This window comes from Wolbachia endosymbiont (group B) of Apotomis betuletana, from assembly GCF_947250475.1.
Classification (GTDB): Bacteria; Pseudomonadota; Alphaproteobacteria; order Rickettsiales; family Anaplasmataceae; genus Wolbachia.
In genome coordinates this window covers 980,418-1,038,088 of the sequence record NZ_OX366320.1, presented here as the reverse complement: position 1 = coordinate 1,038,088, position 57,671 = coordinate 980,418, and the positions used below count along the sequence as shown (strand labels likewise).

Below are 57,671 nucleotides of genomic sequence, written 5' to 3'. Positions count from 1 at the left end.
AGGACGAACTCTTTGCTCCTTGATTTTCTCATTAAAATAGTGGAAATGTTTTTTTTCCTGCTCCTCCATTTCAATTATTTTGTCAATTATGGAAGATTTTTTAAGAATAAATTTTTGACCGGAATAAATGCAAATGGCTCCATATTCGCCAGCATGATTTACTCTAATTGCTTGTTCTAAAAAATTTCCTTTCAATTTTTTTATATTGCTTTCCAATGTCTCCTCCCTTTATTTCTGCATTAGTACTACTATAAACCAACATATTATAGAGTAAATAAAATTCCATGCGTGCATTGCACCAACATTGTGATTACAGGAACTCAAGCAGCTATAGCAACGGCAAGAGTTACTTGACGGACTCCGCCATTCTCCTTAAAATAAGGGTGAAGATATATTATTTATCTTCAGTCTGTGCAGATAAAACGACAAAAAGCTCAATATACTTGATGTTTAATTTTTTGCACTATGTGCACTCTATGTCTTTATAAAACTTTTACCCACATAAGCTAAAATGCGCTTATCAAAGCATTTAATACAATGAAAAACGCCAATTAAAAAAAATAGGTAGTAGCTGATAGATTTTCTTTTGCCTTTTTCTCTGTTTAGTAAATTTTTCAATATTTAATGCAATTAGCCGGCACTGGGATGACAACGAGTAGTGAGCTAAACGTCCGTGTGGTTATTAGTATTATCAAGATATTCTCTAATCTTCTTTAAATCTTCCCAAGCTAAGCGTTTTTGTGCTGGTTGACGAAGTAGATAGGCTGGATGAAATATAGCGGCTGTGGTAATTGCATGAGATAAATATTGGTTAGTATAAGTATGAAATTTGCCACGCAAGTTCGATATAGTCTTTGTGTTATCAAGAAGGCTATAACATGCAATTCCTCCAACTAAAATTAGAATCTGCGGTAAAACAAGAGCAATATGCTTCTCAACAAATGGTCTGCACATATCAAGCTCTAGATCAGTTGGTTTTCTATTACCTGGTGGACGCCAAAACACGGTGTTGCTTATATATACCTTAGTGCGGTCCAGATTAATTGCACCGAGCATCTTATCGAGCAGCATTCCGCTTGCACCACAAAATGGTATGCCTTTCAGGTCTTCATTTGCTCCTGGTGCTTCACCAATAAGCATGATTTTTGCATTCGGATTACCATCAGAAAAAACAGTATTAGTTGCAGTTTTTTTTATTTCACAACCCTCAAATGACTTAACTGCACTTCTTAGTTCATCTACACTACCACATTCACTTGCAAGCTTCCTTGCTTCAATGATCCAGTCACTTGGGAACATGGCTTTTTTCTGCTCGATGACAGAAGACTGTGCAGCTCTCTCATTTTCCACTTTTTTTTCCTCTTCACCTTCAGTTAGCGTGCAGTCAACACCCACTTCATGATAGAACTTCAACAATTCTAGATCTTCATTGTTCATAGTGCCTCTTAACCTTTTGAGCTTTTTTCATAGCCATATCGTACTTCAATTTAGACAAATGTCTAACGTATAATATACCATTTAAATGATCTAACTCATGCTGAATACACCTTGCAAGCCAACCACTAGCTTTTAGCGTCTGTTCTTCGTGATTTAAATTTTTATATTTCACAGTTAAATATTTTGGACGCTTAATTTCATGGCTTTGCTCTGGAATTGAAAGGCACCCTTCTTTGAGAATTACTTGTTCACCCGATAATTCTGTAATTTCAGGATTAATCATGCAAAATTTGCCAGTTGATTCATATCCTGCTGGCCCATCTTCAGCCTTCTCTGGCTGAACGTCCATGACAAAAACTCTCTTCATCACTCCAATTTGCACTGCAGCAAGGCCAAGACCATCTTCATGGTACATAGTTTCGAACATGTCGTTTACTAATTCTTTAATTTTATCGTTTATATCTGTTACTTCACTGGCACGTGTAGTTAACCTTTCATCAGGGGCAATTACAATTGGCAATTTAGACATAAAATTAAAATTTTATGTTTTATTTTTTCCTTTGTACAGTATTTTGGGTATATTAAAATGTTGCTGTATTTTTAATAGAAATATAAATTATTAAAGGAAGCTACAATTTGAATGGAATTGTGTCATAAGGTCAACTAATGTACTCTGCAGTAATAATAAAACCAAAGCGAAATGTTTTTGCCGTTTTAGACGTAGGTACAACAAAAATTATCTGTCTCATTGTTAAGATCAATAGCAACTTCAGCTATAAAATAATAGGAACGGGTTATAAAAGTGCAGAAGGTATAAGCGGTGGATCAATAACTGATGCAAAGCATGCAAGTTACTCTATTTCATCAACTATAGGTTTAGCTGAGCAAGTATCAGAAGAGACTATAGATCAGATATATGTGAATGTAGCCGGATGTGGAGTCTCATCTTTTAACGTATATAACGAAATTATTGCAGCTAATCACGAAATTTCAGACCGAGATATAAAACGTGTAGTCTTTCAGACGTTTGAGAAATATATCGAAGAAAATGTTATCATTCACAATATACCACTGAAATATCACTTGGATGACATGACTGATATAAAAGAGGTTGGTGGATTGTACGGAAAAAGACTATCTGCTGATGTTAATGTCGTCACTGCTTCGCGTCCAGCGCTTACCAACATTGAAAATTGTATAACTAATAATAGCGGGATAAGTATGGCTGGTTGTATTGCTTCCGCATATTCTGCAGGCCTTGCCTGTCTAAGTGAAGATGAAAAAGAGCTAGGAACTGCCATTGTTGACATAGGGGGTGGGTGTACTGCAATTGGAATTTTTAAGAGAGGAAAGCTTATATACACAAGCAGCATTCCAATTGGTGGCATTCACATCACTCGAGATATAGCTTATGGACTATGCACAAGTATAGAGCATGCTGAACGCATAAAAATACTATACGGTAGCACTGTCGTAACTTCAATAGATGAGAACGAATATATTACACTGCAAAACAGTGAAAATGATGAACCGACTCGAGTACCCAAGTCCGAACTTATTGACATCATAAGACCTAGAGTTGAGGAGATATTTGAACTGGTAAGAGAACAATTTCAAGAACAAAAAGATCCAATCAATAAAGTAGTGCTCACAGGTGGAACCAGTCAACTCACAAGCATGAAAGAGATTGCAAGCTATATATTCAACAAACAAGTCCGCATTGGATGCCCTGAGTCTCTCAGTGGCCTTGATGGCGAGTATGATAAAAATCCCGTATTTTCTGCTGCCATAGGCTCTATCAAGCTAATAGTTGACACTTTTTATAAAAATAACTCTGGAATCCTCGGTCAAGATGGTAAAATGAGTAAATTGTATAATTGGGTTAAATCGAAAGTCACGGTTTGATTTTACCAAATAAAGTTTTGATATCCGTCAAAGGAAGTATAAAGAAAATTATTTCAAGATTGATAAATTGATTCGTGATCATACACCTGAAATTATGCGCTCCCATGGAATGATTGTTTATGATATGGTAATGGAAAAAGATGAATATGCTGAACGTCTCATTCTATGATAAAAGATAAAACAGGCTGGATCCCAGTGGGCTTTGTTGCATCGCTCAAGTGAAAAGAACTGGCAGTTACTGACAAAATTCATTATAAAACAGCCATTTATAGCTCTTTTCATAATAGTCCGAAAAGCTTATAGAAAAGCGGAATCAACAGCATGACGAAAAGATGTGAATAGAGGGATGTTTTTCCTAGCTCTGTTTTTTATAGCAAACCAATGATGCTCAATTTTGTTAAAATCGGGAGAATAAGGCGGTAGATATAAAATTTCTGCGCCAACTCCTTTAGCAAATCTTATTAGACTTATGAAAAGTAGCATTATCAAGGATAACAGTTTGTCCAGGTTTCAAAATCGGTGTCAGAAACTGCTCAAACCATTTATTAAAGATATCCATATTACAGTGGCCTTCAAATGTTAACGGAACAACTATTTTTCTGCCGTTTAAGGCTGCAATCATACTGATTCGTTGAATTTTTTTACCAGATTTTAGAGCATAAAACCTCTGTCCCTTCTGGCAATATCCATAACTCGGTGTTATCAATGCCAGACTCATCTATATAAACTAAGTTTTGAGGTTCTTTTGTTGCTATAATTTTCAAAAATTCAGCGCGTTTTTCTTCGTTTCTTTCTTTGTATCCATATGTCTTTTTTTGCGTGTGAGTCCAATTTTTTTAAGAGCTCGATGGATCGTTGGGATACTAACATTGCTCCAAAGCTTAGCCATTTCCGATACCACCATATTTTTTAGCAAATTCAGTAAATTTATTCCAGTCAGTAATTTTGTGATTATAACCTCCATTTCCAAGTTTTTTTGACTGAAAATCTCCTGTTTCTTTTCTTCTTTGCTGCCACTCCCATAACGTAGTTCTTCCAATTTTAAATCTTGCTGCCACCGTTTCCCTGCTTTCTCCTTCTTCTAGTGCTTCCATTGCTTTTTTTATAACTATATGCTGCTGGCATCCTTACCTTCACTACTATAAAACCTTATTTTACCTCGTTTGGACTATTATGAAAAGAGCTATACTTTTAGAGTTTATTTCTTGCTCGTTTACAATATAATGAGTTCTTATAAAATCTATGCATGTTTGATACCCTGACCGAGCATTTCTTCCTTCGTCGCCATCTTTAGGAGCTTCTAATAGACAAAGCAAATTATTGAGTGGAAGTTCTAAAATAATATTCTCATCAATATCACTGCTTTCATAAGCTGAATTAAGACTTGCTCTAGGTTCTGGAAGATTTTGCAGTTCTGATGCTAGAGTTTTTGATGAGTATTTTTCTTGTGTAATCCCTGTCACTACTAGTACCTTAGTGTTATTACAGTATACTGTTAAAAAAAGATTTTTGCAACTTAGCACTAATTTTTCTCAATCTAAAATATTTTTCAAAACAAACCTCTCTCTACTGTCAAATTAAATTCTTTTATTGACTTGTTTACTCTATCTAAATTGTTGAAAAATACCCTATATTGTAGAGAAATAGAGAGTATTGTTAATAGATTATGTAAAAATATGGAGTTTTTATGGGTAAACATTTGAAGTGAAATACCGTGTTTATTTGAACGGTGTTTAGCGTATTTTTGTATTTTAAATTTTGGCTAAAAACTCTCCATTTAATGGGCGATGACAGTGCCGACCCCCTCGGTGTAAACGAGATGCTCTACCAACTGAGCTAACCGCCCTTTTCTTGTTTGTGGATTGGTGGAGGCAAGCGGGATCGAACCGCTGACCTTCTGCGTGCAAAACAGATGCTCTACCAGCTGAGCTATGCCCCCAACTTTTGCTTAAAGCATAAATCACTCAGGCTGAAATGCAAGAAATATTTATTTGTGAGGCTATTGCTAAATAGTGCACAAATTCTGCATTTATGTATAATTCTCTATCTTTTTAGAGTTGTACGTCAGCTTTACCAAATGAATCTTTGAATTAACAAGAAGTTTTCCTTCAAAAATTTTTAATTAAATTATCACTAATACAGTACATTATATAATTTATTTAACCACACATGAAAATTTTAGTTTGATTAAAATGGATAAAAACTATATTACTGTTTAGTATAGCTGAAAAATAAAATGATCCCGTAGCTCAGCCGGTAGAGCAACTGACTTTTAATCAGTGGGTCACGCGTTCGAATCGCGTCGGGATCACTTAGAATCTTAAAAGCATGCTAAAAGAACAGGACAAAATATTCACAAACTTAAATGGTAAAGAAACACCACTACTTGAGGGTGCAAAAAAACGTGGTAGTTGGCAAAAAACAAAGGAATTACTGGATTTAGGATCAGAAAAAATCATTGATGAAGTAAAGAAATCTGGCTTGAGAGGTCGAGGGGGTGCAGGATTTTCTACTGGCCTTAAGTGGAGCTTTATGCCTAAAAATCCTCCAAAAGCATATTTAGTAGTCAATGCAGATGAGTCAGAACCTGGTACATGTAAAGACAGAAACATATTACGATATGAGCCACACAAGCTACTTGAGGGAATTCTTCTGGCTGGCAGAGCGATCAGCGCATCAGCTGCGTATATTTATATCAGGGGTGAATTTTATAATGAACATTTAGTTCTAAAAAAAGCACTTGAGGAAGCCTATAAAGAAAACTTAATTGGAAAAAATGCCTGCAAGTCAGGTTATGATCTTGATGTGTTTATCCATAGGGGTGCAGGAGCTTACATATGTGGGGAAGAAACAGCTCAACTCGAATCCATTGAAGGAAAAAAGGGCTTTCCTCGCATGAAACCTCCATTTCCCGCAGGTGTTGGACTTTTTGGCTGCCCCACTACAATAAACAACGTTGAAACTATATCTATGGTTCCAGATATCCTAAATCGCGGAGGAGAGTGGTTTGCATCTCTTGGTAAACCAAATAATACTGGCACTAAGGTCTTTTGTATTTCAGGGCATGTAAATAATCCATGTAATGTTGAAGAAGAGCTAGGAATTTCACTACGTGAATTAATTGAAAAATATGCAGGTGGAGTGCGAGGAGGTTGGGATAACTTACTTGCTGTAATACCTGGTGGGTCTTCAGTACCATTAATTCCAAAATCTATATGCGATACTATTGAAATGGATTTTGATTCATTGAGAGCTGTACAATCAGGGCTTGGTACTGCTGCTGTGATAGTGATGGATAAATCAACTGACATAATAGCTGCAATAGAAAGATTATCACATTTCTATATGCATGAGTCCTGTGGGCAATGTACACCATGTCGTGAAGGTACTGGATGGATGTGGAGAATTATGAGAAGAATGGTAGCAGGAAATATTAAACCTGGTGAAGTAGATAAGCTACTTGACCTTACAACTCAAATAGAAGGACATACAATTTGTGCGCTTGGCGATGCTGCAGCTTGGCCAGTGCAAGGGCTAATCAGACATTTTCGTCATGTAATTGAAGATAGGGCAGTAACTTAACTTACACTTTTAAGTCGTTTTACTACTTAGCAACCAGAGTTAGAAAATATTGATTTCCTTCCCTTTTAGGCGCTAGCTCTACCTTTGCAATATCTTCAGTGTCTCGAATTAGCCGTTCTAATTTTTCCACTCCAACCTCAGTATTTATAAGCTCTCTACCTCTAAATTTCATTGTGCACTTGATTTTATGCCCAGATATAAGAAAATCTCTTGTTTGACGCAATTTTGTTTCATAGTCATGATTATCAATATTGGGGCCCAGCTTAATTTCCTTTATAGTTAATGCTCTTTGTTTCTTTTTTGCCTCGCTTGCCTTCTTTTTTGCATCATATTTTTGTTTACTGTAGTCGAGTATTTTACATACTGGAGGAGTTGAATCAGGTGCAATTTCTACCAAGTCTAAATTGACACCTTGTGCAACTTCCAAAGCTTGTCTTAATGGCACAATTCCAACCATTTCACCATTATGATCAACTAAGCGTACTTCCTTAGCTGTAATGAATTCATTAATTTTGTTTTTATTATTCTTTTGAACTTGCAAGTTTTTCTCCCTTAACTCAAATTAATACTTTTTAAAAGCAATTCAGTAGCCTTTTCCAAAGGAAAAGACTCTTGTTCTTCTGACCCTAAATTTCTCACTGACACAGTTCTATTGATGATCTCATTTTTACCTATAACCCATAATATAGGTACCTTATTTGAACTATGCAAGCGTATCTTATAACTAATTTTTTCATTGGTCAAATCGGTCTTAATTCTAACACCTTGTTCTTTTAAAATATTGCTGATTTCAGTAGCATAACCATCAGCTTCATTTATAATGGTCAGAATAGCAAGTTGCGTTGGAGCAAGCCAAATTGGAAATTTTCCTGCATAATTTTCTATCAAAATCCCAATAAAACGTTCAAAAGTTCCAAGAATTGCTCTATGTAGCATAACAGGGTGGTGCTTTTGTCCGTCTGCTCCTATATAAAAAGCTCCAAGCCGCTCCGGTAAAATAAAATCAACTTGCAACGTTCCACATTGCCAATTTCTACCTATTGCATCTTTCAAAACAAACTCTAACTTTGGACCATAAAATGCACCTTCACCAGGATTAAGTTCATAACTAAGCCCTGCTTCTTTAACTGCTTCAAGCAGTGCTCTTTCAGCTCTATCCCACACTTCATCATTACCTGATCTAGTATCTGGACGGTCTGAAAATTTCACAGAAATTTCATTGAACCCAAGTTCTGAATATACTTCTTTTAAAAGGTCACAAAACTTTACAGTTTCAGAATTCACTTGTTTTTCCATACAAAAAATATGTGCATCGTCTTGCGTAAAACCACGCACTCGCATCATTCCATGCAATGAGCCTGAGCTTTCATTTCTATGGCATGTGCCAAACTCTGCCATACGTATCGGTAAATCACGATAGCTTCTGGTGTGAGAATTAAAAATCTGCACATGACAAGGGCAATTCATGGGTTTTATTGCTAGCTTTTTACTTTCAGATTCATCAATAATGAACATATTTTCACGAAACTTATCCCAATGTCCCGATTTTTCCCACAGCTCTTTGCTTACTAAAATAGGTGTTTTTACCTCAAAGTAGCCATTGTTCATTAACTTTTTTCTGATGTAAGACTCAAGAACATTATATAAAGTATATCCCTGTTCATGCCAAAAAATCTGCCCAACAGCTTCCTCTTGAATGTGAAATAAGTCCATATCCTTAGCAATTTTGCGGTGGTCGCGTTTTTCTGCTTCCTCCAGACGTTTAAGATAAGTATTTAATTCATCCTTATTTCTCCACGCGGTGCCATATATTCTTTGCAACATTGGGCCCTTAGAATCGCCACGCCAGTATGCACCTGCTACTTTCATAAGTTTAAACGCTTTAACTCTGCCAGTTGATGGTGAGTGCGGACCACGACATAGGTCTACAAAGTTGCCTTGTTTATAAACAGTTAGGTTTTCGTTTTCTGGTATTGATGAAACAATATCAACCTTGTATCTTTCACCTATATCACTAAAGAAATCAATTGCCTGCTTACGAGTCCAAACTTCTCGGACGAATCTGTGGTTACTTTTTATAATTTCCTTCATTTTTTTTTCTATTGCAGTAAGATCGTCCGTGGTAAAGGCACGATCTGTAGCAAAATCATAGTAGAAACCATCTTGAATTGTTGGCCCGATAGTAATCTGAGTATTAGGAAAGAGCTCTTTTACTGCCTGCGCCATTATATGAGCAGCATCATGCCTTATTATATCTAAACCCGCTTCGTCACTCAGTTGTATTACCTCTATCTCTGTATCAGATTCAATTTCACGTGAGAGATCATACAACTCACCATTTACCTTAAAGGCAATTGCTTCTCTCAAAGCATCCGGTTGTAATATATCAAAGCCAGTGACTCTACCACTGTATTCTTTTACTTTTTGTTCGGATAAAAAGGTAACTTTTATCATTCATTAGACCTTTTGTCATCCCAGTGCTTGACACTGGGATCCATGTTTCTTTCTTTTCTAGATTCCAGCGTCACGCGCTGGAATGACACCAAAAGGTGAGCTACTGATCTTTCAGTTAAATAACAGTTGTACAAGAGATCTATTACATACTTGCTGTAAGAAATTTTAATTGTTGACATACCTAGTTAATAATACGGCCTGTTCTTTTTTAACCTGAGTGCAATTGCTTCTTCCCAAACTTCACCATTACGCAATAGCTTTTCTTTATTGTACATTAGCTCCTCTCTTGTTTCAGTAGCAAATTCAAAGTTAGGACCCTCCACAATTGCGTCAACTGGACATGCTTCTTGGCAAAGTCCGCAATATATGCATTTTGTCATGTCAATATCATAGCGTGTGGTGCGGCGACTACCGTCTTCTCTTTCCTCTGCTTCAATAACTATTGATTGAGCAGGGCAGATAACTTCGCATAACTTACAAGCTATGCATCGTTCTTCACCATTTGGATACCTACGCAACGCATGCTCACCACGAAACCTTGGACTTAAAGGGCCCTTCTCTATAGGATACCTCAAAGTAACCTTTGGCTTAAACATATATTTTAATGTAATAACAAACCCTTTAATTAACTCTACAAAAGACCAGTACCAAGCTAATTTCTTGAGCATAAAATATTTAAAACTTGTGTCAGTCATTATAAATCATATTATCAGTTTTCAAAATAAATATTTTCACCTGGGTGACTTTTTAGGTATTTTGGTTTCTTAAGTGTAATATTGCTAAGTAGTGTATATAAATTAATGACAAACAAAAATGAAACTATCTTTGCCTTATCAACTGTATTTGGTAAGTCAGGAGTTGCAGTAATTAGAATTTCAGGTAACGATGCACTTAAAGCTTTAAATCATTTTAACATTAAGAAAGAAGTTAAACCAAGGCTTGCTACTTTAGTTGATCTATATGATGATTCCAGTCAATTGATAGATAATGGAATAATCATCTATTTCCCTGCTCCAAACAGTTTCACTGGCGAGGATGTTATAGAGTTACAAGTGCATGGAAGCAAGGCCGTCATAAAAATCATCTTGGAGGAATTATCAAAAATTTTCGTTATGGCCAGGCCTGGAGAATTCTCACTTAGGGCTTTTCTAAATGGTAAATTTGACTTAACGCAAATAGAAGGGATTGCAGACTTAATTGATGCTGAGACGAAAATGCAAGCTAAACAAGCGATTAAGCAGATATCAGGAGAATTGGAGAGACTATACAGCAATTGGAGGCAAAGATTAATAACGATACAATCCAAAATCGAAGCATATATAGACTTTCCAGAGAACATTTGGGCAGAAAAAAGTGAATTGGAAAAAATTAATAATGAAGTGCAATCTCTCGTGCAGTTGATACAAGAGCATTTAAATGATAATAGACGGGGCGAAAGGTTGCGTGAGGGTTTACATATTGTAATAACTGGTGAACCAAATGTCGGTAAATCAACTCTGTTTAATTTCTTAGCCAAGCGTGATATTGCTATTGTTTCTGAATATGCAGGCACAACAAGAGATATACTTGAAGCTCATATTGACATTGGTGGATACCCAATCATTCTCTCTGATACTGCTGGAATTCGTGAGAGTTCAGATCCAATAGAATCAGAAGGTATAAGTCGAGCGAAAAAAAGGTCTTTTGAAGCTGATTTAAGAATAGAACTATTTCCTTTTGAACAGCGTCATAATATCAATTGCAACGTTGTAAATAGCGATACTATTTATGTATTGAGCAAAGCTGACGATGTTATCAATAATCACAATATAAAAATTAATGGCATAGATCTTTTACCCATTTCTATTCTAAAGGGAATAGGTACAAACAAATTGATCTCTCTCATAAAAGAGAAGGCAAAGGAAAAATTTGGGCATGATAGAGACACTCCTGTGATTACTCGGCAAAGACATAGGAATCACATGCAGAAAGCACTGGAACATTTACAGCGTTTTAATATCTATAATCCAATTGAGTTGATATCTGAAGACTTGAGGCTTGCTGCATTTGAACTTGGTGCAGTAATTGGAATTATTAATGTTGAGGAAATATTGGATAGTGTGTTTAGTAGCTTTTGTGTAGGCAAGTAAGATTTTTATAGATTGCTTGAAATTAAATATTGTGGTAAAAAAGAGGTGGACGGATGGCCGAGCGGTTTAAGGCACCAGTCTTGAAAACTGACGTACGGAAACGTACCATGGGTTCGAATCCCATTCCGTCCGCACTTACTTCTCAGATTTAAAATGTTAGTTAATTTTTAGAGCTTATTTAGATGGTTCGTAACGCTGTAAATCTTATCTAATCTAGCCACATCTTTTAAAAATAAATCCCTTTGTAAATTGACCTTGTTAGCAAAGAAAGCTAATATCTATAAATAGATCACCATCTGAATATGGAAACCGATATCGTAATAATAGGTGCAGGGCCTGTTGGAATATTTACTGCTTTTCAAGCGGGAATGTTTGATATGAGATGTCATGTAATAGATGTTTTGGATCAAGCAGGAGGACAATGCACAGCTCTTTACTCAGAAAAGCCAATATATGATATACCTGGTTATCCTGTAATTACTGCCCAAAAATTAATTGAGCGACTAATGGAGCAAGCTTCACCGTTTGAGCCTGTTTACCATTTAAGTCAAAAAGTGGAAAAGATTTCAAATAACGAAGGTGAAAACTTTACTATCATAACGAACATAGGTACAGAGGTAAAATGCAAAGCCGTTATCATTGCTGCAGGTAACGGAATGTTTGAACCTAACCGTCCACCCTTAAGTGGTATATTAGAATATGAAAATAAATCTGTATTTTATAATGTAAATAAAATTTCTGATTTTCAGGACAAAACTATAGTCATTGCAGGGGGGGGGGATTCTGCGGCTGATTGGACTGTAGAACTTTCTAAAGTTGCAAAGAAAATTTATGTGATACATAGGAGAAAGGAATTTCGCTGCACTCCTGAAACTAGAAATAAATTAGAATCACTTGAAAATAATGGAAAGATAGAACTGGTAGTGCCATATCAATTACACGAACTAGCAGGAGGTAATGGGCAATTGAGCGCAGTGATAGTAAAAAACATTGCCTCTAAGGAAGAAAAAGAAATATCCGCTGATTTTCTGCTGCCATTTTTTGGATTGTCAATGAATCTTGGGCCAATAAACAGTTGGGGTATAGAGTTAGAACATGGCCGCATAACTGTCGACCCAGCTACACTTAGAACCAGTAGAGATAGAATATATGCAATCGGAGATATAGCTACTTATCCAGGCAAACTAAAATTGATACTAAATGGCTTTGCTGAGAGCGCCATGGCTTGTTATCACATATACAAAGTAATTCACAATTCTCCAGTTAATTTTCAATATTCAACTTCAAAGGGAATTCATCGAAATTAAAGAGTAAAGAGATCCATGAACCTGCATGCAGTTATCTCAAGCATAAGGGAATACAAACGAAAAAGATTACTTTACAAATTCCCCTAACTCCCTTGCCATGATAATAAGAGTATTTATCCTTATTTTTGACCTGCAGGCTCAATCAAAAAATCAGTAAAAAACTCAAATATTTATTGGCAAATTACATAAAAATTATAGCGGCTTTTTAAATTTTTTCTACATTAAGCCAAATCACGCTTGTTAGCACATTATCAATTTAAATTATTAAAACTCGTTACACGGGGACTTTTTTGCTTTTTTTTGCTTGGTAAATTTTTTAATATTTGTAGCTAAAGTAATTTTCGAGAGGTGTTATGTAAGTAGCTGACATACAGCTGTACGAGCATTCATTTTTGAAAGTAAATTGCGTAGCAAATGGTGTCATTCAAGTAGCTGACGCTGGGATCCATCTCTTAATACAGCCTCATCAAAAATGTTGTGTTTTAACATAAAATTAACTGCTTCTATGCTCATAAACTTAATATCCAATCAAATTTCCTGGATCCCAGTGTCACGCACTGGAATGACAAGGGAGGGACTACTCGAATAACACCTTTATGGTGGCTTAAGTCACAAGTTCGTGCAATGATGGTGCTCCTTAAAGAAGCACCATTTTGCTAATGTTTTGAAGCTTTAATGCTTATTATGCGCATGTATTTGTTGTTGCATTCCATGTTGTACCATCAGGGCAAGCAGTTGCACCATTTTTACAAATCACACCACCTGGTACTATTTTTGAAACAACTACAGGTGCACCAAAAAACACAGCAGTAAATGCACCAAGTGCAAAAAGCGCTGGCCATGGCATTCTGCCAAATATTGCCAGCAAAGCTGCACCTATTATCACTATTGTAATCATAGGCCCGCCTATACCGTGAGTATAGCCTACTATTTTGCATATTGTATTGGTTGTTGCATCATCAGTAACAGCAGCAGCAAAAGCATTATCAAATGCAAAGGAAAGAATTAAAGCTACAAGTAGAAGAAAATTTTTCATTATGCCTCCGTATTTAAGGCTGGATTATCTATCATTTTGATTAAATTTAAGTAAACGGTGAGGATTTTTTGCTTAAAAGTATGCTTTATTTCATTTAGAATACTTTTCTTAGTTTATTTATATTACAAGTGCTACAGAAATTTTATAGTATCGTTTATTGCCTTTATCGTGCTTTAATTGACACAATTTATAATGATGGAGTGGAGCATGCAGGGTATCTATCATTTTTAATCCTGTTATCAATATTTCCTTTTCTTATTGTTTTAATAGCCATGGCATCAACGTTCGCAAATTTCTTAGATCAATACAATGTCGGCTGGGCATTTATTATTGATAACATGCCACAGGATATTTTATCATCTTTGATGCCACGTATTAGGGAGATAATATCAGGCCCTCCGCAAAGCTTATTAACCTTGGCAATTGTAGGCGCTGTTTGGACTGCCTCATCGACAATTGAAGGATTTAGAACGATATTGAATAAGGCCTATAAAGTTCCGGTTTCATCGCCTTATATATGGAGAAGGGTGCTCAGTATATTACAATTTTTAGTAATTACGCTTGTTACAACTCTGACTATAGTATTTTTTACATTAGTGCCAATGTTAATTGATTTTTCTTACCAAGGGCTAAGTTATACTAGATATTTACTTATTGAGTTTGTGCTTTTTACTATAGTATCTTGGCTATATTTTACATTGCCAAACATAAAGCAAAACTTATCAGACGTATTTCCCGGATCTTGTGTGGCTGTTATTCTTTGGACGATCTCTGCTTCAGCTTTCAAGCAATATTTAAAAGCTTCCTTTGATCAACTGAATTTGATATATGGAAGTTTAGGTGGTGTGGTAGTATCGTTACTATTTTTTTATGTGCTAAGTTTGATTTTTATATATGGAGCAAAATTTAATTTTCAGCTAAAATATTTCAATGGATCTTGCTAAGGAGAAAGAAATGGGTAAGTTAGAAGGTAAAGTAGCTTTAATTACCGGGGCTTCAGGTGGAATAGGCTCTGCTGTTGCAAAAAGGTTTGTAAGAGAAGGTGCATGTGTGATTCTGATTTCAAGGTTTATCGATCACCTCAAGCCACTGTATAATGAAATTGAAGAGCTTAAAGAAGGCTATGTGAAACTAATTCAGCTTGATCTTTTAGACTTTGAAAACGTAGAAAAACTGGCAAATATGATAGAAAGCCCAAAATTATCAGAATCTGGCACACTTGATATACTGATTACATGCACTGAAATTTTATGTAAGTTGAGCCCTGTTCACGATTGTGAGCTTGAAGATCTACAGAAGGTAATGAATACAAATTTTACTGCCAGTTGGTACTTGCTAAAAAATTTGGGTCCGATACTAAAAAAGTCTAATGCTGGAAGAGCGATATTCATGACCTCAAAGATAACACTTTCTCCTTCCTCTTATCCATATTGGATGCCATATGCTGCAAGTAAAGTTGCACTAGAAGCAATGGTGAAGATATATGCATCCGAGACAAAACATACGAATTTGTGCATAAATGCCGTGTATTCGGAAGAGCCTATCGATAGTGAAATGTATAAGCAAGCATTTCCGGGAAAAGATATATCTGAATTGGTGCCACCTGATAAACTGACAGACAAATTTGTGGAACTTGCTTCTGAAGATTGTAGCATATCAGGACAAATCTTACCACTTAGCAAATCTCCCGAGTAAATTACCATAGTATCTGCAAAGATACCGTTAAGCCCACAACTGTATGAACATTGTGATTTGAGTCCACTAGGAAGGATGTCATCCCAGTGCCTCTATGGTGTCATTCCAGTGTTTGACACTGGAATCTAGTCTTTATTGTGCGGCCACTTATTTAAAGTTAAGTTTTCTGGATCCCATACTGGGATGACACCTCTGGGCACTGCCGTCATAAAGGAACCAGTGTCAGCTACTTGAATGACATCATTTGCTGTGCAATTTACCTTCAAAAATGAATGTTTGTACAGCTGTGTGTCAAGCACTGGAATCTGCCACGCAAATTGCAATGTTCGTACAGTTATGCGTCAAGCCTAAAAGTAGTTAGCTAATAGGTTTAATAAAAATTCACATATACAGGAAAGATTGGTAACATTACTTGAATAGAGATCGTTATTGTAATTATGCCAAAACGCACAGATATAGAATCTATATTAGTAATAGGAGCAGGCCCAATAGTTATAGGTCAGGCATGCGAGTTTGATTATTCTGGAACGCAAAGCTGTAAAGTATTAAAAAGTGAAGGTTATAAAGTCATTTTGGTTAACTCCAACCCCGCAACTATAATGACAGATCCTGAATTCTCTGATGCAACTTATATTGAGCCGGTACTACCTGAAATCATAGAAAAAATTATAATTAAGGAGAGGCCAGACGCAATATTACCAACAATGGGAGGGCAAACAGCACTTAATTGTGCAATAAAACTTGCAGATGATGGAGTGTTAGACAAATACAACGTAGAATTAATAGGGGTAAATAGAGAAGCAATAAAAAAAGCGGAAGATAGAGAATTATTTCGCCAATCCATGGATAAAATAGGGCTAAAATACCCCAAAAGTATCATTATAAAAAATCAAGAACAAATAAAAAAGGCTTTGGATTACATTGGATTACCAGCAATCATCCGTTCATCATTCACTCTTGGTGGCGCAGGTAGTGGCATAGCATACAATAAAGAGGAGTTTTTCAATATCACAGAAAGTGCTCTAAAAATTTCACCAATAAATGAAGTTCAGATAGATGAATCAATTATCGGCTGGAAGGAATATGAAATGGAAGTTATCCGTGACTGCAAGGATAACTGTATAATAGTGTGTTCAATAGAAAATGTTGATCCAATGGGAGTGCACACCGGAGATAGTATCACAGTTGCTCCTGCTTTGACTCTGCGTGATGCTGAATATCAACAAATGAGAAATGCATCTATAGCAGTGCTGAGGGAAATTGATGTTAGTGCCGGTGGTGCAAATGTTCAGTTTGCAGTGAATCCTAAAGAAGATGGAAGCCTCGTTGTAATTGAAATGAATCCAAGGGTTTCTCGCTCTTCTGCACTTGCCTCAAAAGCAACAGGCTATCCTATTGCAAAAGTTGTCACTAAACTTGCTATTGGCTATTCGCTCGATGAAATACGTAACGACTGTGCTCCAATAATACCAGCAGCATTCGAACCAGTGATTGATTATATCGTCACTAAAATTCCTCGATTTGAGTTTGAGAAATTTAAGGGGACAAATTGTGAATTATCAACCTCCATGAAATCAGTGGGAGAAGTGATGTCAATCGGCCGTACTTTTAATGAGTCACTGCAGAAAGCTTTTCGCTCACTTGAAACAGGGCTCACGGGACTTGATGAAGTGTTTTCTGAAGACACAGATATTAAATCTCAGTTAGCAAAATTGCTGCCAAACAGATTACTGATTGCTGCTGACGCAATGCGCCACGGAATTAGCATAGAAGAAATAAATTCGATTACAGGTTATGATTTATGGTTTTTGCAAAATATACAGCAAATTATATTAGCTGAACAAAAAATCAAGGAAAACGGCCTTCCTGAAACTGCATATGAAATATTAGAGCTGAAAAAAATGGGCTTCTCAGATGCAAGGCTCGCAAAGTTAAGTAATAGACCTACCTCTGTCATCCCAGCTGGGATCCAAGAAAAAAATAGGTGGATTCCAGTGTCACGCACTGGAATGACATCAGAGCAAATTGAAGCAATGAGGAAAAAATTTGGTGTTAATCCAGTTTATAAACGTGTAGATACCTGTGCAGCTGAATTTGAATCGAGCACTGCTTATATGTATGGATGTTATGAGGGAGACATTACAAACAGGACAGAATGCGAAGCGGACATTTCTGACCGAGAAAAGGTTGTCATTTTAGGAAGTGGTCCAAATCGCATTGGTCAAGGTATTGAGTTTGATTATGCATGCGTTCATGCAGTTTCTGCCACCAAAGAAATGGGATACGAAACAATAATGATTAACTGCAATCCCGAAACCGTTTCAACTGATTATGATACCGCTGATCGTTTATATTTTGCACCACTCATTGCAGAGGATGTGCTTGAAATACTAAGTAAAGAGCAAGAAAATGGCACACTAGTTGGTGTAATAGTTCAAATAGGTGGTCAAACGCCTTTAAAATTAGCCAAAGTGCTGAACGAAAGAGGTTTTAATATCTTGGGTACATCTTTTGATTCTATTGACCTTGCAGAAGATCGCATGAGATTTAAAAATCTTGCTTTGCAACTTAATTTAAAACAACCTGAAAATTCTATCTGTCATTCAGTGGAAGAAGCGTTAATCAACGCAGAAAAGGTGGGGTTTCCATTAGTAGTGAGGCCATCCTATGTCCTTGGTGGTCAGTCTATGTCAATTTTGCATGATATTGATAGCTTCAAAGAGTACGTCCTGAATCACACTAAAATCTTTGAGCATGGTTCGCTGCTTCTTGATAAATTTTTAGTCAATGCAGTTGAGGTTGACGTTGATGCTGTATGTGATGGGGAAAGAGTTTTCATTGCAGCGGTTATGGAGCATATTGAAGAAGCTGGTATCCACTCTGGCGATTCAACATGTTCAATACCGACAAATACATTGAGTGACGAAGTAATAAAAGAGATCGAGCTCCAAACTGAGAGAATAGCATTAGCATTAAAAGTGAAAGGTCTGATAAACATTCAGTTTGCTGTTCAAGAGAGTGATGTATACATACTTGAAGTGAATTTAAGGGCTAGCCGTACAGTTCCTTTTATTTCCAAAGTAATCAATATTCCTATTGCAAAGCTTGCCACTCAGGTTATTTTGGGTAAAAAATTGAATCAGGAAAACAAGCCTTTCAATCATTTTGCAGTTAAAGCTGCTGTTTTTCCATTTACGCGTTTTTCGGGAATTGACACTTTACTTGGTCCTGAAATGAAATCAACAGGAGAAGTGATGGGAATTGACTTATCTTTCGGAGCTGCACTTGCAAAAGTGCACATGGCTGCAGGATACAAGTTACCAACAGAAGGAACAGCTCTGGTTTCAGTAAAAGATGATGATAAAGAGTATATATTGCCTGTTGTACGAATGTTGAAAGAACTGAGTTTTGAAATATATGCCACCAAAGGCACAGCTTTGCATCTGAACAATAACGGCATTGCTGCAAAAGCTGTAAATAAAGTGAGAGAAGGCAGACCCCACATAGTTGATATGCTCAAAGATGGAAAAATAAATCTAGTAATCAATACTTCAAAAGGTGTGAAATCAGTCTCAGATAGCAAAGATATCAGGAGAACTGCTATTTTGCAAAATATAGCTTATAGCACCACAGCTTCTGGGAGTAAAGCGTTAGCGCTTGCAATTCAATATGTAAAGAATAGCAAATTGGAAGTGAAATCATTACAGCAGATACAAAATATTTAAATATCAAGACTATAATAAATTATTACTTATTTCAAAATGAGGATCGTGTAAGCTAAGGAGAGAGAAATTTAATTAAAGGATTTTTGTGTCAGTATCAATATATAACTGCCTTGAGCGTTTGTTGAAAGGCTTTGTACTAATTTTCTTGATTCAAACAATATGCTAGACTTTAACTTAAAAATCTTTGTAAGTGATCACGACTGAAAGGTGTTTTCATGCATTTTTTACCTGAGTGCAATAAGTGTAATTCATTGAGTTTCCAAAATTGATAATGAAGAAAAGCATTACTCGTCTAATAAAAGCAATTCAATACTCCTGTGAAGGAATAAAATCAGCTTTTGTATCAGAAGTTGCGTTCAGACAGGAGTTACTGCTTTTTATAATATGTGTTTCAACTTTGTTTGTTTTAGATGTAAGTAATTTAGAACGTGCAGTAATGGTAAGTAGCCTATTTTTGGTGTTAATTGTAGAAATTATTAACACTGCTTTTGAAACAATAATTGAGCGTATTTCCAGTGAACAACATATACTTTCAAAAAAAGTGAAAGATCTAGGTAGTGCAGCAGTTTTTCTCTCATTAATTAACTTCTTGATAACATGGATGATAATATTGATATGAATGTTGTTAAGATATATTTTCAAATTCACCGATTAAGACTTGCATGTCTTGTGGTAAATCAGAAACAAATTCTATATATTCTTTACTTTTTGGATGATATAAGCCTAGCGTGTGAGCATGTAGTGCCTGTCTATTGAAATTACGGATAAAGTCAGAGTTTTTAGCATGTTTTTCACTTTTACTACTATTTTTTCCGTAAACTTGATCACCAACTACAGAATGTCCTATGTGGCTCATGTGTACTCGAATTTGGTGTGTTCTGCCTGTCTCTAAAGTACATTTAACCAGGCTTGCTTGCCCTATAATTTTCTTCACTGAATAATGAGTGATTGCTAATTTACCTGCTGTTTTTGTGACACACATCATTTCTTTATTACTGCGTTTTGGAGCAATATGGGTTTTTACTGTTCCTTGCAGATTAGGTAATGCTCCCCAAATTACTGCTAAGTATTCCCGTTTTATTTTACGATTTGATAGCAGTTCAGACAAGAAGCTGTGGGATTGTTCATTTTTTGCAATTACCATGAGTCCACTAGTATCTTTATCAAGCCTGTGAACAATTCCTGGTCTTGTATTTATATATGGAATTTTGCCAAGGTGAGCGATCACTGCATTCAGGAGTGTATCATTGTTTGTTCCAGCACCTGGGTGTACTGTTAATCTACTTTGTTTACTCAGAACTATAATGTCCCCATCTTCGTAGATGATATCAAGCTTTATATTATAGTTAGGTTCAATTGATGTGGATATGTCAGGTTGAACGAGATGTACTATATACTCTTCACCTGGTTTTACTATGTGGTCATTATTAATTATCGGCGTGCCAAGTAATGTTACCCGCTCATCTTGTATCAATCTTTGTGCTTTACTGCGTGATATGTTACACTTTTTAGCTATGTAAGTATCTAGCCTTAATTTTTTTTCGTCACTATTAACATTTAAGGTTATATCTATGGTCACTACCCTGCGCAAGCTACTTTGAATGCTGCATGAACATCTGGATTCACAAAATCAACTTTTGTACTAGGTTGAATTTGAAGGCCGTCTTGTTTTTTAATATGGCAAATTGTTTGAGAGCCATCTTTCCAGTAAATTATTATTTTATTATCAAAATCCCGTAGCGTTAACTCCCTCTTTTCTTCTTTTTTATCTTTTTCTTCTAGCTTAATAGACTCTAATAAATAATATAGAAAGTCACTTGCTTTGCCGTTAACTTTTTTTCTCCATTCATCCATTTTTTCTTGTTCAGATAATTCTTTTTCCAATTTTGCATTTTCTTGCTCCAGCTCTTTCATCCTTTTTTTTGATTTTAATAATCTATGTTTTTCTATTGCTTTTTTCTCTTCATCTCGCTGTTTTTCAAGAGAAGTAGCAGTAATACTGCCTTCACTGCTATTAGGTTCATTTGATTGAGTCTGTTTATTCTTTAATTCTGCTAGCTCATCTTTTACTTTTTTTAGTTCTTCTTCTAATTCGTTCTTTATCTTTTCCGCTTCTTCTTTTTGTTTTTCCAATGTATCTATGAACTCACGATCATCGCTAATTGTTCTTTCTCCAGATTGAAAAAAGCCAACTAATCTGCTTGGTTCAAATCGCTCAACCTTATCTTCAGCGATTTTAATAGTATTCTCTAAACTAGAAAAAATGCTTTCAATTTTTAGTGAATTTGTTCTTTTTGCCAGCTCTTTAGCTTCGCTTAAAATGACCATCATTTCCTTACGCAACTTATCTAAATCTTTTTTGATGTCTCCTCTAATTCCTTGTAGATGAACAAGTGTTTCTTGAATTTCATCATTTGCAGGTTTTAGAAGTTTGCTATCAAGTAGATCTTTAGCTTCATCTAAGCGCTTATCAAATGAGTCAACAATTTTATCTGTAAAATTAGTCAAGTGCTTATCTAGTAATTTTATTAATCGAGATATTGGATCATTTTCTTCCTCATCTTTTGTCTTTTTTTCCATTACCGATACAAAACCACCTCTTCTGCATGGAAAGAGAATATCTAAATTATTAAATTTTTTAACAATATTATGATTATTGTTTATCTCATTGGTTTTTAGCTTGCTGAATGTTATACATATTCCAACGATAGCAATGATACTAGCCAGTACAACTGGAACCCATTCCAAAGCCTGAATATTGGCAAAGCTCAATCTATTTTGTATTAACGCACCAACTATAATTACAGCACTAATTACATATGGTATGGTAAGAAAAATGGCCTTATTTTTATTCTCTTGTATTTGATTATCTAATATTTTTTTCTGATTTTCAGAAATTGGCAAAACTATTGAAAAGTTTGCTTTTTTGGAATCTATAAGACTTAAATTTGGTTTTATCTCTATTTTCAGAGCATTTTCAGCGATTTCACTCATCTCGTTGTCTTTGCCACCTCTAATTTTATTATTTATTAATTCCTCTATCAACTTTTCTCCTTCTTTTATCTCCTGCTTATGCATATATCTCATAGCAGAAGAGGCTACAAAAGTTGTTAAAAGAATAATAGAAACCAAAGTGTAAATTGGCATGAATGTTGGGTTAAAAATATCTGTAATAAACCTTAGATCATTATGGGTTATTATTATTGCAGCTACATAAGCCAAAGAAAATTGAAGCCAAATATTTACAATCGCTATGGGTAGAGTGTTACTTACAGAATATTTCTTTGTTGCACGCCATAACCTAGGAAAAAAACCAATAGCATCATCTATTTTGGCAAAATTATGATCTACTTTAACATTGAAAGGATTTGTTGTATCTAAAGGCATAAATTTCCTTGCATCCTAATTAAGTAATTATATATAAATGATACTTTAAAAACAAGTTTTTGGCTTATGCCAAGGACGATTAGAACGGACTTTGCTAACCTTTATGCCACTATTTGCTAGCCAAACAGAGTGTGTGCCATATGCCTCTAAGTCAGAGTATTTGATGATTTTAGTATTGCAAGCTGGATAGTTAAACTTGCTTAACTGAATTACTAGATCGACATTGTTACAATTTTCTAAAATATCTTCTCTTTTATGAGCTAGCAACACTGACTTATTATTTCCTTTATTATATGTACAGTCATAATCATTACATTTTAGCCTTTTGTTTGAATTACTGAATTTAGTATGATTCACAATTTGATTCTGCCCGTTTTGCTTTGCCCACGTTTTGACAACAAAATTTCTGTTTTTTCTAGTAAGGGAATATAGTAAATTGTCATCTTCTTTTACAGCAAGATTATCAGCACTGACTAGAATGTCAGGAGTTGTATACATAGCGCTAGAGAAAATACCTAGCACAATAAAGAAAATTCCAAAGAAACGCCAATTCCTTTCCCACAAGCATAACCATAATAGCCCAAGCGTTATTATAATAATTAATGAGGCAGGAAAAGTGCGAATAGGAATAACCAAATACTGAAGACTGGCAATTGCGTTTGTTATATATAAAACGCTGTCAATTGGGCGTTCCATGAGAGGCGTTATAATCCACTGAGTACCTAAAGGAATCAATAAAACATATATTATTCCAAGTGGAATAATAATGAGTGTAACTATTGGTATAGCAATCAAATTTGTGATAATGCCACTGATTGAAAAATAGTTAAAATTGTATATTGTGTACGGAACAGTTGCTAAACTTGCTATTATTGAGCTGATCATTATCGACACAAAATATTTTATTATTTTTATTTTGAATAACTTATTAGCATTGATCTGATAGCTGGCAACTAGTGCCAAAACAGCAGAAAATGACATTTGAAAACCTGGCTTTAAGATTGCTTCTGGCTCCACTATGAGTATCACCGAAGCAGCAAACGCAATTGCTATTAATCCTCGATATTTCCTTTCTATGATTATTGCAACAAGTACCAAGATCACCATGATGTAGGCACGCTGAGCAGAAATTTGCATACCGGTAATCAACAAATAAAAGGTAGTTGGCAAGATAGTAAAGAATGCAGATATTTTTTTAGTGTTATATTTAAGAGTCAAAGTTTCAGATATTGCAAATAAATTACGGAATACTATAAAAAATAGACCAGCAACAAACGATAAATGTAAACCAGATATAGCGAATAAATGTGCTATACCTGAATCTCGTATCGCATTCATAGTTTTTTGATCTATCCCGTCTTTTTTGCCAATTAATAATGCAGAGATTATGTCCGCGTGTGGCTTTTTGGTATTTTGCTGTAGGTTTTCATAGATATATTGACGGAAAGATTCTATATACTCTTGAAATTTTCTTGCTTCAGCCTTTTTGTACAGGACTATTTTGCTTGTTGCAAAGCCTGTTGCACTTATTTTCTGATAATATGCTATTCTTGCAAAATCATATGCATATTCCGAAGGCGCAATTTTTGGAGGAAAGAGTTTTGCTGATAATTTTACTTGATCCCCTATTTTAATGCCTTCTTCCGCTTTGGTTTTAACTGATATTCTGATGTTATCCAGCTTGAACTTCGTGTTTTTTATTTCATAAAGCAAAAATTGTTTATATGAGCCCCTATCGTTAATATCCTTCACTGTAGCAACAATATCTTTCACATACCTTTCCTTATCAAGAATGTGAGTATTAACTGAATCTGTTCTGAATTTGCTGGCTGTAAATCCTATGAGCACTGCAATTAAAGAAATGCATAATATTGCGTATTTCCTGTATAATATTGCAATCAGAATTAGTATAGGTGAAAGCAAGAGAAAAATAGATATAGTGAAAGCACAGCTTGGTTCAAAATTTAATGAGAAATAGGTTAAAATTCCTGCACACTGAAAAACAGGGAACCACAATATCAAGTTATATTTTTCATTGCACAGATTGTTATGTATATAATTTACTATCATGTTAAGAAAGGTTAATAGATATATAAATATATGTAATAGTGTGATTTTATTCTTTTATTTATTATTATTACGCATATAATAATAAATAAGCAACGACGCGGGATGGAGCAGCTCGGTAGCTCGTCAGGCTCATAACCTGAAGGTCGTAGGTTCAAATCCTACTCCCGCAACCATCTTTCAATTGTACAAACATCGCGATTTCTCTTATTATAATAGCAATGGTATTTCTGACTCAAAGCTTGTTTTTGACCTGTAGGCTCAATCGCAACATTCAGTAAAAAACTTAAGGTATTTATTGGTGAATTACATTAAATTATAGTGGCTGCATGTCTTTTTTATTTTTTCTACATTTAGCCAAATCACGCTTGTTAGTACATTATCAATTTAAATTATTAAAACTCGCTATTCGGGACTTCTTTTGCCTTTTTTCTATTTGGTTGGATGATTTTATAAATTAATTAAAATATTCATAATATTGATTTCTTATCACAACAATGCTATTATTAAGCTAATATTACTTTTAGTGAGGTATGAGCAATGGTTGATGTGGCTTTTATTGGCGTAAATACGGTTATTGATAACGGATACAGAAGAAAAATAAAACTCGTTATGTCAGGGTTATTTTTAGCTGTATCAGCAGCAACTGCTATCTGGTTTATCTTTCCTGGATCGCAAAATGTACTTGCTCCATTCTTGCTTCCAGCTATATTCCTTCTCTTGACTCTGTCTATGGGATATTATACGTTTCTTTTTGGTTGTGAGAAAAAATCTGTAGTAGAAAATGTTCTAGGTATCTGCTGAGTCAGTTAAGAGAGTGCGTTGCCAAGACGAGATCGAATCTTTGCTAGCAAAAACAAGAGATATCACAAAAAATAAGTTTTGTAACATACTGATTAATCTTTGTTTTGAGGATCGTATCAAAGCGCACAAACTTGCTTTATATGTAAGAGAAATTGATAGCGTTGCATCCTCGATAAAAGACGAGGATCTGTTAAATCACTTTGATCAATTTTTTACCATAACTGAAGTAAGCAATAAGAATAGTAGAAATGAGCTAATTAATCGCGCAAGAATATATAGAACAATAAGTGAAAAACCTAAAAATGAAATACAAAGTTTTTTAGCTAATCAAAAAGAGAGTCTTTCGTATGAAATAACGTCACCTAAAATTGATAATTTTTTACCACAGGTTAATGCAGTAACTGTTTAGGTTAGCAAAAGTTCAATACGTATAGCTAAGTCTTTGCAATATCAATAATTTCATTGTGTACATGATTATCACTTTTTTTTTCAATTCCAGTAATAACATTACATCTATTAGATTCTTTTATAGCTATTTCTTGAAATCCTTTTCGAATTTTATGATAGAAATCAATGCTCATTTCTTCATACTTATTTTTATCCTTTGCTCTGCTGAGTCCAACTTGAACATCAATATCTAAAATAAATGTGATATCTGGATATTTAATTTCCACTAATTTGTGTAAGTCTCTTATTAGACTCAAGTCAACACCTAGTCCATACCCTTGATACGCAATAGTTGAATCGATAAATCGATCACAAATAACTGTCTTTCCCTCTTTAAGAGCTGGCAATATTAATTTTTTCATATGTTCGTGCCTCATCGAGATAAGCAGCAAGAGTTCAGAAATAGGATCAATATTATCCTTAAGTAGTAATCCTCTTATTTTTTCTGCAAAATCAGTACCACCTGGTTCTCTAGTCAATACGACATTATTTTCACCGTGAATTTGCTTGAAATAATTTGCAAGTAACTCAGACTGTGTTGTTTTACCAGAACCATCTATTCCTTCGAAGGTTATGAACATAAATTTTATAATTACAATGCTAAATGCAAGCAGTGTACATAGAAACCATTTGACATTTAAGCAATAAGATCATAAATTATGGTATACAATTCTCTATGAGCTATGGTTACGCTAGACACTCCTAAGATAGATTTAGACTTTACTGCAAAGAATTTCAATCTCCTGGGAGTGGATAACAAATATTATACATTAAGTGACTGCTATGGGGAAAATGGTCTCATTGTAATGTTTATATGCAATCACTGTCCTTACGTTCAATCAATTATTAGCAATCTAGTAAGCGATGTTAATTTGTTGAAAAAAGATTATCAGGTAAACACCGTTGCAATCATGCCAAATGATGTAAATGAGTACCCAGAAGACTCCTTTGAAAACATGATTAATTTTGCCAAGGAAAATCAGTTTACATTTCCATATTTGATTGACAATAACCAAGAAGTAGCTAAAGAGTATGGTGCTGTTTGTACCCCTGATTTTTTTGGCTTTAATTCCAAACTAGCCCTCTGCTATCGCGGGCGTTTTAACAACACAAAAAAAGAGAAAGTTCAAAATTACGAAGTAGGAAGTAGTGATTTATTTCAAGCCATGAAATTTATTGCAGAAACTAGCAATCCTCCAGTTGACCAAAAATCAAGCATTGGTTGTTCAATAAAATGGTCTAATTCTACAGGTTAAATATTATGCACAGCGGCTCTCAGCATTTGTTTGATATTATAATTTTACTCTCTGCTGCTGTGTTTATAGTCATAGCGTTTTGGAAAATGAATATTAGCCCAGTACTTGGTTACTTTGTTGCAGGTGCATTGATTGGTTCTCATGGATTTAATCTGATACATTCAGTTGAAGTAATGGATAACTTTGCAGAGTTTGGCGTAGTTTTCCTATTGTTCATTATAGGTCTTGAATTGACATTTGAACGCCTTATCGCTATGCGTAGGCATGTGTTTGGGTTTGGTTCCCTTCAAGTTATAGTTACCATGATAGCAATATGGTGCATTGCTCTTGCCTTTGGAGTAAATACAAACATGGCAGCAGTTATTGGTGGTGGACTTGCACTATCCTCAACAGCAATAGTGTTGCAGGTTCTGCAAGAAAAGGGTTCTCAAGCAAGCCAAGTTGGTAGATTGTCAATAGCAGTGCTACTAATGCAGGACTTTGCAGTGGTACCTCTAATAGTACTAGTGCCCCTGCTTACTGGCAATTCTGAACACAGCTTAATAAGCTCGTTGGCAGGCTCATTAGTGCAAGCAGCTATTGCATTGGTGTTGATATTTGTAACTGGTAGGTTATTACTGAGGCCATTGTTTTCGGTTATTGCCAAAATGGAGAGTAATGAAATCTTTATATCAACAACACTTCTGATAATATTAGGATCAGCATTTATTACTGAACAATTTCATTTATCAATGGCATTAGGCGCATTTGTTGCTGGGTTACTAGTTGCAGAAACAGAACACAGGAATTCGGTAGAACATGCAGTATTGCCATTTAAAGACTTATTTCTTGGTTTATTCTTTATGACTGTTGGCATGTCTATTGATATTGACCTTTTACTCAATAAGTTACCACTCGTTACTTTATTATCAATTATCCTTATCGTTTTAAAGACGTCCATTATATATACATTGTGTAGATTTTTTGGATTTAGAAGTGCACCTGCAATACAAGCTGGATTACTGCTTGCACAAGGCGGTGAATTTGCATTTATTTTATTCCGTTTAGCAGATGAATTAGATGTACTATCAAGTGAAATCGCTCAAGTGCTTATGATGGTAACTACAGTAACTATGGCTTTTACTCCTCTTTTATCGGGAATTGGAGACTGGATAGCAAATTCATTTAGCACTGAAAAAATAATACTAGACGATGAAGCAATCGAAACAGACACACAAGACCTTTATAATCACGTAATAGTTGCTGGGTTTGGTAGAGTGGGATATATGGTAACAAAAATGCTTACTGCAGAGCATTTAAGTTATGTTATTGTAGATATTCAATCAAAAATAGTAAAAGAAGGAAAAAATGACAGTTTTCCTATATATCTTGGAGATGCTACAAGATATGAAATTTTAAAATCAGTAGGAATAGAAAGAGCTCAAGCTCTTGTGGTTTCGATAAAGAACGAAGTTACTATAAAGAAAATAGTTTCTCTAGTTGCAGCAAATTTTCCGCATGTAAATATTATAATACGTTTGCCAGATTTGAATAATGTGGAGGTTTATAAAGATCTAGGGGCTAGTAAAATTATTCCCGAAACATCTGAAATTGGATTGCAGCTAGGTGGAGCAGCATTAAGTTTAAGTGGAATTAGCGAAAGTGGAGTTACATCTTTAAAAGGTAAATTTAGAAAAGGCAACTACAGTATGTTAAAAGAACTTGGTAATGATAAAGATGAATAGCCCTATATCACTTTAATTAGTGACCAGAAAAAACACATTTAATTAAACAACTGTACTCTCTAGAAAGGTGAAAAATTGACCTTATTGTAACTATGAACAAAATAATCATAAAAAAATTTGGTGGGACTTCACTAACTGACTTAAATCGAGTTGCAAACCTGATAAAAAATGATATTGAGAAAGGTTGTAATGTAATCGCTGTTGTATCTGCTGCTGCAGGATTCACTGACCAAATGGCTTTTCAAGCTAGGCAAATTTCAAATTTAAATTGTAGACAAGAGTTATCAGAGTATGATGTTCTCCTTTCAGCAGGAGAACAGATCTCTTGCGCATTATTAGCTATCACTCTTCAATCTATCGGAGTTAATGCTAAATCATGGCTCGCCTGGCAGTTACCAATTGTAACGGATAATTTTTATTCTGAGTCTAAAATAAAAAAGATAAAAATTGACCATGTAAAAAGATCTTTTGCTGAGGGTTATACTGCTGCAATCATTGCTGGTTTTCAGGGTATACACGATGATAGAATCACTACTTTTGGTAGAGGAGGATCTGATATCTCAGCAATTGCCTTTGCTGTAGTCTTTGGTATTAGGACTTGTGAAATTTTTACTGATATTGACGGAATATATACAGCAGACCCAAAAATTGTTCCAAGGGCACGCAAGCTTAAATCTATCTCTTACAATGAAATATTGGAGATGTCGTCATCTGGTGCTAAAATATTGCATAATCGTTCAGTACAACTTGCAATGAAGCATAATATTAAGGTGCAGGTGTTATCCACTTTTGAGGAAGTAGAAGGCACTACAGTACTACACGAAAAAGATGTACTGGAAAGATACTTAATTACTGGAATAACTTATAGCACTCACGAAGCTCTTGTAACTTTTACTAACTTTGCAAATACTCTGGATACTTTAAGAGATATAGCAGGAGCAAACGTTAAAGTTGACATGATACATGGGTCAAGCTTTTTGATTTCTAAATTTGATGTTGATTTAATGAAAAAGTTATTGAACAAAAATGAAAATTATGTCGTAAACAATAATATAGCTAAAATTTCAATAATTGGTATTGGTGTTATGTCTAACACTGAAGTGATGTACCGCACACTCAAGGTTTTAAGCGAAAAAAAGATAGAAATACTTGCTGTCACAATGTCCGAAATCAAGATCAGTATAGTTGTTCAAAAAAAACACGCTGAGGCTTTAATTAGAGATTTACATACCGAATATGAGCTTGATGTATGACAGCACGCTTGAAATTTATTTACTTGATAATTCAAAAAACTTGAAAGAGCAAAGATAGTTATTGAAATTATCTTGATTTACATCGGTTATCCAAGTTTGACATTGAATGCTTAACACCTCCTCCATTAACACCTTTCTGTAATCTTTATCCAGATGCGACATTATATCGTCAAGCAGAAGAAGAGGTGCTTTATTGTAATGAATACACCTTGCTTTTACACTAGATAAGATGATAGAAAGCAGTAATAGCTTTTGCTCTCCAGTAGAACAAAGATTTATTGGCATGTCCCCTTTTTGGCAAAAAACCCAAAAATTATCATTATGTACAGAAAAGGTTACTCTACCAGTTAATGAGTCTTTTTCTCTGTTTTCCTTTAGACGATTCTGAAAATATTCTGCAGTATCGTTCAAAGTTAGCTGACTGCTAAATTTCAAACTTGCCTTTGGAAAAAACTCACAAGAATGGTTATCAATTGTGTCTTGTAATATCTTTAAAACAGATGATCGCATACGTAAAATATCAATTGCATTGGTAGCCATGACGTTTTCAAGACTAGAGAGCCAACTTTCGTCCAAAATATTCTCTCTAAGCAATTTACTTCGCTCATGCTTAGCTTTTCTATATTTCATGTAGCAATAGGTGTAATTTTCTTCAAATAGTGAAACTATACGGTCTAAAAATTTTAACCTGTCGCTTGGAGAATTAAGAAGAATATAGTCCATTTGTGGAATTAGCCATATTACATTAGATATTCTATACAAAGATGAGTAGCTTGACTGCGTTTTCCCATCAATTTGTATTAATTTCTTATTAAGATTCTTTCCTATACCAATTGAGTTAAGCTCTGCTCCATTGAAAAAATCATAATACACTACCCAACTTTCATTACTGCGCCTATTTTGCATCTCATTGATTTTTGCTTTTTTCATTCCGTTGCTTTTAGCAAGCAATGAGATTGCTTCAAGTATATTAGTTTTTCCAATACCATTTTTGCCAGTTACTACAACTGGTCTATCATCTAAATCCAGTTCAAAGTTTGAATGACTACGAAAGTTATATAATTTCAGTTTTTTTATATAGCAATGGGTAGTCATTCTTTAATTTATATTCTCCTTACTTCTTCTAGAACCTCATCAACATGTCCACTAACTTTTACGTTTTTCCAGATCTTCACTACTTTACCTTTTTTATCTATTAAAAAAGTAGTGCGCTCTATTCCCATATACTTTTTGCCAAACATGCTTTTTTCTACCCAAACACCATATTTTTCCAACATTTCAGCATTTTCATCAGAAACTAAAGAAAATGGCAAAGAATATTTTGCTTTGAAGTTAGCGTGGCACTTAACGCTATCTTTTGATACACCAATTATCACTGTGTCAAGAGAAGAGAAATTTTCTATTTTGTCTCTAAAGCCTTTTGCCTCCATTGTACAGCCCGGAGTATCGTCTTTAGGATAAAAATAAAGGACTACATTTTTTTTATCAAAAAATTCACTCAGCGATAAAATTTCGCCAGAATCTGTTGGCAAACTAAAATCAGGTGCATTATTTCCTACTGTTAATTCCATACTTTGCTCCATTATTAACACTTTTATGGTACTATAGTATATTGTAATAGGAAGGGAGGATAAATGAAAGTAGCTTTTCAAATGGATGAAAATATAAATTTTGAAACTGATACTACATTTGCATTAATAAAAGAAGCGCAGAGGAGAAAGCACGAAATTTTTGTCTATGTTCCTAATAATCTAGCACTCAAGTTAAATCAGTCAATTGCTCTTGCTCAGAAAGTCAGCGTTGATGATTTTGGTTTTACTTCTAAAGAAGATGTAACTATAGATTTGAATGAAATGGATATCATACTTATCAGGCAGGACCCACCTTTTGATATGCGGTACATTACAACAACCTATATCTTAGAAAAGACTACTGCGTTAGTAATAAATAATCCAACAGAAATAAGAAACTGTCCTGAAAAATTAATTACTTCACTATTTCCAGAGCTAATTCCTCCAACTTTGATCACTGAAAATATATCGATGATTAGAAATTTTTGTCACGACTATCAGGATATCATCTTGAAACCACTATATAGCTATGGAGGAAATGACGTAATAAGAATACAAGACCAAAATAGCATTCAAGTGGTAGTCGATCTCATGATTGCAAAATATGAATGTCCTGTAATTGCACAAGCATTTTGTAAAAAGATAAATACAGATAAAAGAATACTGCTACTGGATGGAAAGCCAATAGGAGTAATGAAGCGAGTTCCAAAGTCTAGCGGAGAAATCAGAACAAATATGAGGCTTGGAGCAAGTTTTGAATCTATTGAAATGAATGATAGAGACACTGAAATATGTAATAAAATCGGTCCTGAGCTAAAGAAAAGAGGGCTAATATTTGTTGGTATTGATATTATAGATGACTTCCTTCTTGAAATTAACACAACTTCGCCTACGGGAGTAGTTTATATCAATAAGTTGTATAGTAAATCACTAGAAAAAGAACTATGGGATGCATTTGAAGAAAAAGCAATTCGTCAACTAAGTTCTTGAGCTATTGCCTTAATAAATTCAGTAACTCCATTCCTTATTCTTGTTTTCTTAGTATTATTAGCCATATCACGCAATTTTTGACAATTTTGCAATAAATCAACTAGCAACTCTCCTAGATTCTTTTTCGCGTTACTATTTTGCTCAACCATTACAGCTGCTCCCGAATCTTCAATATGTTTTGCATTATAAAATTGATGGTTATCTTTTGAGTGAGGATAAGGAATATATACAGCAGGACGCTCAGCAAGAGTAATCTCTGCTATTGAAGTTGCCCCCGCTCTGCTAATTACCAAATGAGCATTGGCCAGTTTATTTTCCATATCATCGAAAAACTCACTTAACTCACAATCAATTCCTTCACTTTTGTATAGACTCTTGACCTTGTTTATATTTTTCTTCGTACATTGCTGCGTTACTCTAATCCTCTCTTTTACTTCAACAGGTAGATCACAAATTACGCTGCTCACTACATCATCAAAAAAATTTGCACCCTGACTGCCTGCTATTATTAACACGTTTAAAACTGTTTCAGCTCTAGAATAGCCTTGTGCTTCTATATCGACAAAATTTCCTGTAAAAACGCATTTACTACCTTCTGCATACTTAGTCTCTGGAAAGCTAGTTGCAATTAATTTTGCACTCTTGAAAAAGAATCTATTTACTCTCCCTAAAACTGTGTTTTGTTCATGTAAAACTATAGGTATAGAAAGAATCTTTGCTGCAAGAAGAGTTGGAAAAGAAGCGTAGCTACCAAAACCAATGATTAGCTTTGGTTTTAATTTTCTCGTTTGATACAGTGCTAATACACAACTATACATTAACAAAAAGAGAAACTTCAATTTGTTGCCACTTGGCTTGCACAATGGTAAAATATAACTTTCTATATTGATGGTTTTTTGATCAGTGAATAATATACAATTGTGCCCTTGTACCTTTAGTGCTTTTGCTAAGGTTATAGCTGGAAAAACATGCCCACCTGTACCGCCTGTTGCTAGAATAATATCCATCTGTAAATAGCAATTTGATAATAGATTATTAATCATTTTTTAATAATCTACATGTAAAATTTTATTAAGCTTTATGATAGTTGAGTTAAAAATGCCTGAAAGCAGCAACAGTAAAAACGTGAAAAACAAGCCTCAAGAGCAAAGCAGAAGCGGAGGTTTATTAAAAAACATAATAAAAGCTCTTTTTAACTCAGTTGTTGATCTACCTCAGCAAGAACAACTCAATAAAAATATTGATAGACAACAAGGTTTAGACAGTAAAAGAAAAAGCCCAGAGGATCTTAATCAGGAAAAAAAGCTTGAAGTGAAAGAAGCAGCTGAAGGGTTAAAAGAAAAGTTAGAAAAATCTGATATTGGTAATCAATCTATTAGAATTGAATCGCCTAATCAGGATAATTGTAGCTCTAAAACAATGAATCGTTAGCTTAACTATTTAACGATTCATCGTCTGCAGCAAGTACTGATTCGTGTATAATTTCCGAAATAGTTGGATGAGGAAAAATCGTAGATTTTATGTCGCAGTCTGTTCCCTCTAGTTGCTTTGCAAGAGCGAAATTGCTAATTAACTCTGTTACTTCCGCTCCTATCATGTGAGCTCCAAGAAGTTCGCCTGTTTTTTTGTCTATAATTGTTTTCACTAAACCTTCAGTTTCACTTAGTGCAATAGATTTACCATTAAAGTTGGAGTGAAATTTTCCTACTTTTATATCGTATCCACTTTTTATTGCCTGTTCCTCAGTAAGGCCAACGCTTGCTACTTGCGGATGAGAGTAAGTGCAATTTGGTATGCACTCTTTTTTTAACTTATGAGCATTTTTACCAGCAATTTTCTCAACACAGATTACAGCTTCATGACTTGCTTTATGCGCTAAACATGGGGGACCAGCTACATCACCTATTGCATACACACTTGATTCACTTGTTTCATACCACTCATTCGTTTCAATGAAACCAGAAGGACTCAACTTAATTTTTGTATTTTCTAAACCTATATTTTCAGTGTTTGCTTGAACGCCAACTGCAACAATTACTCTATCGAATTCTTTATTATCACCACTACTTAGCTGCACTTGAACAGAGTCTTTATTTTTAGTGAAAGTTTTTACACTATTGCTCGTATATATTTTTATTCCTTGTTTTGTAAATATCTCTTGTACTAAATTTGAAATGTCTTTATCTTCCAGCGGCAAAATAGTGTCTTTTACTTCTATAATTGTTACATCAACTCCCAAAGTACTATAAAAACTTGCAAATTCTATTCCTATCGCACCAGAACCTATGATTAGTAGCGATTTTGGTAACTTCTTTGGAGTCATAGCGTGCTGCGCATTCCATATTAAATCTCCATCCGCCTCTATTTCAGGTAGATTTCGCGCTCTAACACCTGTTGCTAAAATGATATGCTTAGAAGAAATTTCCTCCTCCTTCTTATCATTAAGAATTTTTACAACATAGTTACCTGCAAGTTTACCAAAGCCTTGATGAACTTTGATGTTATTTTTTTTCATCAAATACTCAACACCACTTGATAGCTTATCAACAACGTTCCTTGAATATTTCACTATTGATTGTATATCAAAACTTGTATCCTTTACTTTTATGCCAAATTCTTCTGATCTTCTTATTAATCTATAAACTTCAGACGCTCTAAGTAGCGATTTTGTTGGTATACATCCCCAATTTAAGCATATACCACCCAAATTTTCCTCCTTTTCAACAATTGCAGTTTTAAGTCCAAGCTGCGCCGCTCTAATTGCTGCTATATAACCACCAGGACCGCTGCCTATAACTGTAATATCATACTCATTCATCAGTTTTCTTCGTATGCAAAAGACTATATATAACAGATGGAACCCGTATGATCAATGCTCAGGTGCATAGAAGCGGCTTGACAAACCTTCCCACTTTTCTTCTTATATCAATAAGAGTATTTATCCTTATTTTTAATCTCCGCGGGTTTAACAACAAAACTCAGATATTTATTGGCAGATTACATAAAAATTATAGCGGCTACATGTTTTTTAAATTTTTTCTACTTCAGCCAAAACACGCTTGTTAGCACATTATCAATTTACATTATTAAAACTCGCTATATAGGGATTCTTTTGCCTTTTTTTACTTAGTAAATTTATTAATATTTATAGCTAAAGCTTCAGGCCAGCACTTGATGCTGAAATCTTTACTACAAATAAGCATATTGAGCACAAAATTATGCTAAAATACAACGTTTTTGGTGAGACTATGGACAAACTGAATCCCAGTATCTGGGCACTGGGATGACAAGAAATAGGCTGCTTTCATAACAATGAAAGGTTATTTGGATGATAGCTGCACTTCCAGTTTCAGCTACTCGGATGACAAGAAAGAGGGCACTGGCATGCTGAACCATAATGTTCGTACAGCTGTGCAAGAATCAGTGGGTGTGACTTGCCAAATTTTTAAATTACGGACAGCACCAAGTAACGCACAAGTACAGCGTCTATACCAGTTACTGTTGTACCTTATTTCTTTCTCCACAATACATTTTACCTGATAAGAATAGAGCTACTATAAGATAAATAAGATTCCATGTTGCTAACGAAACACCAAAAATATAATGAGGTCTGTCACAAGACGGAGAGTAGTTAGGGTTTAATAGATTATTTCTTAGCTCTTCTATGCTAACGTTACCACTTGCTTGCTCTGTACAGCCTAAAACATCATGAAATAAGTGGAGTTCAAGACCTACATGATAAAAAGATATTATTGCACCAATGAGATAGCTGCAAAACATCGCATAGATTAGGATTTTGTTGTCTTTGAACATGTACGCAACTGCAAGTAGCCCTGTAACATAGTAAACTACTCGCTCGTATATGCATAACTTGCATGGTAGCATATTGAAGAAATACTCTAGCACATATGCAAAAATCAGAGCAGCGGCACTTGACAGCAAAAAGATTGTAGAACTGTTATTTACATCTGACATAGTTAATGAATTACTACAATATCTGTGAAGAGTCAACTCTTGTTTGACAACGTTTCATGTAACGATAGAACACTAAGTACTATGTTACTACTTTTACACCTCTATACATATGCTCGCCGTTGTATATTGGTTCAGTAATCAGCCCTTTCATATCAGTTGCAACTCTAGTATCACTATCTATTTTTGCAATTTCTTCTTTGGTATACAATTCATCCTTGTTTTTCGTCCAGCTATTGTCATATTGAATATCAACTTCTCCTCCATTGGTTTTAAACCCAAATGTTTCTTGCATAAGCAATCTTGCTTCTTCCAAACGTCTATTGTAACGTTTGTTAGAATCTTGATAGCTAGATATAAGAAGAAGAACGTCATTAGAAAGAGTGAAATATACTATCTCTTCCATAATTTTGTAAATCTCATGTTCTGATAACTTAAACAAAGGATAATCTTTTTGAAACTTATTCTTTACTTCATTGTAAATTTCCATAATTTTTACTCTACCAGCATCGCTTAGAGCAATGATAGCATTTTCAATACTTGCTATACCATCATAGTCATAACCTTTTCTGTCATTTTCAGCAACCAAAAAGCCATGCACAGCCTGAATCTCACCAACTTTCTTATCTTCTTTAGGTAAGATATCAAAATCAAAATAGATCATAGGAGATTTCAATACCAACAACATAAATATACGCATACTGTCTATCTCAACACCAAAAGATAATCTTTTACTTTCTGTAATAGAGTATAGATCTTTGAAATATTGAGATACAGTGTATAAAGGACATTTAGATAGTTCTGTTTTCTTATCTGTTTGTAAGTGAAAGCTAAATTCATACTCTCCTAAATCCAGCTCATTAAAGTCTATAAGCTCTATGTTTTTGTTTGGGTTAAACTCTCTGTTTGATATTTTATTCTCCAACTCTTTACGTTGCGTAGGAGTAAAACCAGATCCATTTATTACTAACTTCACTACACGCGTATCTTCTCTTTTTGCCCATTCGCTCAATCTCTCCAAATATTTTTCTGGGATCGGATATCCATATCGCCTTGGAAGCCACTGAAATACTAAAGGTGTATCAACCGTGAAAGTATGTGGAGATCCAGGCCTTAAATCTTGTCCTTTATAATTCATAGCAAAAGTACTAAACAAGTTAATACTTTACTATATAATATTAATTTATCAACTACTTATTTAAGTAATATTATTTACTTATTAAGAATATTAATAAGATAAAAAACTATATTATTAATAAAACAAGATTACCTACTTTACATAGGGATTCTTATTCTTTTTCAAAAGCAATCTGACTGGTACGCCTTCAACAAAGAAGTTTTTTCTAAGACCATTAGTCAAATAACGTTTATAACTCTCATCAACACTTTCCGGGACGTTGCATACCAAAGAAAAAGCTGGAGGTTTGGTGCCAATTTGAGCAATATACTTCATTTTAATCTCTCTACCTTTTATAAGTGGGTGAGAATGTTTTTCCACAGCATCTATTAGCCAATTATTCAGTTTTGCAGTGCTGATCTTCTTGTTTAAGGATTCACTCACTTCAAGACACTTATCTATCACATCACCACAGCGCATACCTTTCAATGCAGAAATTGTTACAGTTGGCACTTCCAAAAATAACCGAGTCACTTCCTGTTGTTTGACAAATTTTATTAACTTACTTCTGTCATCCTTACCTATTAAATCCCACTTATTTAAAACAATGATAATTCCCTTCCCCCCTTTAATTGCAGCTTCAGCAATTGATAAATCCTGCTGCTCAACGCCAAGCAAGGAATCTAGCATTAAAATCACTACATGAGAGCGCTTTATTGACTCTATACTTTTTTCAACAAATCTTGATTCTAAGTTATCAACAACATTTGCCTTTCTGCGGATTCCCGCAGTATCGATGAGAGTGATTAATTTCCCATTATGGTCGTATGAAATATCCACAGAGTCACGCGTGGTACCAGGTTTTGAGCTTACTATTAGTCTATTTTCTGCAAGTAAACTGTTTAAAAAAGTTGATTTTCCAACGTTTGGGCGACCGATGATTGCAATCCTCAGTCTAATGGACTCACTTTCAGGCAGCTCAGTTTTTTTGTTAAAATCTTCAATAACACCAGCTAATACATCATAAAGATCAATCATACCAAGATTATGTTCGGCTGAGATATACACCGGACCTATGAAGTTGAAGAACTGCAAATAATCAACATTTTCCGATTTATGACTTTCGCATTTGTTTGCTATTAGTATTACAGGTTTGTTCGTTTTTCTCTTCAGCCACTTTGCAAACTCTTTGTTCTGCTCGTTTTGCACTTTTGCATCAACAAGAAAAAAAATTACATCTGCGCTTAATAAAGAAAACTCTATTTGTTCAATAACTTGTAGTGAAAAACTGGTTTGGTCATTCCATCCTCCTGTATCTATAACTTTAAACTCTAAATCACTAATTCTTCCAATTCCTTCACGCCTATCTCTCGTTACTCCTGGAATGTCACTAACTACCGCTGCTTTTCTTCTTACTAGCCTATTAAATAGAGTTGACTTGCCTGCATTTGGAAGACCTATTATGACTATTTTCAGCATAGTTTAAGAGCGTATTTTATACATAGTAAATTATAATCAAAATTTTTTAGTTTAACTATTGACTTGATAGATTATATACCCATCCTAAAATTAGGATATTTTATCTTAAGTTTATTATGTAAAATTGGAGGCGCTATGCATAATGCAAATGAAACTTTAATAATGAATTTCGATCAAGTTGCTCAATTAACTCCTAAAATTTATAAATTAGGGACACCTTATAACAACAGGACACGTATATATAACTATATAACTTTAGCTAAAGCATTGGAGAATCTCAATGATCCATCCCGGTCACATGCAAATAAGGAGCTTTTTTTTGAGTGACAATGATGAAGAAACTAAGAAATTTCTGAGTGTAATTCGAAAAGGAATTGCTGAATATACAGGTAATGATTCTGTAGATGTGAGGTTGAGAGGAAAAGAAGATAAATCATTTACTGCATGGGTATCGTTAAAAGAAGGCAGAGGTGAGTTAAAATTTGATAACTCATTTCCTGGTAAAGTCTTAAAGGATAGTAATCCAAAAATTGGAGCTTTTACATTGGTATCTCCAGAAGATAAAAGGTTGGTGCGTGTTTCACAAAGTGATGATGGTGTAAGGCTTTATCAAATACTAAATGAGTCTTGTATAATTAAATTTAACTGGAAAGTGGATGATAGAGATTGCAGTATTGCTTTAAATATTAGTGGAAATGGTAACGTATTTTGTACTGATTTAAGTGATAATATAAGTCCTGAGGACTTCGAGGAAAACAAAGCTGTAAAAATAAAAATTGGCTATTATGAGAATAAGAAGATGGATAAATATAATGACATGACTCTAGCAAAATTGGTCTCATTGGCTTCAAACTTACAAGGAATTGAAAGAGAAGTTATAACAATTAATCCATCAACAGGTGTAACAAGTGCAAGTGCACAGAATGTTAGTGAGTCTCAGCATTCTCAAAATATTAAATAGAAATTGCTAGCGCATTAATTATCGTACACATACACCGTTGCATGCAGCAACGGTGTATGTGTATAATCAATAGGATTTGTAAGCTCAATAAAGTTTACAACCAATTTGAAAGTTATTTTACTACATGCAAGACTCTGAAATACTAGAAACTCTAAAGATCAAAACATTAGAAGCCGAAAAAGGAGGAGGTCCTGATAGAGTTAACAAGCAACATGAAAAAGGAAAGCTAACCGCTAGAGAAAGGCTGGGTATATTGCTCGATGAAAATTCATTTCAAGAGTATGATAAGTTTGTGAAGCATCACGCAACTGATTTTGGCATGCAAAATGCTGATTTTTTAGGTGATGGAGTTGTAATTGGCCATGGTACTATTTATGGCAGAAAAGTTTTTGTTTATTCTCAGGATTTCACTGTCTTTGGTGGATCACTTGGTGCATCACATGCAAAAAAAATATGCAAAATTATGGATATGGCAATTAATGCCAGAATTCCAATTATCGGACTAAACGATTCTGGTGGAGCCAGAATCCAAGAAGGAGTAAATTCCCTTGCTGGTTACGGAGAAATTTTTCAAAGGAATGTAAATGCATCAGGCGTTATACCACAAATCTCTCTAATCATGGGCCCATGTGCTGGCGGTGCAGTTTACTCTCCAGCGCTAACCGATTTTATTTTCATGGTAAAAAATAGCTCATACATGTTTATAACCGGACCAGATGTAGTGAAAAAAGTTACATACGAGAACGTAAGCCACGAAGATCTCGGTGGAGCAAAAATTCATACGAGCAAAACAGGAGTAGCAGATTTTGCATTCAATAATGAAGTTGAAATGCTACTAGAAATGCGAAAATTCTTCACCTTTTTGCCAGCAAATAATCAAGAGTTGCCAAAAACTGTACCAATCTGCGACTTAATTGATGATGTTGATGAATCTTTGAACACTCTAGTTCCTAGTAATCCTAATACTCCTTATGATATGTATGAACTCATTGAAAAGGTGTGTGATGAAAGGAAATTTTTTGAACTAAAACCCGATTTTGCTCGTAACATCATAATTGGCTTTGGCAGAATTGGAGGAAATACTATTGGTGTTGTTGCAAATCAACCTATGCACCTTGCAGGATGCTTGGATATTGACTCTTCAAGAAAAGCTGCAAGGTTTGTAAGATTTTGTGACGCATTTAACATTCCCATCATCACACTTATTGATGTTCCAGGGTTTTTACCTGGCACGAATCAAGAATACAATAATATAATACAACACGGAGCGAAACTGCTTTACGCTTACGCTGAAGCGACCGTGCCGAAAATTAGCCTTATCACTAGAAAAGCGTATGGTGGTGCATATATTGTTATGAACTCAAAGCATTTAAAAGGTGATATAAATTATGCTTGGCCAACCGCTGAGATAGCTGTAATGGGCCCTGAAAGTGCAGTTGAAATTATATTTAGGCATGAAAAAGAACAGCAAACGTTAATCAAAGAATATAAAGAGAAATTTGCTAATCCATTTTTTGCTGCATCACATGGATACATTGATGACATTATAGTGCCAAGTAAAACAAGGCATCACTTTCACAAAGCATTAGAGCTACTTAAAAACAAGAAAGTAGAAAGAATATGGAAGAAGCATGATAATCTTCCTTTGTAACTTTCCTCTCAGTCTTTATTGTAAGGTCTACAGTGCCGTTACACCAAGTTGGATTACCAATAACGCTAACTTTTGGGTTCCTTTTTTCTATAATATATTCTTATAGCTAAAAAATTACTTCCGCATATTCTAAATCTGATTATAATGACAATTAGAGATACTTTTAGAGCTCAAAAATTTATCTTTGTCTGCAGACTTTTTTTTATTAAACAATCAAACTCATAAAAAAATGTAGCGTATCCTCTTCAGCGTATGTGGGTGCATACACACATACTTAATTTCTGTCGTATGTGCACTGCATTTTTTTCTAATCTTTTTTTCACAGGGGGATTTTATGTTCAGAATTCCAGATACTTGACCTTTACTTTAGCTAATAAAAACCAACTGGTACCTGCGGTTTTTATAGCCTCAAAATTTCAATCAAGCTTCAACTATCATTCAAAGAAACTTATAGTTATTCTTAGTGTTATTACTATAGTAGCAATGCTTATATATGATGATAAGAATATGGATCCTTTATAACTTTTTTCTCAGCCTTTATTATAAGGTGTTCAATAATATGGGAAGAGTAAAGTTTTAAAGAGATAATTAAAATTATCCTTATCACCTACTTAGCAATAAATTATATTTGCTTAATCGTAATTACTTACACTTCTTCAATGTCCTGTTTTATTTATGGCAAACATTAAGCTTAAAAATGTACACAGTCTATTAAATTATATTATTTGTTTTTTCCTTATATACATTCAGTATATGCATTCTGCTATTGCTTTAGATAACTCTTCATCACATTTAAAAAACTTACCTGATTTTTTACCTTTTAGAAAACCTTTTGATAATATAGAAAAAATTATTAGAACTGACGATTTTAGAAGTTTTGATCTTGATAAAAGAAATAAGCTTTATACCAATGCTCATAATAGTATCAGTCTTGTAAATATTATTAATAAAATTATCTTAGCTCAAGATAACTTATTCATACTAGAAAGTAAGCCGTATAATATAGTACTTGTTGATAATCCCAATCTTAGTAGAACTACAGGTGCTGCAGGAAAGGACTATGTAATTATTGAGGGAAGCTTAAAAAAAAATATCAAAGATTATACTAGAGTGATATCACATGAATTAATTCACAGATATATAGGACATATAATAGAGCAAGACAACGATAAGAAAAATGAAATAAAATATAAGTGGTTTTTTGAAGGATTTACGGAATTTTATGGAGTGAAAACCTTACTTGACACGAAACTTATTGATAAAGATGAGTACTTAAAAATAATTAATATTACTTTAAAAGAGTATTTTAATTCTTTAATACCTAATATTGATTTCGAAAAAATAAATCAAAAACATTTACTTGATCAAAGCATAAGTATGCTAAGCTATAACAAAGGTTTTATCCTTGCAACAATAATTGATGAGAAATTAAATGAGGTTAGTAATGGAAGGTATAACTTATTGACTACTATAAATAGTATAATAAGTGAAATAACTTCAAAGAAAGTTAATTTTAATGTTGACTTATTTGCAAGTCATTTAAAACATTACTTACCAGAGTACCTTATAAAAGACATCATAGCCTCTATAAGAGATTCTAGCATACTTCTCAAATTACTACCCAGCAGATTACTAAATAAAAATTTAACTTTCCAAGATACTGATAAGTATAGTGATATATGCTTTAACTTAACCAGAAGTCTAGAGCTACAAAAGATACGTGGGGTTAAATTAGGTGGTGATTGCCATAATATGGGACTCAAGGATGGTCAAGAACTAAAGTGTTATAGTATTGACTTTAATAGTGGTAATATTAAGTTAAAAGTCCTTGAAAACAAGATACCGAAAGTTATACATTTGAAAGCCAACAAAATAACGAGTAGCATTCCAATATATAAATAGCTCAGATAAATGCTTGACAAAAGCTATAGTAAACCTAGACTTTGCTATTTTAAGGCAAAATAATTATGGTAAACAATAAAGAAAAACAAGTGGATTTATTATTAGAGCTTCTTAGCGCTAATATCGGTCAAGTTAGTAGTAGTGTCATACTTAAAAGAATAGAAAAGCTTTCAGATAATTTTCATGTTAGAAATAATCACAATAGCCATTGTCAGTTTGATAGAGATGGTGGAGGGCATGGTAATATATGCTGGGCAGATAAGATAAAAGAAGACCTGACTGAGAACTATCACAAAAAGGATAGAGAAATTTCTATATAACTTTTCATTAGAGCTATTTTACGGTAATTATTCAAGAGTTGAAGGATTTGGCAAGAGAAGTCCTTTTGTATTACCGTTAATATGTGTTTCCAACAATGGTGATCTCGGTCCACTAGATGATTTGAGAACATGTGTCCCTCATAAATTTGTTGAATATAACATCAGCAATACTAGTTGGGCTAAGTTCTTATCAGATAAATTTTTTAATAACTTTTTGAGTGATATGGAAAATAGGCCTGATGATTGTAAGCAGTGTTGTTATGAAAATATTTGTGGTGGGGGAAGTTATGGTAACAGGTTTAACCCTGCCAACGTAAGTTTTAATAATCCTTCAGTATATTGTGAGGGATTTTTGGCAAAGGATTATACAATTTCTTTTAATGCATGGATTTTCTAAAGAAAAATTACGGCAGGTATTATTGAATAGTAATACTGAAAAAGCAGCTTAATGGTAGTGTATAAAAGGTATTTACTAGACGTTTTTCTATAATCTAATTAGCATCTAGAGGATTGACTTTATGAATATCGTCCTCTAAACTGCCGTTACCAAGATTCGAACTTGGGACCTCGTCATTACCAATGACGTACTCTACCACCTGAGCTACAACGGCAAGTTCACGTATTATGATAATGAATAACATGAAAAAAAATAAGGAAAAAGAAGAAGAGAGAAAAAGATTGGCAAAAGCTTTAAAGCAAAATATTCTAAAAAGAAAAAAACAGCAACAGAGTAGACAAGATGCCAGAACTCCCAGAAGTGGAAGTAATCTCTAACTTCTTATTTGATAAAATCAAAAATAAGAAAATAAGTAATGTTACAGTCAATAATTGGAATTTGCGTGTACCAATAACGAAGAATATTGATGATTTGCTAAAGGGCAAAGTTATAAATGATATCAAGCGTAGAGGTAAATATATAATCTCGAATATAGATGGTAGTATGGCTGTCATCATACATCTTGGCATGAGTGGAAAGCTTATATATGCTGAAGACAATCAAGCACAGAACAAACATGATCATGTGATATTCTTATTTTCTGACAACACTTCACTAATCTTTAATGACCCAAGAAGGTTTGGATTAGTGATTGTTTTAAACAGAGAGCAAGAACTAAATTTTTTTAATAACCTAGGAATAGAACCCCTCACAGATGAATTTGACGGACATTATTTACAGAAGTTGCTAAAGAACAGAAAAGCAAATATCAAATCAGTATTAATGAATAATAAGCTAATAGTTGGCGTAGGTAACATATATGCTTCTGAGAGCTTATTTAGAGCTCGAATATCACCACTTAGGCTAGCACAAGATTTAACATATATAGAGTGCGAAAAACTTGCTATCGAAATAAAAAATACTCTGAGTGATGCAATTGCTGCTGGTGGTTCAACACTGAAAGATTATGCACAACCATCTGGATCTGCTGGATACTTTCAAAATAACTTTTACGTATATGGTAAAGTGCAAAAACCTTGCAGAATCTGCAACAATATCATAACACTTATACGACAAAATGGTCGTAGCACTTATTTTTGCAATGCATGTCAGAATTAAATTTTATTTTTGCATATGACACTCTTACCTGAAAAAGATCCTTTTGATTTGTTCTCAAAGTGGTATCAAGAAGTACTTAATTTTCCGTGTAAAGAGTCAACTGCAATGACGCTAGCAACGTGTAGCAAAGACTGCATTCCATCTGCAAGAGTGGTATTACTAAAGGAATATAGTAAAGAAGGTTTTGTGTTCTTTACTAACGTAAACAGTAGAAAAGGAAAAGAATTGACTGAGAACCCCAAAGCTGCACTCGTATTTCATTGGACAGAATTTTCTAGACAAGTACGAATTGAAGGAGAAGTTAGGCTTCTAAGCGGCAAAAAGGCTGACGAATATTTCTCCTCTCGAGCACGTGATAGTCAAATTAGCGCGTGGTGCTCAAAACAATCAAGAGTTCTGAAAAATTGGCAAGATTTTGAGCAGGCTATAGAATTGAAAGAGAAAGAATTTCACAATACACAAGTTTCTCGTCCTGACTTTTGGGTGGGATTTTGCGTAATCCCAAAGGTAATTGAATTTTGGCAAGAAGGTGAATATAGGAGACACACTAGATTTAGATATACTCTTGTTGAGAAAAGCAATTGGAAAGTGGAACAATTATATCCCTAACGTTAGAGAAAGCTACTCTGCAGATCAAAAATAAGGATTTATTGTCATAACAGGACCTGATCAAGTAACTTTTTATGGTTTAAAAACTTGTTGTATGTAACGTATTGTAATACTTACGCAAAATATTTTAGTGCATTCTCAAATATGAGCATTCCATCACCATATTTTGGCATAGCCACTCCTGAACGTTTACATTTTTCTTTTTCAAGAGGCCAGTTGTCCTGCTGAGTAAAAAATATTCCTCTCTCTGGGTGAGGCATTAAAGCTAAAACTCTACCACTTTTGTCTGACAAAGCTGCCAGGTCGTATATAGATCCGTTTGGATTGTAAGGAAATTGTAAATTTGCATAGTCACCATTTTCATCAACGTAACGCAGTGCAACGGAATTATTTTCAATCAATTGATTTAAAATATCTTGATCCATAAAAAACCTGCCTTCTCCATGAGCAACAGGAAGATATAGCTCACTCAGGCCCCGTAGCCAAACAGAACTACTCTGCGGATTAACTCTCACTCTAATCCAACGACATTGGTAATTACCTATATCATTAGAGGTTAAAGCTAGATTAGAGAATTCTGGAACTAATTTTACTAATATCTGGCAACCATTACATATCCCTATAATAAGCTTATCCTGAGATAAGAAATTTTGAAATTCGTCTAACAAGTTGTTTTTTATACGCAAAGCAAATGCATTACCAGCACCAGTATCATCACCATAGGAAAAACCTCCTGGAATTGCAAGTATATTGCTTAATTTCAGTTCACTTGGATTATCTATAATATCATTAATGTGAACGATTTTTACTTCAATATTATTAATACCAAGCTTTCTGCTGCATTCCATAAATGCAAATGCAGTTTCTTTTTCGCAATTTAAGCCATAACCAGATAGGATTGTAATTTTCATGAATCAAAAAACTCGAACTTTCTTTTTACAAAATTTGCTATTAAATTCAAAGCAAATAGCATTAACAATAAAGCTATAATTGCAATGGCAGCAAGCTCAATAAATGCAATTTCATGACTACTTGACCATATGTATATTTGTACAGGTAAAACAGTTGCCGGATCGAAGAAGGATGTAGGTGTATCAGCAATAAATGCTACCATGCCTATCATAAGTAAAGGGGAAGATTCGCCTAAAATCCTTGCAATTGCAAGCACTGCACCATGTATTATCCGTGGCAACGCAATCGGTAAAGAGTGATCCAATATCACCTTGATGTGAGGTGCACCTAGCGCAAACGCTGCATCTTTTATTGCAATAGGAACGTTTGTAAAGGCATTTTTTGTTGCAATAATAATATTAGGCAGCATCATAAATGAAAGAGTCATCCCGCCAACAAGCGGTGAAGAACGGGGTAAACCAAATATGCCCAAGTAGAGAGTCAGTCCTACCACACCAAATATTATCGAAGGCACTGCAGCAAGGTTATTCATGCTAATTTCTACAATACTGGTTATTAGCCTATTTCTAGGCATAAATTCATAAAGACAGATACCTGACATAATTCCTATTGGCAATGCCAACGCTAAGCATACTATAATTGTCATTAATGAACCGATAAATGCCCCTAAAATCCCTGCATTCTCAGGCTCACGAGAATCAGACTTAAGAAACAGAGACTTATTAAAAAATTTTCTTACTCTTCCCTTCTCTTTTAACCAATCAAGTAATTTAGCATAATGATCATTCAAACATTTATTTTTATATAGTGAATTGATCACACTCGATGCGGTAAACCAAATCTCATATTCACCACTATCTTTTACTTTCTTACGAAAAAATTTCTCTAGTTCTTTGTAAGAATTACGACTTAAAATTTCGTCACTGTCTTTAAAGTCAATTCCTTCAAACACTTTATGTAAAGAGTTATTGAGTAGTCTAATGGACTTATATCGTAAATCACCAGGATTATTAGTTAAAATAAGATCAGCATTTATTTCAACTGGCAATAAAATTTTCGTTACTGTTAAAGCACTGTAAGAGTTAACTAATATACTTAGTAATATACATATAGGACACCCAATTGAGACAATCAGTGCTGTAAAAGAGCAAAAGCATAAAATGCTGTTCTTTTTATTTTTTCTTTTTACACGAGCATGTACGCGCTTAGATTGAAGTAACTTAAGGAAGTTTTTCTTTATTATACCCATTTACTTTTCTTTACATGAGGATTTGAAAAGACTTTCCCCTTTTTCCAGTGCTTGACACTGAGATCTAACAGGCTTTGCCTGCAAATAATTTTTATATTTTCCATGAAAGCACAAACCAAAAGGAGAATCTGGATCCCAGTGTCAAACATTGGGATGACACCACAGCAGGAGGCAAAGTACAGTTGTGCGCTACACACTGGGATAATAAGAGAGAGTTTTGAGATGATACAATTGACATCACTCCCTATTGTATCTACTTAGATTTTTTTTTAACATAAGTAGTACGTTCTTTGATCCTTGCAGCTTTCCCAAATAGCTTGCACAGATAATATAATTTTGCTCTACGGACCTTTCCCTTTCTCATCACTTGTACTGAAATTAATGCAGGAGAGTAAACAAAAAATTGTGATACTATACTTTCTCCATGACTTACCTTTCTAACTGAAAAAGAAGAGTGTAATCCACGATTTCTTTTTGATATACATACGCCCTCAAATATCTGTATACGCTCACCCGTACTATCAACTACCTTAAAAGTGACCTTCAAATCATCGCCAGGACAAAAAGCTGGCATCTCTTTGGCTAACCTTTGTATTTGTTGTTCGTTAAATTTTTCAAGTAAGTTTGTCATTTATCATCTCCATTCAACAATTCAGGTCGACGTTCCTTTGTTCTAACATATGACTGTTCCCTTCTCCAATCACTTATTTTTCTGTGATTGCCAGACAACAGAACCTTAGGAACTTTGTACCTACTCCACTGCTCAGGCCTAGTATATTGAGGATATTCAAGCATACCACCACTATAACTAAAACTTTCTTCAGCAACGCTATCGAAATTATTTACTACACCTGGAAGAAGCCTAATACATGCATCAAGAACCACCATTGCAGCTGGCTCACCTCCCGAAAGTATATAATCTCCAATACTTAACTCATAAGGAGTATACACATCAATTACTCTTTGGTCAACACCTTCAAATCGACCACACAATATTGTTACATGAGGAATTTCTGTTAGCTCCTTTGCAATGCTCTGATTAAATTTTGTACCAGATGGAGTCATATAAATAAATCTAGTATTTTTATGAGCAGAAAGCACATTATCAACTGCATTACCAATCACATCTGGGCGCATAACCATCCCTGCTCCACCTCCATATGGAACATCATCTATAGTTGAATGTTTATCTTTAGCAAAAGAACGAATATTTACTATTTCAAGATTCCATATTTTTTTTTCCAACGCTCTTCCAGCAAGAGAATAGTTCAAAAATCCGGGGAACATTTCTGGAAATATGGTTAATATTGTAACATTGAACGCCATTAAGGTTTATTTTAAGTTATTTGGGGCTATACTCTAAGAACAGTAAATTGATATGATACATAGTTAAATTAAATATGTCACTGAATAAAACGATATACGAAGGTAAAGCCAAAGTCATTATTGAAACTGAAGACTCATCAACTGTTATACAGTACTTTAAAGATGATGTTACAGCGTTCAACAAGAAAAAATATGAAATTATTGAGGGCAAAGGAATAATTAATAATCATGTTAGTGCTTTTATCATGGAAAAGCTTGAAGAAGCAGGAATTAGCACGCACTTTATAAACACTCTAAACGAAAGAGAACAGCTAGTCAAAAAACTCAAGATAATACCTCTTGAGATAGTGGTTAGAAACATTGCAGCTGGCAGCTTTTGCAAACGTTTTAATATCAAAGAAGGTGAGACACTTACATCTCCTATAATCGAGTTTTTTTACAAAAATGATGACCTAGCCGACCCAATGGTGAATGAAAATCACATATTATATTTTGGTTGGTTATCCCATAAAGAAATGGAAGAAGTTAAAACTACAACTTTAAAGATCAACAAAATCTTAGTCGACCTATTTTCAAATGCAAATATATATTTAGTTGATCTCAAGTTAGAATTTGGCAAATTGATAAACAACAGCACTAAAATCATTTTAGCCGATGAAATCAGCCCTGATAATTGTAGGCTATGGGATAAAAATACGCATAAAAAGCTAGACAAAGATGTTTTCCGTTTAAATCTAGGAAACTTAAAGGAAGCATACTCAGAAGTTGCAAAAAGACTGTCAGTAAAGTTAGACTAACTAAATACTACTCTATCAAGTGGAGGGTTACATGCCTCATCAAGTTTTCCAATAATCTCAATTTTTTCTCCACGCTTTTGGAAATGGCTTTCCACATCCTTCATATTATCGGGATCTACAATCAGTACTATACCTATGCCGCAATTAAATGTTTTTAACATTTCTCTCTTTTCTATTTTGCCTTCTTCTTTCAGCCATAAAAATATATCTGGCCATTTCCAAGAATTAATATTTATGTCTACAAATAAATTTCCTGAGAGAATTCTTGGAATATTGTCTATTAACCCGCCACCTGTTATATGCGCAATGCCTTTTACCTTTGGCATAATAGGCAACAAAGAATCAACATATATCTTTGTTGGCTTAAGTAATATTTCACCCCAAGATTTATTATTCCATGAAGATATATCATTATAATTTATACCTAAGCTTTTAAAAATATGGCGCACCAAAGAAAATCCATTTGAGTGAATTCCATTTGATTCTAAACCAACTACACAGTCACCTGCTTTCATTATACTACAATTTGGAAGAATTTGCTTTCGATCAACAACACCAACCACAAACCCTGCAAGGTCATAGTGATTGTTACCATACATTCCAGGCATTTCTGCAGTTTCTCCACCAACTAATGCTATTTTAGATTCCTTGCACCCTTCTGCAATGCCCTGGATTACAGACAATAAAACGTTTTTGTTTAAAACGCCTGTTGCAAAGTAATCAAGGAAAAATAAAGGTGTTGCTCCTTGTGCAAGTAAATCATTTACACACATTGCAACTAAGTCTATACCTATAGTATCATGCTTATTCACCTCTTGAGCTATTAATAGTTTTGTGCCCACTCCATCAGTTGAGGAAACAAGTACTGGATGGTCGTATTTCTTACTCAGCGAAGAAAAGTCAAACAATGCAGAAAATGATCCTACTTCACTAATTACTTCTTCTCCTTTAGTCTTTTCAATAATAGGTTTAACTTTTTTTATTAGTTCATTATATAGTTTAAGGTCTATTCCAGATTTAGCATAAGTATTCATAACGCCTTCATAAATCTTATAATTATTAATACTATATTAATGCTTTGACACAAAAAGCGCAACGAAACTTTCTCTTAAATTGACTACTACATGCCTACCAATATAGGGTTAACTTAAATCATTTATACTTTTATCCAATGAATAAAAACATAATGTTAATAACAGAGTGCCTATCAGGACGAATTCTTCATGATTTTGCTAGTTCTATGCAAGGGATAGTGGGTGGATTGGAAGAGCTTGAAGAAAACAACCCTAATATGCAAAACGAAGCATTGTCATTGCTTAAAGAAAGCTCCGATGATTTAATATATAAATATAAAGTTATGAAGCAAGCGTATTCTCATTCATCAGATAATTGCAGCTTTGTTAAGACTAAATCCAATATAGAAAATTATTTATTAAAAAAAAAGTAAAGCTTCAGTGGAGAGTAAGTGAATGTCCTACAGAAAACTTAATTGAAAAAATAAATAAGATAATTTCCAATATGGTGATAACTATAATCAGTGCAGTGGCACAAATTGAATTAGTGTCTATTTTACTGACTAAAACAGAAGATAAAACACTACTCACTATAAAAGTAGTAAATGAACATAAATCAATAAGTACATTATTAGTGAGCAAATTAACAAAAAAAAATGATATTCGTTTGGATACAAAAGACATTATTATCTATATGACTTCTTTACTGTTAGAACAGTATAACACTAAAATCAATTGCACTTGTGAAAGTAATTCACTGAATATAGGCTTAACTATAACTTGAGATGGCTTCATATTTCATAAAAAGGAATCGATACTATAAATTTGAATCTTGGATAAGAAAAGGAAAAATTTTGTGGAGTAACCTAGACATAAAATCTGTAGTTAATTTGCAGGAAGTGTTAAATAAACCATACGCGTCAAGTTAAGGAAATATCGTGAAATATAGCAACATTTGAGATGGATATTTTATTTGTTACATTTATTTTTTTAGGGAGTTCTTATCTAGAAGAAGATGATTTTTTCAGAAGAATCTATAAATTAATAACTTTATTACTTAATATATAAAATAGTTTTTTTTCGTTTCCTTTCTTCCTTATACCACTTTTCCTTAACTTGACGCGTATGGTTTATTTAACACTCCCTAATTTACCTCACAACTCATTTTAACATATATGAAAATAATGTTTAAAGAATTTTTTCCTGCTTTTTCCTGCAATAATGAATTATTATGAAGCTTGCATTTTCTGTCGCTTACTACTGGGATAGTTTGATAGTTGCAGTACATGTCTATCAATGATAAAATAAAGATCAGTTTATTTTGATACTATGATTAGGGTACTCTTTGTTGCACTATTATTTTTTTGTGGTGGTTATGCACTTGCAAAACAGGAACCAAGACCAATAGCTGGTGATAACCACATAAAGGTAATGAATTATAATCCACAGGCTATACATAAGTACACGGGCTTTTATGGTTATCAATCCAGCATATTGTTTGAGCCAGGGGAGGTAATAGAGAGTCTTTCAATGGGTGATGCAACCGGTTGGCAACTCCTTCCTCAAGGTAATAGATTATTTATTAAGCCTATAGATGATATTGCCGATACTAATGCAACTATAATTACCAATAAAAGAGTTTATTATTTCGAATTTCATGCTGAAGAAGCAAACGGGCTAGATGATCCAAGGTTAGCATATGAAGTAAGGTTTCTTTATCCACTGTTCAACAGTGATGAAATTTATTCAACGAGTAACGGTGATATTCTAGAGCAAGCTAGTCATACCACTATCCCTGATATAAGTGATATTGAGGTTATAAAGAAAGGCTTGAATTTTAACTATTCCATCTCGCACGTTAAAGGCAGTCAATCAATAATACCAATTAAGGTTTTTGATGACGGAAAATTTACATATCTACAATTTAATAAAATAAACTCTGATTTCCCGTCAGTTTTTATGGTTGATTCTGCAGGATATGAATCCTTGATAAATTTTCGTACAGTTGATGACTACCTGATAATTGAAAGAGTAAGCTCGGTATTTACCTTAAGAAACGGATCAAGCACAGTCTGCCTGTTTAATGAAAACATACCTTTCAAAAAAGGTAAGTGATTAAAGGCTATAGTATTCTTATAGGTGCAAAATTCTTTCTATGGTGCTTCGTAATTCCATGAAGGCCAATAGCGCTGAGGTGTTCTTTTGTTCCATATCCCTTATTTTTATACCAATTATATTGAGGATGTTTATTATGCAATTCTTCCATAAGCCGATCTCTTGTAACTTTTGCAACGATTGAAGCAGCTGCGATTGATATACTTAAGCTATCACCATTCACTATAGATTTTACTTGCCATTTTACTTCAGGTGGTTGATTACCATCAACTAGCACATAATCTAGTTCTAGATTCAAGTTTGCCAACGCACGTTTCATTGAAAGCTTTGTTGCTTGCAAAATATTGTATGAGTTTATTTCTTCTACGCTTGCCATTCCTATACCAAATTTTGCAACAGACGTTATTTTTTCGTATAGAACTTGCCTACACTTAGGGGTTAGCTTTTTTGAGTCGTTTATTCCATCAATAACCGTATCTCTATCAGTAAATATTACAGCTGCAGATATCACTGGACCGGCAAGCGGACCTCTTCCAACTTCATCTACTCCTGCTATAATTCCTGATAATGTATCTTCTAATGTGAAATCTGGATATTTCATAGTTCCTATAATAAGAAAGTTAAAGCAAAAATCGAACAAGCAATAGAAATTATCCAAAATTTTATAACTATTGTATTTTCTGACCACCCTTTCTTTTCAAAGTGATGATGTATTGGTGTCATAAGGAAAATTCTTCTTCCTGCTCCATATCTAAATTTTGTATATTTAAAATATGATACCTGAATAATCACAGATAAAGTCTCTATTACAAAGATTATTCCAATAACGGCAAAAAGCATTTCTTTTTTAATTAGAACACTAGTGAGTCCTAAAGCTGCACCGATTGATAGGCTTCCAACATCACCCATAAATATTTTTGCTGGATGTGTGTTAAACCACAAGAAACTTAAAATAGCTCCTATAAATGCAATGCAGAATAAAGTAATGTTTACATCTGTCTGAGTGATGTATGCAATTAGCCCCAAAAAAGCAAAGGAAGTAATGGCTTGAGTTGCAGCAAGGCCATCTAGGCCATCTGTAAGATTCACAGCATTAGAAGAGCCGACAATTACAAATGCAGCAAACGGAAGATATAGATAGCCAAGGTCGATTGCTACTTCTCTAAATAGAGAAATTTTTGTAAAACCTTCAGCAGATTGTAGCTTAAGTATAAACATACAGACCAGAGTAACGACAAACTGAATAAGTATTTTGGTTTTTGCACTTAAACCTCGGTGGTGATTTGTCTTCAATTTTAAATAGTCATCAATAAATCCAAGTAGAGCAAAAAATAGAGTTATAAATACCAGCAATGAAATTTCTGGTGTTAATTGAGTCCAAAGCAGGATTGGTAATAAAGCAGAAGTTAGTATTATTATTCCACCCATAGGTGGTATATTCTTTTTTGTTATTAAATGACTTTCTGGTCCATATGATCTGATTGGTTGTCCATCTTTACTTATCTTTTTTAGAAGTTTTATAAAATAGGGAAAGAGAATAAACCCAAAAATAAATGAGATAAAAAACGTCTTTGTAGCTGAGATCACCTGCCTATTCAAAATTAACTAGATATTATACCAAAAGCTTTACCTAATCTCAATTTATACCTTTTTATCAGCTCATTTTATTTGGAGTAAATTTAGTTATTGATTAGTTATAGCAAAGTTTGCATACTGATATTTAGTTAATGGTAAGAGGTGGCATATGTTAGATTATATTAAAAAGCTTTTGTGGGCTACTACAGTACCTGATAATGAGAGTAGAGTTAAAAGTTCTTACACGCATATAGTAGAGAAACCTTCTTTTGGTGATGCAGCTTCAAAGTTGAGTAAGGAAGAAAGGTCAGAAGAGCATCTTGTTCTTCTAAAAGGTAAAGGCAATAGCTCTGGTACAACTGTAACAGAAGGATCGTCTAGTATTCAGAATGCAATATCAGGCAAGAACAAGCGTGAATATATCAAATTAGACAGTGATGAAGAATGGGATAAATTCTTTGAGTTACAGAATGATCCAGACACTAATACTACAAACAAAGAACCTTTTTCTCCGAAGAAAGGAGAATCTCACTATCATGGTAAAGAGATTGTAGGCAAGATTGCTGACCAAATTAAGGCAGAGATATCGAAGGTATATACCATAGAGTCCATAATGATAAAAGAAGGCAAAAGGGAAGAGAATATTGTTTATCCTACCGTGAGAGTTGTGCTACATGCTAATAAAGAAGGAGTAGATATAGCTAAACTTCTAGGCGGTAGTATATGTAAAGAGTATGGTGTAAGAACAATTACATTTTGTCATCCTAATCAAGAAAAAAAGAGAGGGGCATGTTGCTATATTAATAATGATAGTGATAATGAGGAAAGAGTTTATGAAATAATTAGTGGGTTATATGAAATGACTTTAAAGTGGTATGTTGATGGAAGAGAATGCAAAATTAAAGTTAACATTGATGGTAATAATGGTGTAACTCTCCTTGAAGGCAACGGTGTTACTGCAGAGCAGTTGCGTGCAAATAAAGAAGTCAAAATAGGTAAGAGACGTGAACCAAAATCTTTATATGAAGCGTTAGTACCGCAATTGCAACAAAAGAGCTCTGAATCAGTCAAGGTTTTACAGCAGCCTTCAACAGATGTAACAAATGTGACAACAACACCAACTTCTACTTCTCAGAGATGCTCTTGACTAAATAAATAAGAAAAAGCAAAAATAGTATAACTTGCTTACAAATGTAAGTAACTTGTACTTCTATGATGAATAACACAATATTACCAAGAAATTTCTATGAACGGCCAACTTTAACCGTAGCTGGGGAGCTGCTAGGGAAGATTCTGAAATTTTCTAATTTTAGTGGAATAATAACTGAAGTTGAAGCGTATATAGGAATGGATGACCCAGCTTGTCATGCAGCAAGAGGCTATACTAATCGAACCTCAGTAATGTTTGGTACGCCAGGGTTTTCGTACGTATATTTTATATATGGAATGTACTATTGTCTAAATATTGTAACAGAAGCAGAAGGATTCCCAGCAGCAGTGTTAATACGAGGATTAAAGCTCACTGAACCGCTTGAAGCAAATTTAGGCGGGCCAGGCATACTGTGCAAAAAATTAAACATTACAAAAGAACATAATAAACAAGACCTTACTATAAGTCATGAATTTTGTCTCTATGAATATCACCTCAAACCAGATTATGTGTGCACTCCAAGAATCGGAATTAGTAAAGGCAAGGAGAAATTTTGGCGATTTAAAAGTTGCGTTTTAGCAGAAATGCCTAAAATCACACTCAACAATAAATATAGACCTCCTGCATAAACTAGATAAAAAGGCAAATAGCCTTTTATGTTTACCAACAATAGACTTCTTGGATAACCTAAGGATATTTTTTGATCTTCTATGGGGGAGTTAAACATTCCCTTTTTATAAAACTTTTGCATACTCCTATTTAACTTTAATAGCTCTTTATCTTCCTGAAATCTGGATGTTTTATCAATGCATCTTCTATTCAGCCGTTAGCAAGAACTTTCACTTATTCCATAGCTTTGCACTATATGGAAATATGTACGGTATTTACACAAATATTCGAGTGCTATTAATAAATATATTTGGTTTTCCTCCTCTTGCCTTTTTCTTGGCCTCTTCCTCTATTAAAATTTCTATTATTTTTCCAATGTTTTTCTTTTTACTCCTCTTAGTCTTCGAAGCTTCTCTTCATCAAGTTTACTTACCTGCTCAAAATTTATACCTTCCCTAATATTGCTTCTACTACTTGTTTCTTAAGTTATCCAAGAAGTCTATTGTCTGTTCAGATACGAGGTAGCTGCTGCCATTTGAAATATTTTATTCACCTAAAATTACATTCTACCTATTTTAAAAGTAGTTTAA

Annotated in this window: 57 protein-coding genes, 6 tRNA genes and 2 pseudogenes (1 of these 65 only partly in view); 34 read left to right on the top strand and 31 right to left on the bottom strand. The window is 34.2% G+C overall.

Annotated features, from left to right (window positions below; genetic code table 11):
• From OOK82_RS04770 to def, 3 genes are all read right to left on the bottom strand, one after another.
• Positions 1-216 carry the 5' end (the start) of a demethoxyubiquinone hydroxylase family protein gene (locus tag OOK82_RS04770; protein WP_007302313.1) on the bottom strand. 312 nt of this gene lie to the left of the window's left edge, so the window shows 216 of its 528 coding nt (coding positions 1-216); its start codon is at positions 214-216; its stop codon lies off the left edge, out of view.
• A 447-nt stretch (positions 217-663) separates the two neighbouring features.
• Positions 664-1,437 carry a uracil-DNA glycosylase gene (locus OOK82_RS04765; RefSeq protein WP_064085643.1) on the bottom strand — a complete coding sequence of 258 codons (774 nt, stop codon included), beginning with the start codon at positions 1,435-1,437 and terminating at the stop codon, positions 664-666.
• Entirely contained in the window at positions 1,427-1,966 is a 540-nt protein-coding gene (gene def, locus OOK82_RS04760) for a peptide deformylase (protein ID WP_064085644.1), read from the bottom strand. The genes OOK82_RS04765 and def overlap by 11 nt, the downstream gene beginning before the upstream one ends.
• A 137-nt stretch (positions 1,967-2,103) precedes the next feature.
• Here def and ftsA point away from each other — a divergent pair, with 137 nt between their 5' ends.
• Positions 2,104-3,342, top strand: coding sequence for a cell division protein FtsA (gene ftsA, locus OOK82_RS04755; RefSeq protein ID WP_264704517.1), 1,239 nt, complete (start codon positions 2,104-2,106; stop codon positions 3,340-3,342).
• A gap of 297 nt (positions 3,343-3,639) precedes the next feature.
• On the opposite strand, the pseudogene OOK82_RS04750 reads toward ftsA, so the two are convergent.
• The 4 genes and pseudogenes from OOK82_RS04750 to OOK82_RS04735 form a co-directional block, all read right to left on the bottom strand.
• Positions 3,640-4,467: pseudogene (locus OOK82_RS04750) on the bottom strand (IS630 family transposase).
• Between the two features lie 29 nt (positions 4,468-4,496).
• Positions 4,497-4,805, bottom strand: a complete 309-nt coding sequence (locus OOK82_RS04745; protein WP_264704516.1) for a hypothetical protein — start codon at positions 4,803-4,805, stop codon at positions 4,497-4,499.
• A gap of 318 nt (positions 4,806-5,123) precedes the next feature.
• Positions 5,124-5,188, bottom strand: a tRNA-Val gene (locus tag OOK82_RS04740).
• A 17-nt stretch (positions 5,189-5,205) separates the two neighbouring features.
• Positions 5,206-5,281: transfer RNA gene (locus tag OOK82_RS04735), tRNA-Ala, on the bottom strand.
• A gap of 299 nt (positions 5,282-5,580) precedes the next feature.
• On the opposite strand from OOK82_RS04735, the gene OOK82_RS04730 reads away from it, so the two are divergent.
• Both OOK82_RS04730 and nuoF read left to right on the top strand, forming a co-directional pair.
• Positions 5,581-5,653, top strand: a tRNA-Lys gene (locus OOK82_RS04730).
• Positions 5,654-5,670: 17 nt separating this feature from the next.
• Entirely contained in the window at positions 5,671-6,924 is a 1,254-nt protein-coding gene (nuoF, locus tag OOK82_RS04725) for an NADH-quinone oxidoreductase subunit NuoF (RefSeq protein ID WP_064085745.1), read from the top strand.
• A gap of 22 nt (positions 6,925-6,946) precedes the next feature.
• On the opposite strand, the gene infC is transcribed toward nuoF, so the two are convergent.
• From infC to nuoI, 3 genes are all read right to left on the bottom strand, one after another.
• Entirely contained in the window at positions 6,947-7,465 is a 519-nt protein-coding gene (infC, locus tag OOK82_RS04720) for a translation initiation factor IF-3 (RefSeq protein WP_010404127.1), read from the bottom strand.
• Positions 7,466-7,476: 11 nt separating this feature from the next.
• On the bottom strand, positions 7,477-9,378 hold the full coding sequence (gene thrS / locus OOK82_RS04715; protein WP_264704515.1) for a threonine--tRNA ligase: 1,902 nt from the start codon (positions 9,376-9,378) through the stop codon (positions 7,477-7,479).
• 185 nt (positions 9,379-9,563) lie between these two features.
• On the bottom strand, positions 9,564-10,046 hold the full coding sequence (gene nuoI / locus OOK82_RS04710; protein ID WP_264376017.1) for an NADH-quinone oxidoreductase subunit NuoI: 483 nt from the start codon (positions 10,044-10,046) through the stop codon (positions 9,564-9,566).
• 132 nt (positions 10,047-10,178) lie between these two features.
• Here nuoI and mnmE point away from each other — a divergent pair, with 132 nt between their 5' ends.
• The 3 genes from mnmE (at position 10,179) to OOK82_RS04695 (ending at position 12,814) form a co-directional block, all read left to right on the top strand.
• Entirely contained in the window at positions 10,179-11,507 is a 1,329-nt protein-coding gene (gene mnmE / locus OOK82_RS04705; RefSeq protein ID WP_264686880.1) for a tRNA uridine-5-carboxymethylaminomethyl(34) synthesis GTPase MnmE, read from the top strand.
• Positions 11,508-11,554: 47 nt separating this feature from the next.
• Positions 11,555-11,639 (top strand) — tRNA-Ser (locus OOK82_RS04700).
• Between the two features lie 170 nt (positions 11,640-11,809).
• Positions 11,810-12,814, top strand: a complete 1,005-nt coding sequence (locus OOK82_RS04695; protein WP_264686881.1) for an NAD(P)/FAD-dependent oxidoreductase — start codon at positions 11,810-11,812, stop codon at positions 12,812-12,814.
• 682 nt (positions 12,815-13,496) lie between these two features.
• Here the strand turns inward: OOK82_RS04695 and OOK82_RS04690 are convergent.
• Complete coding sequence (locus OOK82_RS04690) at positions 13,497-13,850, bottom strand: TrbC/VirB2 family protein (protein ID WP_264686882.1); 354 nt, start codon at positions 13,848-13,850, stop codon at positions 13,497-13,499.
• A gap of 128 nt (positions 13,851-13,978) precedes the next feature.
• On the opposite strand from OOK82_RS04690, the gene OOK82_RS04685 reads away from it, so the two are divergent.
• The 4 genes from OOK82_RS04685 to OOK82_RS04670 all read left to right on the top strand — a co-directional run bounded on the left by OOK82_RS04685 (position 13,979) and on the right by OOK82_RS04670 (position 19,889).
• Positions 13,979-14,794: a YihY/virulence factor BrkB family protein gene (locus OOK82_RS04685; RefSeq protein WP_007302309.1), complete on the top strand. Its 816-nt coding sequence runs from the start codon at positions 13,979-13,981 to the stop codon at positions 14,792-14,794.
• Positions 14,781-15,545, top strand: coding sequence for an SDR family oxidoreductase (locus OOK82_RS04680; protein WP_007302308.1), 765 nt, complete (start codon positions 14,781-14,783; stop codon positions 15,543-15,545). The genes OOK82_RS04685 and OOK82_RS04680 overlap by 14 nt, the downstream gene beginning before the upstream one ends.
• 437 nt (positions 15,546-15,982) lie before the next feature.
• The gene (carB, locus tag OOK82_RS04675; protein WP_264686883.1) at positions 15,983-19,270 is read left to right on the top strand and encodes a carbamoyl-phosphate synthase large subunit; all 3,288 of its coding nucleotides are present in this window, start codon (positions 15,983-15,985) and stop codon (positions 19,268-19,270) included.
• Between the two features lie 271 nt (positions 19,271-19,541).
• Positions 19,542-19,889 carry a diacylglycerol kinase gene (locus tag OOK82_RS04670; protein WP_064085518.1) on the top strand — a complete coding sequence of 116 codons (348 nt, stop codon included), beginning with the start codon at positions 19,542-19,544 and terminating at the stop codon, positions 19,887-19,889.
• A gap of 6 nt (positions 19,890-19,895) precedes the next feature.
• Here the strand turns inward: OOK82_RS04670 and OOK82_RS04665 are convergent, their stop codons facing one another.
• Genes OOK82_RS04665 through OOK82_RS04655 form a run of 3 tightly spaced genes read right to left on the bottom strand, consistent with a single transcriptional unit; the run spans position 19,896 to position 24,727 of the window.
• The gene (locus OOK82_RS04665) at positions 19,896-20,849 is read right to left on the bottom strand and encodes an RluA family pseudouridine synthase (RefSeq protein ID WP_395460862.1); all 954 of its coding nucleotides are present in this window, start codon (positions 20,847-20,849) and stop codon (positions 19,896-19,898) included.
• Complete coding sequence (locus OOK82_RS04660; RefSeq protein ID WP_264682486.1) at positions 20,849-22,657, bottom strand: coiled-coil domain-containing protein; 1,809 nt, start codon at positions 22,655-22,657, stop codon at positions 20,849-20,851. Before OOK82_RS04660 ends, OOK82_RS04665 begins: the two co-directional genes overlap by 1 nt.
• Before the next feature lie 45 nt (positions 22,658-22,702).
• A complete protein-coding gene (locus tag OOK82_RS04655) occupies positions 22,703-24,727 on the bottom strand; it encodes a ComEC/Rec2 family competence protein (protein WP_064085515.1) in 2,025 nt (674 codons plus the stop codon).
• A 96-nt stretch (positions 24,728-24,823) separates the two neighbouring features.
• Here OOK82_RS04655 and OOK82_RS04650 point away from each other — a divergent pair.
• The 3 genes from OOK82_RS04650 (at position 24,824) to OOK82_RS04640 (ending at position 25,937) form a co-directional block, all read left to right on the top strand.
• Positions 24,824-24,900 (top strand) — tRNA-Met (locus OOK82_RS04650).
• Between the two features lie 364 nt (positions 24,901-25,264).
• Entirely contained in the window at positions 25,265-25,528 is a 264-nt protein-coding gene (locus OOK82_RS04645; RefSeq protein WP_264375198.1) for a hypothetical protein, read from the top strand.
• Between the two features lie 13 nt (positions 25,529-25,541).
• Complete coding sequence (locus OOK82_RS04640; RefSeq protein WP_264686884.1) at positions 25,542-25,937, top strand: hypothetical protein; 396 nt, start codon at positions 25,542-25,544, stop codon at positions 25,935-25,937.
• Positions 25,938-25,962: 25 nt separating this feature from the next.
• On the opposite strand, the gene tmk is transcribed toward OOK82_RS04640, so the two are convergent.
• Positions 25,963-26,556: a dTMP kinase gene (gene tmk / locus OOK82_RS04635; protein WP_010403811.1), complete on the bottom strand. Its 594-nt coding sequence runs from the start codon at positions 26,554-26,556 to the stop codon at positions 25,963-25,965.
• 102 nt (positions 26,557-26,658) lie between these two features.
• On the opposite strand from tmk, the gene OOK82_RS04630 reads away from it, so the two are divergent.
• The 3 genes from OOK82_RS04630 to OOK82_RS04620 all read left to right on the top strand — a co-directional run bounded on the left by OOK82_RS04630 (position 26,659) and on the right by OOK82_RS04620 (position 30,208).
• The gene (locus OOK82_RS04630) at positions 26,659-27,231 is read left to right on the top strand and encodes a thioredoxin family protein (protein WP_064085908.1); all 573 of its coding nucleotides are present in this window, start codon (positions 26,659-26,661) and stop codon (positions 27,229-27,231) included.
• Between the two features lie 5 nt (positions 27,232-27,236).
• Positions 27,237-28,955 (top strand): monovalent cation:proton antiporter-2 (CPA2) family protein, encoded by a 1,719-nt coding sequence (locus OOK82_RS04625; protein ID WP_264336465.1) that lies wholly within the window; start codon positions 27,237-27,239, stop codon positions 28,953-28,955.
• A gap of 92 nt (positions 28,956-29,047) precedes the next feature.
• Complete coding sequence (locus OOK82_RS04620; RefSeq protein WP_264686885.1) at positions 29,048-30,208, top strand: aspartate kinase; 1,161 nt, start codon at positions 29,048-29,050, stop codon at positions 30,206-30,208.
• Between the two features lie 15 nt (positions 30,209-30,223).
• On the opposite strand, the gene recF is transcribed toward OOK82_RS04620, so the two are convergent.
• Positions 30,224-31,303, bottom strand: a complete 1,080-nt coding sequence (recF, locus tag OOK82_RS04615; protein WP_007302298.1) for a DNA replication/repair protein RecF — start codon at positions 31,301-31,303, stop codon at positions 30,224-30,226.
• A gap of 8 nt (positions 31,304-31,311) precedes the next feature.
• Positions 31,312-31,779, bottom strand: coding sequence for a thioredoxin-dependent thiol peroxidase (gene bcp, locus OOK82_RS04610; protein WP_010403789.1), 468 nt, complete (start codon positions 31,777-31,779; stop codon positions 31,312-31,314).
• A gap of 63 nt (positions 31,780-31,842) precedes the next feature.
• Here bcp and gshB point away from each other — a divergent pair, with 63 nt between their 5' ends.
• Positions 31,843-32,769, top strand: coding sequence for a glutathione synthase (gene gshB / locus OOK82_RS04605; protein WP_264686172.1), 927 nt, complete (start codon positions 31,843-31,845; stop codon positions 32,767-32,769).
• On the opposite strand, the gene OOK82_RS04600 is transcribed toward gshB, so the two are convergent.
• Entirely contained in the window at positions 32,754-33,776 is a 1,023-nt protein-coding gene (locus OOK82_RS04600) for a UDP-N-acetylglucosamine--N-acetylmuramyl-(pentapeptide) pyrophosphoryl-undecaprenol N-acetylglucosamine transferase (protein ID WP_264687273.1), read from the bottom strand. The genes gshB and OOK82_RS04600 overlap by 16 nt on opposite strands.
• Before the next feature lie 73 nt (positions 33,777-33,849).
• On the opposite strand from OOK82_RS04600, the gene OOK82_RS04595 reads away from it, so the two are divergent.
• Positions 33,850-34,200, top strand: coding sequence for a hypothetical protein (locus tag OOK82_RS04595; protein ID WP_264686887.1), 351 nt, complete (start codon positions 33,850-33,852; stop codon positions 34,198-34,200).
• A 1-nt stretch (position 34,201) separates the two neighbouring features.
• On the opposite strand, the gene lpdA is transcribed toward OOK82_RS04595, so the two are convergent.
• The 4 genes from lpdA to der all read right to left on the bottom strand — a co-directional run bounded on the left by lpdA (position 34,202) and on the right by der (position 39,337).
• Positions 34,202-35,587 carry a dihydrolipoyl dehydrogenase gene (lpdA, locus tag OOK82_RS04590; RefSeq protein ID WP_264704514.1) on the bottom strand — a complete coding sequence of 462 codons (1,386 nt, stop codon included), beginning with the start codon at positions 35,585-35,587 and terminating at the stop codon, positions 34,202-34,204.
• A gap of 677 nt (positions 35,588-36,264) precedes the next feature.
• A complete protein-coding gene (locus OOK82_RS04585) occupies positions 36,265-36,744 on the bottom strand; it encodes a disulfide bond formation protein B (RefSeq protein ID WP_264686889.1) in 480 nt (159 codons plus the stop codon).
• 79 nt (positions 36,745-36,823) lie between these two features.
• Positions 36,824-37,879, bottom strand: a complete 1,056-nt coding sequence (locus tag OOK82_RS04580; protein ID WP_264704513.1) for a hypothetical protein — start codon at positions 37,877-37,879, stop codon at positions 36,824-36,826.
• A 132-nt stretch (positions 37,880-38,011) separates the two neighbouring features.
• Positions 38,012-39,337, bottom strand: a complete 1,326-nt coding sequence (gene der / locus OOK82_RS04575; RefSeq protein ID WP_264376004.1) for a ribosome biogenesis GTPase Der — start codon at positions 39,335-39,337, stop codon at positions 38,012-38,014.
• Between the two features lie 135 nt (positions 39,338-39,472).
• Here der and OOK82_RS04570 point away from each other — a divergent pair, with 135 nt between their 5' ends.
• The 6 genes from OOK82_RS04570 to OOK82_RS04545 all read left to right on the top strand — a co-directional run bounded on the left by OOK82_RS04570 (position 39,473) and on the right by OOK82_RS04545 (position 44,568).
• Positions 39,473-39,664 (top strand): hypothetical protein, encoded by a 192-nt coding sequence (locus tag OOK82_RS04570; protein WP_264704512.1) that lies wholly within the window; start codon positions 39,473-39,475, stop codon positions 39,662-39,664.
• Positions 39,657-40,298 (top strand): hypothetical protein, encoded by a 642-nt coding sequence (locus OOK82_RS04565; RefSeq protein ID WP_264704510.1) that lies wholly within the window; start codon positions 39,657-39,659, stop codon positions 40,296-40,298. The genes OOK82_RS04570 and OOK82_RS04565 overlap by 8 nt, the downstream gene beginning before the upstream one ends.
• 124 nt (positions 40,299-40,422) lie before the next feature.
• The gene (locus OOK82_RS04560; RefSeq protein ID WP_264704509.1) at positions 40,423-41,949 is read left to right on the top strand and encodes an acyl-CoA carboxylase subunit beta; all 1,527 of its coding nucleotides are present in this window, start codon (positions 40,423-40,425) and stop codon (positions 41,947-41,949) included.
• A gap of 753 nt (positions 41,950-42,702) precedes the next feature.
• Positions 42,703-43,851 carry a M61 family metallopeptidase gene (locus OOK82_RS04555; protein WP_264704507.1) on the top strand — a complete coding sequence of 383 codons (1,149 nt, stop codon included), beginning with the start codon at positions 42,703-42,705 and terminating at the stop codon, positions 43,849-43,851.
• A gap of 65 nt (positions 43,852-43,916) precedes the next feature.
• Entirely contained in the window at positions 43,917-44,171 is a 255-nt protein-coding gene (locus tag OOK82_RS04550; RefSeq protein ID WP_264704506.1) for a hypothetical protein, read from the top strand.
• A gap of 223 nt (positions 44,172-44,394) precedes the next feature.
• On the top strand, positions 44,395-44,568 hold the full coding sequence (locus OOK82_RS04545) for a hypothetical protein (protein WP_179943622.1): 174 nt from the start codon (positions 44,395-44,397) through the stop codon (positions 44,566-44,568).
• Positions 44,569-44,709: 141 nt separating this feature from the next.
• Here the strand turns inward: OOK82_RS04545 and OOK82_RS04540 are convergent.
• A tRNA-Thr gene (locus OOK82_RS04540) sits at positions 44,710-44,782 on the bottom strand.
• Positions 44,783-44,801: 19 nt separating this feature from the next.
• Between OOK82_RS04540 and OOK82_RS04535 the strand changes: the two genes are divergently transcribed.
• The 3 genes from OOK82_RS04535 to pdxH are packed head-to-tail and all read left to right on the top strand — an operon-like array spanning position 44,802 to position 46,335.
• Positions 44,802-44,945 (top strand): hypothetical protein, encoded by a 144-nt coding sequence (locus OOK82_RS04535; protein ID WP_164819321.1) that lies wholly within the window; start codon positions 44,802-44,804, stop codon positions 44,943-44,945.
• A complete protein-coding gene (mutM, locus tag OOK82_RS04530) occupies positions 44,911-45,726 on the top strand; it encodes a bifunctional DNA-formamidopyrimidine glycosylase/DNA-(apurinic or apyrimidinic site) lyase (RefSeq protein WP_264377530.1) in 816 nt (271 codons plus the stop codon). The genes OOK82_RS04535 and mutM overlap by 35 nt, the downstream gene beginning before the upstream one ends.
• 15 nt (positions 45,727-45,741) lie before the next feature.
• Positions 45,742-46,335: a pyridoxamine 5'-phosphate oxidase gene (pdxH, locus tag OOK82_RS04525; RefSeq protein WP_006014087.1), complete on the top strand. Its 594-nt coding sequence runs from the start codon at positions 45,742-45,744 to the stop codon at positions 46,333-46,335.
• A 113-nt stretch (positions 46,336-46,448) separates the two neighbouring features.
• Here the strand turns inward: pdxH and OOK82_RS04520 are convergent, their stop codons facing one another.
• Entirely contained in the window at positions 46,449-47,246 is a 798-nt protein-coding gene (locus tag OOK82_RS04520) for a phosphoribosylformylglycinamidine synthase subunit PurQ (RefSeq protein WP_064085770.1), read from the bottom strand.
• Positions 47,243-48,496, bottom strand: a complete 1,254-nt coding sequence (locus OOK82_RS04515; protein ID WP_264704504.1) for a PstA family ABC transporter permease — start codon at positions 48,494-48,496, stop codon at positions 47,243-47,245. The genes OOK82_RS04520 and OOK82_RS04515 overlap by 4 nt, the downstream gene beginning before the upstream one ends.
• A gap of 102 nt (positions 48,497-48,598) precedes the next feature.
• Here OOK82_RS04515 and OOK82_RS04510 point away from each other — a divergent pair, with 102 nt between their 5' ends.
• Positions 48,599-48,757, top strand: coding sequence for a hypothetical protein (locus OOK82_RS04510; protein ID WP_264704503.1), 159 nt, complete (start codon positions 48,599-48,601; stop codon positions 48,755-48,757).
• On the opposite strand, the gene rplS is transcribed toward OOK82_RS04510, so the two are convergent.
• Both rplS and trmD read right to left on the bottom strand, forming a co-directional pair.
• A complete protein-coding gene (gene rplS / locus OOK82_RS04505) occupies positions 48,750-49,127 on the bottom strand; it encodes a 50S ribosomal protein L19 (protein WP_007302278.1) in 378 nt (125 codons plus the stop codon). The two genes, OOK82_RS04510 and rplS, sit on opposite strands and share 8 nt — an antisense overlap.
• Complete coding sequence (gene trmD, locus OOK82_RS04500) at positions 49,124-49,822, bottom strand: tRNA (guanosine(37)-N1)-methyltransferase TrmD (protein ID WP_010403659.1); 699 nt, start codon at positions 49,820-49,822, stop codon at positions 49,124-49,126. Before trmD ends, rplS begins: the two co-directional genes overlap by 4 nt.
• A gap of 74 nt (positions 49,823-49,896) precedes the next feature.
• Here trmD and purC point away from each other — a divergent pair, with 74 nt between their 5' ends.
• A complete protein-coding gene (purC, locus tag OOK82_RS04495) occupies positions 49,897-50,619 on the top strand; it encodes a phosphoribosylaminoimidazolesuccinocarboxamide synthase (protein WP_010403657.1) in 723 nt (240 codons plus the stop codon).
• Here purC and purM read toward each other — a convergent pair.
• A complete protein-coding gene (purM, locus tag OOK82_RS04490) occupies positions 50,616-51,653 on the bottom strand; it encodes a phosphoribosylformylglycinamidine cyclo-ligase (RefSeq protein WP_264704502.1) in 1,038 nt (345 codons plus the stop codon). The two genes, purC and purM, sit on opposite strands and share 4 nt — an antisense overlap.
• A 137-nt stretch (positions 51,654-51,790) precedes the next feature.
• Between purM and OOK82_RS04485 the strand changes: the two genes are divergently transcribed.
• The 3 genes from OOK82_RS04485 to virB9 all read left to right on the top strand — a co-directional run bounded on the left by OOK82_RS04485 (position 51,791) and on the right by virB9 (position 53,747).
• Positions 51,791-52,066, top strand: a complete 276-nt coding sequence (locus tag OOK82_RS04485; protein WP_012481935.1) for a hypothetical protein — start codon at positions 51,791-51,793, stop codon at positions 52,064-52,066.
• Positions 52,051-52,416, top strand: coding sequence for a histidine phosphotransferase family protein (locus tag OOK82_RS04480; RefSeq protein ID WP_125855783.1), 366 nt, complete (start codon positions 52,051-52,053; stop codon positions 52,414-52,416). The genes OOK82_RS04485 and OOK82_RS04480 overlap by 16 nt, the downstream gene beginning before the upstream one ends.
• A 545-nt stretch (positions 52,417-52,961) precedes the next feature.
• Positions 52,962-53,747 carry a P-type conjugative transfer protein VirB9 gene (gene virB9, locus OOK82_RS04475; RefSeq protein ID WP_264704501.1) on the top strand — a complete coding sequence of 262 codons (786 nt, stop codon included), beginning with the start codon at positions 52,962-52,964 and terminating at the stop codon, positions 53,745-53,747.
• 7 nt (positions 53,748-53,754) lie between these two features.
• Here the strand turns inward: virB9 and OOK82_RS04470 are convergent, their stop codons facing one another.
• The gene (locus OOK82_RS04470) at positions 53,755-54,348 is read right to left on the bottom strand and encodes a ribonuclease HII (RefSeq protein WP_213863879.1); all 594 of its coding nucleotides are present in this window, start codon (positions 54,346-54,348) and stop codon (positions 53,755-53,757) included.
• Between the two features lie 5 nt (positions 54,349-54,353).
• Entirely contained in the window at positions 54,354-55,334 is a 981-nt protein-coding gene (mraY, locus tag OOK82_RS04465; protein WP_007302271.1) for a phospho-N-acetylmuramoyl-pentapeptide-transferase, read from the bottom strand.
• Positions 55,335-55,491: 157 nt separating this feature from the next.
• Here mraY and OOK82_RS04460 point away from each other — a divergent pair, with 157 nt between their 5' ends.
• Together OOK82_RS04460 and OOK82_RS04455 are read left to right on the top strand one after the other, a co-directional pair.
• Positions 55,492-56,469, top strand: coding sequence for a hypothetical protein (locus tag OOK82_RS04460; protein ID WP_264704500.1), 978 nt, complete (start codon positions 55,492-55,494; stop codon positions 56,467-56,469).
• A gap of 68 nt (positions 56,470-56,537) precedes the next feature.
• Positions 56,538-57,101 (top strand): DNA-3-methyladenine glycosylase, encoded by a 564-nt coding sequence (locus OOK82_RS04455; protein ID WP_010403621.1) that lies wholly within the window; start codon positions 56,538-56,540, stop codon positions 57,099-57,101.
• 200 nt (positions 57,102-57,301) lie between these two features.
• On the opposite strand, the pseudogene OOK82_RS04450 reads toward OOK82_RS04455, so the two are convergent.
• Positions 57,302-57,529 (bottom strand): annotated as a pseudogene (locus OOK82_RS04450) (helix-turn-helix domain-containing protein); the annotation flags it as partial.
• Between the last annotated feature and the right edge of the window lie 142 nt (positions 57,530-57,671).

Coding starts and splice junctions, on each gene's coding strand:
- OOK82_RS04765 (WP_064085643.1), bottom strand. CDS start 1,437: ATGAACAATGAAGATCTAGAATTGTTGAAGTTCTATCATGAAGTGGGT.
- def (WP_064085644.1), bottom strand. CDS start 1,966: ATGTCTAAATTGCCAATTGTAATTGCCCCTGATGAAAGGTTAACTACA.
- ftsA (WP_264704517.1), top strand. CDS start 2,104: ATGTACTCTGCAGTAATAATAAAACCAAAGCGAAATGTTTTTGCCGTT.
- nuoF (WP_064085745.1), top strand. CDS start 5,671: ATGCTAAAAGAACAGGACAAAATATTCACAAACTTAAATGGTAAAGAA.
- thrS (WP_264704515.1), bottom strand. CDS start 9,378: ATGATAAAAGTTACCTTTTTATCCGAACAAAAAGTAAAAGAATACAGT.
- nuoI (WP_264376017.1), bottom strand. CDS start 10,046: ATGCTCAAGAAATTAGCTTGGTACTGGTCTTTTGTAGAGTTAATTAAA.
- mnmE (WP_264686880.1), top strand. CDS start 10,179: ATGACAAACAAAAATGAAACTATCTTTGCCTTATCAACTGTATTTGGT.
- OOK82_RS04695 (WP_264686881.1), top strand. CDS start 11,810: ATGGAAACCGATATCGTAATAATAGGTGCAGGGCCTGTTGGAATATTT.
- OOK82_RS04690 (WP_264686882.1), bottom strand. CDS start 13,850: ATGAAAAATTTTCTTCTACTTGTAGCTTTAATTCTTTCCTTTGCATTT.
- OOK82_RS04680 (WP_007302308.1), top strand. CDS start 14,781: ATGGATCTTGCTAAGGAGAAAGAAATGGGTAAGTTAGAAGGTAAAGTA.
- carB (WP_264686883.1), top strand. CDS start 15,983: ATGCCAAAACGCACAGATATAGAATCTATATTAGTAATAGGAGCAGGC.
- OOK82_RS04670 (WP_064085518.1), top strand. CDS start 19,542: ATGAAGAAAAGCATTACTCGTCTAATAAAAGCAATTCAATACTCCTGT.
- OOK82_RS04660 (WP_264682486.1), bottom strand. CDS start 22,657: ATGCCTTTAGATACAACAAATCCTTTCAATGTTAAAGTAGATCATAAT.
- OOK82_RS04655 (WP_064085515.1), bottom strand. CDS start 24,727: ATGATAGTAAATTATATACATAACAATCTGTGCAATGAAAAATATAAC.
- OOK82_RS04645 (WP_264375198.1), top strand. CDS start 25,265: ATGGTTGATGTGGCTTTTATTGGCGTAAATACGGTTATTGATAACGGA.
- tmk (WP_010403811.1), bottom strand. CDS start 26,556: ATGTTCATAACCTTCGAAGGAATAGATGGTTCTGGTAAAACAACACAG.
- OOK82_RS04630 (WP_064085908.1), top strand. CDS start 26,659: ATGGTTACGCTAGACACTCCTAAGATAGATTTAGACTTTACTGCAAAG.
- OOK82_RS04625 (WP_264336465.1), top strand. CDS start 27,237: ATGCACAGCGGCTCTCAGCATTTGTTTGATATTATAATTTTACTCTCT.
- OOK82_RS04620 (WP_264686885.1), top strand. CDS start 29,048: ATGAACAAAATAATCATAAAAAAATTTGGTGGGACTTCACTAACTGAC.
- recF (WP_007302298.1), bottom strand. CDS start 31,303: ATGACTACCCATTGCTATATAAAAAAACTGAAATTATATAACTTTCGT.
- bcp (WP_010403789.1), bottom strand. CDS start 31,779: ATGGAATTAACAGTAGGAAATAATGCACCTGATTTTAGTTTGCCAACA.
- gshB (WP_264686172.1), top strand. CDS start 31,843: ATGAAAGTAGCTTTTCAAATGGATGAAAATATAAATTTTGAAACTGAT.
- OOK82_RS04600 (WP_264687273.1), bottom strand. CDS start 33,776: ATGGATATTATTCTAGCAACAGGCGGTACAGGTGGGCATGTTTTTCCA.
- OOK82_RS04595 (WP_264686887.1), top strand. CDS start 33,850: ATGATAGTTGAGTTAAAAATGCCTGAAAGCAGCAACAGTAAAAACGTG.
- lpdA (WP_264704514.1), bottom strand. CDS start 35,587: ATGAATGAGTATGATATTACAGTTATAGGCAGCGGTCCTGGTGGTTAT.
- OOK82_RS04585 (WP_264686889.1), bottom strand. CDS start 36,744: ATGTCAGATGTAAATAACAGTTCTACAATCTTTTTGCTGTCAAGTGCC.
- OOK82_RS04580 (WP_264704513.1), bottom strand. CDS start 37,879: ATGAATTATAAAGGACAAGATTTAAGGCCTGGATCTCCACATACTTTC.
- der (WP_264376004.1), bottom strand. CDS start 39,337: ATGCTGAAAATAGTCATAATAGGTCTTCCAAATGCAGGCAAGTCAACT.
- OOK82_RS04570 (WP_264704512.1), top strand. CDS start 39,473: ATGCATAATGCAAATGAAACTTTAATAATGAATTTCGATCAAGTTGCT.
- OOK82_RS04560 (WP_264704509.1), top strand. CDS start 40,423: ATGCAAGACTCTGAAATACTAGAAACTCTAAAGATCAAAACATTAGAA.
- OOK82_RS04555 (WP_264704507.1), top strand. CDS start 42,703: ATGCATTCTGCTATTGCTTTAGATAACTCTTCATCACATTTAAAAAAC.
- OOK82_RS04550 (WP_264704506.1), top strand. CDS start 43,917: ATGGTAAACAATAAAGAAAAACAAGTGGATTTATTATTAGAGCTTCTT.
- OOK82_RS04545 (WP_179943622.1), top strand. CDS start 44,395: ATGGAAAATAGGCCTGATGATTGTAAGCAGTGTTGTTATGAAAATATT.
- OOK82_RS04535 (WP_164819321.1), top strand. CDS start 44,802: ATGAATAACATGAAAAAAAATAAGGAAAAAGAAGAAGAGAGAAAAAGA.
- mutM (WP_264377530.1), top strand. CDS start 44,911: ATGCCAGAACTCCCAGAAGTGGAAGTAATCTCTAACTTCTTATTTGAT.
- pdxH (WP_006014087.1), top strand. CDS start 45,742: ATGACACTCTTACCTGAAAAAGATCCTTTTGATTTGTTCTCAAAGTGG.
- OOK82_RS04520 (WP_064085770.1), bottom strand. CDS start 47,246: ATGAAAATTACAATCCTATCTGGTTATGGCTTAAATTGCGAAAAAGAA.
- OOK82_RS04515 (WP_264704504.1), bottom strand. CDS start 48,496: ATGGGTATAATAAAGAAAAACTTCCTTAAGTTACTTCAATCTAAGCGC.
- OOK82_RS04510 (WP_264704503.1), top strand. CDS start 48,599: ATGAAAGCACAAACCAAAAGGAGAATCTGGATCCCAGTGTCAAACATT.
- rplS (WP_007302278.1), bottom strand. CDS start 49,127: ATGACAAACTTACTTGAAAAATTTAACGAACAACAAATACAAAGGTTA.
- trmD (WP_010403659.1), bottom strand. CDS start 49,822: ATGGCGTTCAATGTTACAATATTAACCATATTTCCAGAAATGTTCCCC.
- purC (WP_010403657.1), top strand. CDS start 49,897: ATGTCACTGAATAAAACGATATACGAAGGTAAAGCCAAAGTCATTATT.
- purM (WP_264704502.1), bottom strand. CDS start 51,653: ATGAATACTTATGCTAAATCTGGAATAGACCTTAAACTATATAATGAA.
- OOK82_RS04485 (WP_012481935.1), top strand. CDS start 51,791: ATGAATAAAAACATAATGTTAATAACAGAGTGCCTATCAGGACGAATT.
- virB9 (WP_264704501.1), top strand. CDS start 52,962: ATGATTAGGGTACTCTTTGTTGCACTATTATTTTTTTGTGGTGGTTAT.
- OOK82_RS04470 (WP_213863879.1), bottom strand. CDS start 54,348: ATGAAATATCCAGATTTCACATTAGAAGATACATTATCAGGAATTATA.
- OOK82_RS04460 (WP_264704500.1), top strand. CDS start 55,492: ATGTTAGATTATATTAAAAAGCTTTTGTGGGCTACTACAGTACCTGAT.
- OOK82_RS04455 (WP_010403621.1), top strand. CDS start 56,538: ATGAATAACACAATATTACCAAGAAATTTCTATGAACGGCCAACTTTA.